The 57,671-nt window shown below is 42.1% G+C and carries 59 protein-coding genes (1 of these 59 cut by a window edge); 53 read left to right on the top strand and 6 right to left on the bottom strand.

From position 1 onward, the window contains the following. From rho to N0O92_RS09420, 4 genes are all read left to right on the top strand, one after another. Window positions 1-825, top strand: partial view of a transcription termination factor Rho gene (gene rho, locus N0O92_RS09435; protein ID WP_315614429.1) — the 3' portion only. Its footprint begins 444 nt before the window's first position; only the last 825 of its 1,269 coding nucleotides appear in the window; its start codon lies off the left edge, out of view; the stop codon is at window positions 823-825. A 149-nt stretch (window positions 826-974) separates the two neighbouring features. Next, window positions 975-1,220 carry a type B 50S ribosomal protein L31 gene (locus N0O92_RS09430; protein ID WP_315614428.1) on the top strand — a complete coding sequence of 82 codons (246 nt, stop codon included), beginning with the start codon at window positions 975-977 and terminating at the stop codon, window positions 1,218-1,220. Between the two features lie 132 nt (window positions 1,221-1,352). Beyond that, window positions 1,353-1,973, top strand: a complete 621-nt coding sequence (locus tag N0O92_RS09425) for a thymidine kinase (protein WP_315614427.1) — start codon at window positions 1,353-1,355, stop codon at window positions 1,971-1,973. 76 nt (window positions 1,974-2,049) lie between these two features. Next, on the top strand, window positions 2,050-2,541 hold the full coding sequence (locus tag N0O92_RS09420) for a hypothetical protein (RefSeq protein ID WP_315614426.1): 492 nt from the start codon (window positions 2,050-2,052) through the stop codon (window positions 2,539-2,541). 89 nt (window positions 2,542-2,630) lie between these two features. On the opposite strand, the gene N0O92_RS09415 is transcribed toward N0O92_RS09420, so the two are convergent. Next, on the bottom strand, window positions 2,631-3,944 hold the full coding sequence (locus N0O92_RS09415) for an FAD-dependent oxidoreductase (protein WP_315614425.1): 1,314 nt from the start codon (window positions 3,942-3,944) through the stop codon (window positions 2,631-2,633). Window positions 3,945-4,706: 762 nt separating this feature from the next. On the opposite strand from N0O92_RS09415, the gene prfA reads away from it, so the two are divergent. From prfA to N0O92_RS23805, 5 genes are all read left to right on the top strand, one after another. Beyond that, window positions 4,707-5,777, top strand: coding sequence for a peptide chain release factor 1 (prfA, locus tag N0O92_RS09410; RefSeq protein WP_315614424.1), 1,071 nt, complete (start codon window positions 4,707-4,709; stop codon window positions 5,775-5,777). Beyond that, window positions 5,764-6,648, top strand: coding sequence for a peptide chain release factor N(5)-glutamine methyltransferase (prmC, locus tag N0O92_RS09405; protein WP_315614423.1), 885 nt, complete (start codon window positions 5,764-5,766; stop codon window positions 6,646-6,648). Before prfA ends, prmC begins: the two co-directional genes overlap by 14 nt. Window positions 6,649-6,762: 114 nt before the next feature. Then, window positions 6,763-6,918, top strand: coding sequence for a hypothetical protein (locus N0O92_RS09400; RefSeq protein WP_315614422.1), 156 nt, complete (start codon window positions 6,763-6,765; stop codon window positions 6,916-6,918). Between the two features lie 106 nt (window positions 6,919-7,024). Further along, window positions 7,025-7,204 (top strand): hypothetical protein, encoded by a 180-nt coding sequence (locus N0O92_RS09395; RefSeq protein WP_315614421.1) that lies wholly within the window; start codon window positions 7,025-7,027, stop codon window positions 7,202-7,204. Window positions 7,205-7,280: 76 nt separating this feature from the next. Then, entirely contained in the window at window positions 7,281-7,571 is a 291-nt protein-coding gene (locus N0O92_RS23805) for a TIGR04104 family putative zinc finger protein (RefSeq protein ID WP_396334489.1), read from the top strand. Between the two features lie 57 nt (window positions 7,572-7,628). Here the strand turns inward: N0O92_RS23805 and N0O92_RS09390 are convergent, their stop codons facing one another. After that, window positions 7,629-9,362 carry a methyl-accepting chemotaxis protein gene (locus tag N0O92_RS09390; RefSeq protein WP_315614420.1) on the bottom strand — a complete coding sequence of 578 codons (1,734 nt, stop codon included), beginning with the start codon at window positions 9,360-9,362 and terminating at the stop codon, window positions 7,629-7,631. Between the two features lie 279 nt (window positions 9,363-9,641). Here N0O92_RS09390 and spoIIR point away from each other — a divergent pair, with 279 nt between their 5' ends. The 38 genes from spoIIR to N0O92_RS09200 all read left to right on the top strand — a co-directional run bounded on the left by spoIIR (window position 9,642) and on the right by N0O92_RS09200 (window position 46,601). Then, entirely contained in the window at window positions 9,642-10,271 is a 630-nt protein-coding gene (spoIIR, locus tag N0O92_RS09385) for a stage II sporulation protein R (protein ID WP_315614419.1), read from the top strand. A gap of 138 nt (window positions 10,272-10,409) precedes the next feature. Beyond that, window positions 10,410-10,853, top strand: coding sequence for a GNAT family N-acetyltransferase (locus N0O92_RS09380; protein WP_315614418.1), 444 nt, complete (start codon window positions 10,410-10,412; stop codon window positions 10,851-10,853). Window positions 10,854-11,076: 223 nt separating this feature from the next. Next, a complete protein-coding gene (locus tag N0O92_RS09375; RefSeq protein WP_315614417.1) occupies window positions 11,077-12,126 on the top strand; it encodes an L-threonylcarbamoyladenylate synthase in 1,050 nt (349 codons plus the stop codon). Between the two features lie 184 nt (window positions 12,127-12,310). Further along, window positions 12,311-12,850, top strand: a complete 540-nt coding sequence (locus N0O92_RS09370; protein ID WP_315614416.1) for a manganese efflux pump MntP — start codon at window positions 12,311-12,313, stop codon at window positions 12,848-12,850. Between the two features lie 174 nt (window positions 12,851-13,024). Next, entirely contained in the window at window positions 13,025-13,468 is a 444-nt protein-coding gene (locus N0O92_RS09365) for a low molecular weight protein arginine phosphatase (RefSeq protein ID WP_315614415.1), read from the top strand. 21 nt (window positions 13,469-13,489) lie between these two features. Further along, window positions 13,490-14,788, top strand: coding sequence for a methyl-accepting chemotaxis protein (locus N0O92_RS09360; RefSeq protein ID WP_315614414.1), 1,299 nt, complete (start codon window positions 13,490-13,492; stop codon window positions 14,786-14,788). Between the two features lie 27 nt (window positions 14,789-14,815). Next, window positions 14,816-15,253 carry a ribose 5-phosphate isomerase B gene (gene rpiB / locus N0O92_RS09355; RefSeq protein WP_315614413.1) on the top strand — a complete coding sequence of 146 codons (438 nt, stop codon included), beginning with the start codon at window positions 14,816-14,818 and terminating at the stop codon, window positions 15,251-15,253. Between the two features lie 16 nt (window positions 15,254-15,269). Then, window positions 15,270-15,836 carry a TIGR01440 family protein gene (locus tag N0O92_RS09350; protein ID WP_315614412.1) on the top strand — a complete coding sequence of 189 codons (567 nt, stop codon included), beginning with the start codon at window positions 15,270-15,272 and terminating at the stop codon, window positions 15,834-15,836. A 118-nt stretch (window positions 15,837-15,954) separates the two neighbouring features. Further along, on the top strand, window positions 15,955-17,205 hold the full coding sequence (gene glyA / locus N0O92_RS09345) for a serine hydroxymethyltransferase (protein WP_315614411.1): 1,251 nt from the start codon (window positions 15,955-15,957) through the stop codon (window positions 17,203-17,205). Between the two features lie 268 nt (window positions 17,206-17,473). Beyond that, window positions 17,474-18,103, top strand: coding sequence for a uracil phosphoribosyltransferase (gene upp / locus N0O92_RS09340; protein WP_315614410.1), 630 nt, complete (start codon window positions 17,474-17,476; stop codon window positions 18,101-18,103). Window positions 18,104-18,247: 144 nt separating this feature from the next. After that, the gene (locus tag N0O92_RS09335) at window positions 18,248-20,515 is read left to right on the top strand and encodes a S8 family serine peptidase (RefSeq protein WP_315614409.1); all 2,268 of its coding nucleotides are present in this window, start codon (window positions 18,248-18,250) and stop codon (window positions 20,513-20,515) included. A 247-nt stretch (window positions 20,516-20,762) separates the two neighbouring features. After that, complete coding sequence (locus N0O92_RS09330) at window positions 20,763-20,990, top strand: AtpZ/AtpI family protein (protein WP_315614408.1); 228 nt, start codon at window positions 20,763-20,765, stop codon at window positions 20,988-20,990. Then, entirely contained in the window at window positions 20,990-21,382 is a 393-nt protein-coding gene (locus N0O92_RS09325) for an ATP synthase subunit I (protein WP_315614407.1), read from the top strand. Before N0O92_RS09330 ends, N0O92_RS09325 begins: the two co-directional genes overlap by 1 nt. Window positions 21,383-21,389: 7 nt before the next feature. Further along, complete coding sequence (gene atpB / locus N0O92_RS09320) at window positions 21,390-22,103, top strand: F0F1 ATP synthase subunit A (protein ID WP_315614406.1); 714 nt, start codon at window positions 21,390-21,392, stop codon at window positions 22,101-22,103. A 68-nt stretch (window positions 22,104-22,171) separates the two neighbouring features. After that, window positions 22,172-22,384 carry a F0F1 ATP synthase subunit C gene (gene atpE / locus N0O92_RS09315; protein WP_034632875.1) on the top strand — a complete coding sequence of 71 codons (213 nt, stop codon included), beginning with the start codon at window positions 22,172-22,174 and terminating at the stop codon, window positions 22,382-22,384. Between the two features lie 176 nt (window positions 22,385-22,560). Then, window positions 22,561-23,052, top strand: coding sequence for a F0F1 ATP synthase subunit B (atpF, locus tag N0O92_RS09310; protein ID WP_315614405.1), 492 nt, complete (start codon window positions 22,561-22,563; stop codon window positions 23,050-23,052). Beyond that, window positions 23,049-23,594: a F0F1 ATP synthase subunit delta gene (locus N0O92_RS09305; protein WP_315614404.1), complete on the top strand. Its 546-nt coding sequence runs from the start codon at window positions 23,049-23,051 to the stop codon at window positions 23,592-23,594. Before atpF ends, N0O92_RS09305 begins: the two co-directional genes overlap by 4 nt. Window positions 23,595-23,612: 18 nt before the next feature. After that, window positions 23,613-25,121 carry a F0F1 ATP synthase subunit alpha gene (gene atpA / locus N0O92_RS09300; RefSeq protein ID WP_315614403.1) on the top strand — a complete coding sequence of 503 codons (1,509 nt, stop codon included), beginning with the start codon at window positions 23,613-23,615 and terminating at the stop codon, window positions 25,119-25,121. Between the two features lie 59 nt (window positions 25,122-25,180). Next, complete coding sequence (locus tag N0O92_RS09295; protein WP_315614402.1) at window positions 25,181-26,038, top strand: F0F1 ATP synthase subunit gamma; 858 nt, start codon at window positions 25,181-25,183, stop codon at window positions 26,036-26,038. Window positions 26,039-26,101: 63 nt separating this feature from the next. Beyond that, window positions 26,102-27,511 carry a F0F1 ATP synthase subunit beta gene (gene atpD / locus N0O92_RS09290; RefSeq protein ID WP_315614401.1) on the top strand — a complete coding sequence of 470 codons (1,410 nt, stop codon included), beginning with the start codon at window positions 26,102-26,104 and terminating at the stop codon, window positions 27,509-27,511. Between the two features lie 78 nt (window positions 27,512-27,589). Beyond that, complete coding sequence (locus N0O92_RS09285; protein WP_315614399.1) at window positions 27,590-27,991, top strand: F0F1 ATP synthase subunit epsilon; 402 nt, start codon at window positions 27,590-27,592, stop codon at window positions 27,989-27,991. A gap of 881 nt (window positions 27,992-28,872) precedes the next feature. Next, complete coding sequence (locus tag N0O92_RS09280; protein ID WP_315614398.1) at window positions 28,873-29,109, top strand: DUF1146 family protein; 237 nt, start codon at window positions 28,873-28,875, stop codon at window positions 29,107-29,109. Window positions 29,110-29,949: 840 nt separating this feature from the next. Next, entirely contained in the window at window positions 29,950-31,269 is a 1,320-nt protein-coding gene (gene murA / locus N0O92_RS09275; RefSeq protein WP_315614397.1) for a UDP-N-acetylglucosamine 1-carboxyvinyltransferase, read from the top strand. A 757-nt stretch (window positions 31,270-32,026) separates the two neighbouring features. Then, a complete protein-coding gene (gene spoIID / locus N0O92_RS09270) occupies window positions 32,027-33,052 on the top strand; it encodes a stage II sporulation protein D (RefSeq protein WP_315614396.1) in 1,026 nt (341 codons plus the stop codon). A gap of 297 nt (window positions 33,053-33,349) precedes the next feature. After that, on the top strand, window positions 33,350-34,234 hold the full coding sequence (gene spoIIQ / locus N0O92_RS09265) for a stage II sporulation protein SpoIIQ (protein WP_315614395.1): 885 nt from the start codon (window positions 33,350-33,352) through the stop codon (window positions 34,232-34,234). Window positions 34,235-34,437: 203 nt separating this feature from the next. Continuing rightward, the gene (locus N0O92_RS09260) at window positions 34,438-34,614 is read left to right on the top strand and encodes a hypothetical protein (protein ID WP_315614394.1); all 177 of its coding nucleotides are present in this window, start codon (window positions 34,438-34,440) and stop codon (window positions 34,612-34,614) included. Window positions 34,615-34,986: 372 nt separating this feature from the next. Next, on the top strand, window positions 34,987-35,289 hold the full coding sequence (locus tag N0O92_RS09255; protein ID WP_315614393.1) for a DUF4212 domain-containing protein: 303 nt from the start codon (window positions 34,987-34,989) through the stop codon (window positions 35,287-35,289). A 53-nt stretch (window positions 35,290-35,342) separates the two neighbouring features. Further along, the gene (locus N0O92_RS09250; protein ID WP_315614392.1) at window positions 35,343-37,004 is read left to right on the top strand and encodes a sodium:solute symporter family protein; all 1,662 of its coding nucleotides are present in this window, start codon (window positions 35,343-35,345) and stop codon (window positions 37,002-37,004) included. 226 nt (window positions 37,005-37,230) lie between these two features. Beyond that, a complete protein-coding gene (locus N0O92_RS09245; RefSeq protein ID WP_396334488.1) occupies window positions 37,231-38,907 on the top strand; it encodes a DUF294 nucleotidyltransferase-like domain-containing protein in 1,677 nt (558 codons plus the stop codon). Between the two features lie 328 nt (window positions 38,908-39,235). Further along, window positions 39,236-39,901: a 3'-5' exonuclease gene (locus N0O92_RS09240; protein WP_315614390.1), complete on the top strand. Its 666-nt coding sequence runs from the start codon at window positions 39,236-39,238 to the stop codon at window positions 39,899-39,901. A gap of 95 nt (window positions 39,902-39,996) precedes the next feature. Continuing rightward, window positions 39,997-40,281 (top strand): sporulation transcriptional regulator SpoIIID, encoded by a 285-nt coding sequence (gene spoIIID, locus N0O92_RS09235; RefSeq protein WP_315614389.1) that lies wholly within the window; start codon window positions 39,997-39,999, stop codon window positions 40,279-40,281. 129 nt (window positions 40,282-40,410) lie between these two features. Further along, window positions 40,411-41,415 (top strand): rod shape-determining protein, encoded by a 1,005-nt coding sequence (gene mreB / locus N0O92_RS09230; protein WP_315614388.1) that lies wholly within the window; start codon window positions 40,411-40,413, stop codon window positions 41,413-41,415. 40 nt (window positions 41,416-41,455) lie between these two features. Next, complete coding sequence (locus N0O92_RS09225; RefSeq protein WP_315614387.1) at window positions 41,456-42,274, top strand: flagellar hook-basal body protein; 819 nt, start codon at window positions 41,456-41,458, stop codon at window positions 42,272-42,274. A gap of 88 nt (window positions 42,275-42,362) precedes the next feature. Next, the gene (locus N0O92_RS09220; protein WP_315614386.1) at window positions 42,363-43,205 is read left to right on the top strand and encodes a flagellar hook-basal body protein; all 843 of its coding nucleotides are present in this window, start codon (window positions 42,363-42,365) and stop codon (window positions 43,203-43,205) included. 50 nt (window positions 43,206-43,255) lie between these two features. Next, window positions 43,256-43,813: a DNA-directed RNA polymerase subunit beta gene (locus tag N0O92_RS09215; protein ID WP_315614385.1), complete on the top strand. Its 558-nt coding sequence runs from the start codon at window positions 43,256-43,258 to the stop codon at window positions 43,811-43,813. A 94-nt stretch (window positions 43,814-43,907) separates the two neighbouring features. Then, window positions 43,908-44,330 (top strand): 3-hydroxyacyl-ACP dehydratase FabZ, encoded by a 423-nt coding sequence (gene fabZ, locus N0O92_RS09210; protein ID WP_315614384.1) that lies wholly within the window; start codon window positions 43,908-43,910, stop codon window positions 44,328-44,330. 53 nt (window positions 44,331-44,383) lie between these two features. Beyond that, window positions 44,384-46,075, top strand: a complete 1,692-nt coding sequence (locus N0O92_RS09205; protein WP_315614383.1) for a putative bifunctional diguanylate cyclase/phosphodiesterase — start codon at window positions 44,384-44,386, stop codon at window positions 46,073-46,075. Window positions 46,076-46,322: 247 nt separating this feature from the next. Continuing rightward, on the top strand, window positions 46,323-46,601 hold the full coding sequence (locus N0O92_RS09200; RefSeq protein WP_315614382.1) for a DNA primase: 279 nt from the start codon (window positions 46,323-46,325) through the stop codon (window positions 46,599-46,601). Window positions 46,602-46,760: 159 nt separating this feature from the next. Here the strand turns inward: N0O92_RS09200 and N0O92_RS09195 are convergent, their stop codons facing one another. Beyond that, window positions 46,761-47,321 (bottom strand): transposase, encoded by a 561-nt coding sequence (locus tag N0O92_RS09195; RefSeq protein ID WP_315614381.1) that lies wholly within the window; start codon window positions 47,319-47,321, stop codon window positions 46,761-46,763. Window positions 47,322-47,590: 269 nt separating this feature from the next. Between N0O92_RS09195 and N0O92_RS09190 the strand changes: the two genes are divergently transcribed. From N0O92_RS09190 to N0O92_RS09175, 4 genes are all read left to right on the top strand, one after another. Beyond that, complete coding sequence (locus N0O92_RS09190; protein WP_315614380.1) at window positions 47,591-50,650, top strand: efflux RND transporter permease subunit; 3,060 nt, start codon at window positions 47,591-47,593, stop codon at window positions 50,648-50,650. A 119-nt stretch (window positions 50,651-50,769) separates the two neighbouring features. Beyond that, on the top strand, window positions 50,770-52,452 hold the full coding sequence (locus N0O92_RS09185) for a methyl-accepting chemotaxis protein (RefSeq protein WP_315614379.1): 1,683 nt from the start codon (window positions 50,770-50,772) through the stop codon (window positions 52,450-52,452). Window positions 52,453-52,541: 89 nt separating this feature from the next. Next, window positions 52,542-53,705 (top strand): iron-containing alcohol dehydrogenase, encoded by a 1,164-nt coding sequence (locus tag N0O92_RS09180; protein WP_315614378.1) that lies wholly within the window; start codon window positions 52,542-52,544, stop codon window positions 53,703-53,705. A 154-nt stretch (window positions 53,706-53,859) separates the two neighbouring features. After that, on the top strand, window positions 53,860-54,999 hold the full coding sequence (locus N0O92_RS09175) for a CapA family protein (protein ID WP_315614377.1): 1,140 nt from the start codon (window positions 53,860-53,862) through the stop codon (window positions 54,997-54,999). Between the two features lie 24 nt (window positions 55,000-55,023). Here the strand turns inward: N0O92_RS09175 and N0O92_RS09170 are convergent, their stop codons facing one another. Then, window positions 55,024-55,482 (bottom strand): NUDIX hydrolase, encoded by a 459-nt coding sequence (locus N0O92_RS09170; RefSeq protein WP_315614376.1) that lies wholly within the window; start codon window positions 55,480-55,482, stop codon window positions 55,024-55,026. An 88-nt stretch (window positions 55,483-55,570) separates the two neighbouring features. Between N0O92_RS09170 and N0O92_RS09165 the strand changes: the two genes are divergently transcribed. Further along, window positions 55,571-55,768, top strand: coding sequence for a PLDc N-terminal domain-containing protein (locus N0O92_RS09165; protein ID WP_315614375.1), 198 nt, complete (start codon window positions 55,571-55,573; stop codon window positions 55,766-55,768). A 58-nt stretch (window positions 55,769-55,826) separates the two neighbouring features. On the opposite strand, the gene N0O92_RS09160 is transcribed toward N0O92_RS09165, so the two are convergent. After that, window positions 55,827-56,222: a VanZ family protein gene (locus N0O92_RS09160; RefSeq protein ID WP_315614374.1), complete on the bottom strand. Its 396-nt coding sequence runs from the start codon at window positions 56,220-56,222 to the stop codon at window positions 55,827-55,829. 121 nt (window positions 56,223-56,343) lie between these two features. Between N0O92_RS09160 and N0O92_RS09155 the strand changes: the two genes are divergently transcribed. Next, window positions 56,344-56,793 (top strand): hypothetical protein, encoded by a 450-nt coding sequence (locus N0O92_RS09155; protein WP_315614373.1) that lies wholly within the window; start codon window positions 56,344-56,346, stop codon window positions 56,791-56,793. A 51-nt stretch (window positions 56,794-56,844) separates the two neighbouring features. On the opposite strand, the gene N0O92_RS09150 is transcribed toward N0O92_RS09155, so the two are convergent. Further along, entirely contained in the window at window positions 56,845-57,615 is a 771-nt protein-coding gene (locus N0O92_RS09150; RefSeq protein WP_315614372.1) for a hypothetical protein, read from the bottom strand. Between the last annotated feature and the right edge of the window lie 56 nt (window positions 57,616-57,671).

Here is a 57,671-nt window from a genome sequence, read left to right as displayed (position 1 = left end):
GAAACTGCTCCAGGTCGCGTTTCTTCACGAATCATTGATATGATTTCGCCTGTTGGTTTTGGGCAACGTGGATTAATTGTTGCTCCTCCAAAAGCCGGGAAAACATCTTTGATGAAAGAAGTGGCAAATAGCATTGCTGAAAATCATCCTGATGTTGAACTGATCGTTTTATTAATTGACGAACGTCCAGAGGAAGTAACAGACATTGAACGTTCCGTTAAAGCAGAAGTGGTAAGCTCGACATTTGATGAAGTTCCAGAAAATCATATTAAAGTAGCTGAACTTGTGTTAGAGCGTGCGATGAGACTTGTTGAACATAAAAAAGATGTTGTGATCCTTATGGATAGTATTACTCGTTTAGCTCGTGCCTATAACCTCGTTATCCCACCAAGTGGACGAACATTGTCTGGAGGGATTGACCCAGCTGCGTTTCACCGTCCGAAACGATTCTTTGGAGCAGCAAGAAACATTGAAGAAGGCGGAAGTTTAACGATTTTAGCGACTGCGTTAGTGGAAACAGGCTCTCGTATGGATGATGTGATCTATGAAGAATTTAAAGGAACAGGTAACATGGAATTGCATCTTGATCGCAAATTGTCAGAACGTCGTATTTTCCCTTCCATCGATATTCGCCGTTCTGGTACAAGAAAAGAAGAGCTTCTTATGCCGAAAAATCAGTTAGAAAAACTTTGGGCGATCCGCAAAACAATGAGCGACACACCAGAGTTTGTTGATCACTTTATTAAGCGAGTGAAGGAAACGAAAACGAATGCTGATTTCTTTGAAGCGATGGAAGAGGAAATGAAACGTAAGGTGAAGCGCTAAAAAACGAATTAAAAGGGTTTTCCTCAGAGAATCCAAGTATTTCTATGTAAATGGAGTTGATTTTTAACGGTCAACTTGTTATAATTTCGTCATGTGTGATTTAGATAACTCTGTTTCGAAGAGATTCAGGGCAAAAGGAGATGAAAGAAATGAAACAAGGAATTCACCCTAATTACCAAAAAGTGGTTTTCCAAGATACAAGCACAGGCTTTAAGTTTTTGTCTGGTTCTACAAAAGGATCTGCTGAAACGATCGAATGGGAAGACGGTAACACGTATCCACTTCTAAAAGTTGAGATTAGCTCGGATTCTCACCCGTTCTACACTGGTAAGCAAAAACTTACTGATGTTGGTGGCCGTGTTGATAAGTTCAAGAAGAAATACAACATGAAGTAAACTGGATAAACGAACAGGCAAGCGCGCAGCTCTTGCCTGTTTTTTTTGCACATACTACGTAATACGGAATAGTCCGTTTCTATATAGAGCAACATTTGTTGAGACATTTATGCTGTAAGGTGGGGAATTTTAATGTACGTAATGAAACAAGAAGGCTGGATCGAAGTGATTTGCGGAAGCATGTTTTCCGGGAAATCTGAAGAATTAATACGACGCGTTCGACGCGTTAGTTATGGGAAGTTACTTGTTCAAGTATTCAAGCCTGAAATTGATAACCGTTATAGTGAAGAAGAAGTGGTTTCCCATAACGGGACAAAGGTAGTTGCTACTCCTGTGAAACACTCGATGGATATCCTTGAATTAGTGAAGGATGAAACGCAAGTCGTTGCGATTGACGAAGTTCAATTTTTTGATGAAGCCATTATTGCGGTTGTAGATGAACTAGCCAATAACGGAAAACGTGTGATTTGTGCTGGTCTTGACCAAGATTTCCGTGGCGAGCCATTTGGACCAACTCAACGGCTAATGGCATTAGCTGAAGAAGTAACAAAGCTTCAAGCTGTTTGTCCAAGTTGCGGTTCTCCTGCTAGTCGAACTCAACGTTTAATCGACGGTCAGCCAGCATCATATAATGATCCAGTCATTCTTGTTGGAGCGGCGGAATCATATGAACCACGCTGTCGTCATTGTCATGAAATACCAAACAAGCCACCGCTTTTGCCTGGTCTTGCTATGAGGTCTGGTCAAAACTAACAGGTACCTTTGTTCACACGTCCGGACATACTAAACGTGCAGCCCCATAATAGGCAAGCATGGAGGTGCTTCGGACATGAATAAAAAATGGCTCAGTTGTATAGCAATGGGACTCGTGCTCGTGACAGGGTGTGGAGAAGATCCTCAACCCCCGCAGGCACAAGGGAATGCAGTCACTCATAACAATCCTGAAGCTAGAACTCCAGACGCTGGACAAGTAGCGTATGGATTACTTGGACCTGGTCCGGTTACGTATGGCAGTTTGTTTCGCCAACCACCTGCCTATCAACACCCCGGTGAAATAAACACAGGGACAAGCTTTAAATCATTGCACAGAGAACGAAGACATCTTGGAAATGACCAAGAGCTCATTCACCATATTATCGAAGAAGAACATGGAATGGAAGCAGGGGTAGTCATCATTGCCGGGCATCACGCATTCGTCAACGTGACCCCACCTGCCGATCTAAATGGGGATGAAAAGAAAAAAGAGATGGATAAACTAAAACGCGACCTCCGTCTTGAAATTCCACGCTACGAAGTCCATGTTACAGAAAGGAACGCCTAATCGGCGTTCTTTTTTTCTTGGGGGTCATTCTTGGGGGTCAGACCCTTCTTTACCCCTTCACCGCAACAGCGAGGGGTCTGACCCCGGTACTACAATCTTCGTGCAGTTTGTTGCACGGGGTCCCAGACTCCATTGAAAGGAGGAGCATACGCAAGATCTAAATCCTCCAACTCAGAAACGCGCATTTTATGATAGAGAGCAGTTGCCAATACATCGATTCGTTTATCCACACCTGCTTCTCCGATGACTTGTGCTCCAAGCAAGCGTTCTGTTTCTGTATGATAGCTCATCCGTATGTCCAACTTCTTCGGCTCAGGATAATAGCCTGCAATGTGAGGAATTTGCGCACTAATCGTTTCGTAGGGAAACTTGAGCTTTTCAATTTCAGCTTCGGATAAACCTGTTCGTCCTAAAGTTAGATCAAAAAACTTAATGATCGAAGTTCCGACCATTCCTTGGAAGGGGCGCGGGGATCCAACCATAGAACGACCAGCGGTGCGTCCTTGTTTATTTGCGTGTGTACCAAGGGGGATATAGTCGTCTTGTTCTTTCACCCGGTGGTACTGAGTCGCGCAGTCGCCTGCTGCATACACATCTTCAATGTTTGTCTCCATAAATGGATTAACATTGATCGCACCATTGTCAAACAAATGAATGCCGGTCCCGTCAAGAAAACCTGTATTTGGCTTCACCCCAATTGCAATTACGACAAGGTCACTATCGGCATGACCTTTATCGGTTATCACGCGTGTAACTCTGCCATCGTCATCACCTTCAAATGACTCGACCGATTCATTTAACTTCAGCTCCACACCTTGTTTAATGGCTTCCTCTCCAATTTTTTCGCTAAATTCCTCATCAAAAATTCCTGCAAGCCTCGGACCGCGCTCGATAATCGTTACTTTTTTGCCGATCTCAACAAAATTTTCAGCCATTTCTAACCCGATATAGCCACCGCCTATAACGGTGATATGATTGACTTGGTCTAAATCTTGCATCAAGGCTTTTGTATCTGGGATCGTTTTTATTGAATGAATGCCTTTTAAATCAACACCATCCCAGGGTGGGACGATCGGACTTGCGCCAGTGGCGACAAGCAATTTATCGTAGGAAAGCTCAAATCCTTCTCCAGAAACAACTTTTTTCTCTATGTCAACAGACGTTACCTCATGATTGACGCGTGCATCGATTCCGTACTTTTCGCGAAAAGTCTCAACGGATCGAGCAATTAATGAATCAAAGGAATCAATAAGACCACCAACAACGTAAGGCAACCCGCACTGAGCATAAGAATAGATTTCTCCCATTTCAAGTGTCGTTACTTCAGCGGATTCGTCGTGGCGCACAATTTGCATTGCTGCACTCATTCCGGCAGCATCTCCACCGATAATTACGTATTTCATCGAAATCACTCCTTTTACTATAGTTACTTTTCCCATTTTTACTATTAGTTAAGCGGAATTTGGTAAGACTATAAAGATGTCGAGTCAAACGAAAAAGGCAAGGACGGCATTTTTGATGGGAAAAGAGCGAATCTGATGTGCAGTGGCTCCGCGCGGCGTGCGCCTTTTTGAGAAGAGCGCTCAAAAAGGCTTAAGAGAAGACGCCGGCTCCGCACACTGCATCGAGACAATACAAAAAGGCAAGGACTGCCTTTTTCTGGTAAGAGAGCGAACTCATGTGCAGTGGCTCCGCGCGGCGTGCGCCTTTTTGAGAAGAGCACTCAAAAAGGCTTAAGAGATACGCCGGCTGCGCTCACTGCATCGAGTCAATACAAAAAAGCAAGGTCGGCCTTTTTCCCGGAAAGAGAGCGAATCTGATGTGCAGTGGCTCCGCGCGGCGTGCGCCTTTTTGAGAAGAGCGCTCAAAAAGGCTTAAGAGATAACGCCGGCTGCGCTCACTGCATCGAGTCAAACGAAAAAGGCAAGATCGGCCTTTTTCCGGAAAAAGAGCGATCCCGGTGTGCAGTGGCTCCGCGCGGCGTGCGCCTTTTTGAGAAGAGCGCTCAAAAAGGCTTAAGAGCCAACGCCGGCTGCGCTCACTGCTTCGAGTCAACCGAAAAAGGCAAGATCGGCCTTTTTCGGTTAACTCTCATTGACCCGCTTCTTTCTGTATACTATAATTAGACTGTTATACACTGGAAAATCTTAATGAGGTGAAGAGCCGTGTTAGATCGTTTACAATCGGTTGAGGATCGGTATGATCGACTCAACGAATTACTTAGTGATCCTGATGTTATAAATGATTCAAAGAAATTACGTGAGTATTCAAAGGAACAATCGGACTTAGAAGAAACCGTTCAGGCGTACCGTGAATATAAAGAAGTCAACGAGCAGCATAAAGATGCAAAAGCGATGCTTGAAGAAAATCTAGATAGTGAAATGTATGCAATGGTTAAAGAAGAAATTAGTGAACTGGCTGATCGTAAAGAAGAGTTAGAAGCCCGTTTGAAAATTCTTCTTTTGCCGAAAGATCCGAATGATGACAAAAACGTTATCATGGAAATTCGCGGAGCGGCTGGTGGAGATGAGGCACAGCTTTTTGCGGGTGACCTTTACAAAATGTACAGCCGTTTTGCTGAAGCGCAAGGTTGGAAGACAGATGTGATTGAGTCAACTTCAACGGAGCTTGGTGGTTATAAGGAAATTATTTTTTCTGTTAATGGTGCCGGTGCTTATTCGAAATTGAAGTATGAAAATGGTGCTCATCGCGTTCAGCGTGTTCCGACAACCGAGTCAGGTGGTCGTATTCACACGTCAACCGCTACGGTAGCTGTTTTGCCAGAAGCAGAAGAAGTAGAAGTGGATATCCATGAAAAAGACATTCGTGTTGACACGTTTGCTTCAAGTGGACCAGGTGGACAGAGTGTTAATACTACGATGTCAGCTGTTCGTCTTACGCACTTACCGACAAATACGGTTGTATCATGTCAGGACGAAAAATCACAAATTAAGAACAAAGAAAAAGCGATGAAAGTCCTTCGTGCGCGTGTTTACGATAAAATTAATCGTGAAATTCAAGCAGAATACGATCAAAACCGTAAGCTTGCTGTGGGGACAGGAGATCGTTCCGAGCGTATTCGTACGTACAATTTTCCGCAAAGCCGTGTAACGGATCACCGCATTGGGTTAACTTTGCAAAAGTTAGAGCAGATTCTTCAAGGAAAACTCGATGAAATCATTGATGCTTTAATCGTGGAAGAGCAAGCGGAAGCGATGCAAAATGCAGAGCAGTAAGATGAATGAAATGACGATTCGTGAGGCCCTTCGTTGGGCTTCTTCTTTTTTAGAGGAAAGAGAATTGGAAGCGCCTGTAGCCGAGTGGCTGCTTCGTCACTATTATCAAGTCAACCGGGCGAAACTTTTTATGATACTAGATGACACAATCGAACCTGAGGTGTACGAGCGTCTAAAGCAAGACGTCGAACGGCACGCAGGTGGTTCGCCTGTTCAACATATTATCGGATATGAGGAATTTTTCGGAAGGCGCTTTTCTGTGAATGAGCATGTCCTTATCCCGCGCCCGGAAACAGAAGAACTTGTTGTGGCGGTTCAGGAACGTAAACGCGAACTTTTCCAACAGGAGAAGGTTCAGGTAGTTGATGTAGGGACAGGGAGTGGTGCGATTTCTGTAACTCTTGCGCTTGAGGATGAAACGTTGAACGTTCAAGCCATCGATATTTCTGAAGAAGCGCTTCAAGTTGCAAAAAGAAATGCCGAGAAGCTAAGTGCAAAGGTTCACTTTATGCATGGCGACTTGCTTGCGCCTATTATAGAAGTAGGAGCTCGAGTCGAAGTGGTGGTGTCCAATCCACCATACATCCCGCTGACAGATGCGCCGAGCTTAGCTGTTCATGTTCGAGATCATGAACCACATTTAGCGTTATTTGGTGGCGAGGATGGACTTGATCTTTACCGAAGATTTATGGAACAATTGCCACTCGTTCTAAAGGATAAAGGGATAGTTGGATTTGAAGTGGGTGTCGGTCAAGCTGCTGTGATCAAAGAAATGCTACAAACGACGTTTCCGCAGGCAACAACAGAAATAAAAAGAGATATTAACGGCAAGGAGCGCATGGTCTTTGCTTATGGGAATATGACGAGATAATTGCTAAGAGATCGCTCTCTTAGCTTTTTTTTGTGAATTCCCATAAAATTGTAAAAGTTATAGTGTTTTATGTTAAGTTAGAAAGAGCTGTAAACGCGAATAAGGAGGGGACAAATGACGCGAAGAATAGGGCTAGGATATTTTATTGGAGTGAATGTATTGAGTTTCTTCTTTTATAGTCAGTTCACATGGATGGGAATTTTCTCTGGAATCGTTGGATTTGGTATTATTCTTTGTCTACCTTTTATTATAAAACGAGAAAATAAATAAACAAAAAAAGTAGAGGCGATTCGTTTTGTTAAACAGTATTATGATCACTGTAACTATTCTAGTAGTTATCTTTTCAAGTGTGGTCCTTTATAAGAAGCGAAAAAACATGAAAAATGTTAACGGAGTCAAAGGCTGGGTGACTCCCACTTGTATGTTAGTGTCCCCTGTTCTTATGTTACTAGCGCACTTATTTGATGTAGTAGGATTGATCAGTTGGGGACTGCTTTTTATTCTACTATTTGTCGCAGCTTATTTTACAAAATATTTGCCGGTTCCTAATAAGTAATAATAAAAATAGTGAGATTTAATATGAGATAAAAAAGAAAGAACATGAGTTCAAGGAGTGATTTTTGTGAAGTTACCTGGATGTTGGTCGTGTAAATGAGATATTTCAGTGGAAAGAACTGTTGCTTTACGTTGAGGGAAGAAAAAAATGCCGGAAATGTGGAGAAAAACAATATAGAACGACGAACTCCAAGTGGAAAACAGCTCTCCTTGTTTTGCCCGTTATGCTAATTCCGGGGATCTTACGATTGATCTTACCTCTTTCTTTTTTCACGCAACTTTCTCTTATTTTCGTTCTAACGATTGTTTGCTTTTCGTTTATGCCTTTTCATTATCGATTTACAGATAAGGAGCAGGCGTTGTTTTAATATTGGTTAAAAGAGGCTACTGATCTCTAATTCAGTAACCTCCGTTCTATCTGTTTATTAAACTTTTAGGCGATTAGATGCGAGCTTTAACTCATTAACGACGTCGACTAATTGATTGCTAGATTGTGCAGATTGATTGACGGAAGACGATAGCTCTTCAATAGAGGCGGTAATTTCTTCAGTTCCGGCAGCGTTTTCTTCTGCTATCGCGGAAAGACTTTGCATGATATCGATGATTTCGTTCTTTTTCGAATTCATGTTCATTCCTGATTCATTCAGCTCTTGAATGCTGTCCTTGATCGTGCCGACAGAGGACTCGATGTTTCCAAGTTTCTTATTCAAGTTTTGTACACTTGCCGACTGGTTTACGATGCTGTCTTCTAGTTCGTGCATGGCGTCTGATGCTTCCTCTGATTTTTTTCCAAGCTCATTAATATCACTTGTTATTTCTACAGAGAACTTCTTGGATTGTTCAGCTAGTTTTCGAATTTCTTCAGCAACAACAGCAAACCCACGTCCGTGCTCACCGGCTCTAGCAGCTTCGATGGAAGCATTCAAAGCAAGCAAGTTTGTTTGTTCTGTAATCGCTAAAATTCCACTACTAGCCATTTCAATTTTTCTCGAGCTTTCGGTTGATTGTTTAATGGTTTCGGCTACTTTAGCGACGGTTTCATTGCTTTCATTATTGGAATGAATTAATTCTTTTGTTGCATCTTCTGCCTCTTGCTCAAAGGATATAATGTCAGCGATTAATGAATTCAGCTGCTTGAGTTGTGCTTGGTCTTTTTCAATAATGCGACCTAATTCTTCAATATGTTCGGTTCCGCGTTCTGTGTCATTGGCTTGACCTGATGCACCGGAAGCAATCTCAGTGATAGCCGATGCTACTTCTTTTGCAGAGATAGACGATTGCTCAGCAATTTTCAAGGCTTCACTGGAGCTTTGTGATACTGAAGCAATGGTTCGCTCAAGGTAATCGATCATTTCTTGACGATCTTCTTGAATCGCTAAAATGGCTTGACCCATTATGGCTGAATTTCCACCTCGGCTAGTCAGCTTATCTGTTATATTAATAAGACTTTCAGTTGGTGAAGAAGATGAAAATTGTAATAAGTTTTCATTAATGGTTTTGGCTGACTTTAATTGAATATCAACCCCAACAACGCCAATGACTTTTCCAAGTTTCTTTACTGGCATAGCCACTGTAGTCATTAGTATGTTTTGGCCATCTATTTCAAAGTGAAAGGGTTCGATTATAGTGAGTCTGCCTTCTTGAATGGGACGGGTGTAGAAACGCTCCGAATGCAAATTCTCCAAAAATGTCACTTCGCTGCCAGTATCAACTCTATATATATATGGTGACATTTGGCCAATGCTATTTCCATATTGGTTGATTGATTGAGAGTCTTTTCCATCAAAAGCATTTGGCTCAAAAGCTACCCAAACACCTAAATATTCTTGATGATCCTCTAAATATGTTTCAAGTTGCTTAATCACAGCCTGCCTACTAGCAAATTGATTATGACTCAATGACTCATTCATGTTCTTCGTTGTGACAATTGCATCATCAATTAATACATAATCACTGAGAGAAGCTTTCTTAAGACCGTTAAAGGCCAAATCTAATTGGTTGTTTGATGCTCTCCATTGTAATAAGACATACAACCCGATCCCTGCTGATAATGTTGTTAAGATGGCAGTTTGTACGATTTCATTTACCCATGCATTTAATAAAATGGTAACGAGCATCGCTCCTCCAACTAAAAAAAACTTTCCTTTTTGAACTTTCACTATAGTTCCTCCTATTGTGTTTTCGTCTTGTTGTAATGGAGATCCGATATTACTCTTCATTAAGACTTAAGTACTAAGTATACATACCTAGCTTGTATTACCCTATTATATAGGGAATGAAACAATAAAATTAAATTTCTTCTATAAAATTTTCAAAAATACTAGTTACAAAGGGGTTTCAGCATGTAACTCATAAAATAAAAAAAGATTTTTAAATTAGATGTTTAAAAGAAAGTCGTCCTGTCCACAATGTTTTTATGAAGGGACGGTGCTTAGTCAATGAAACCAAATGTTGTTATTTATCTATTATTCTCTTTATTTGTTTTAATCATGAACTGGGAATCTCAAAACGCAGTGGCAGTTGCGTCTTTACATAATGAAGTAAGTCAAGAGGAAGCGGTTCGGCTTCGAATTCTAGCAAATAGTGATTCTGTAAGAGATCAAGCATTAAAGCGTGACATTCGTGATGAAGTGAATGCGGCAATTACAGAGATGGTGCTGGGTGTGAATGATTTAGAAGAAGGCAAAGCGATGATTGAAGGCAATCTAGCAAAAATAGAAGACATCGTAGAAGCAGAGTTAGCGAAAATGGGGATGGACCAAACGTATGAAGTGAGTTTTTCTGAAGTGGAATTTCCGACAAAGCTTTATGGAAACATTGTGTATCCGGCAGGGTTGTATGATGCGGTATTAATCACACTAGGTGAAGGGAAAGGGGAAAACTGGTGGTGTGTGTTGTTCCCACCGTTATGTTTCTTAGATATGGCAAATGGAGATGCGGTTGCAGCGGATGCTGAGGTAGAGGAAGAGGTAGTTGAGGAAGATGTGGAGGAAGTCGAAGTGGCGTTTTTCGTGGTTGAAATCTTCTCTAAAATTAAAGATCGTATTTTTTCTTCAGAAAAAGTATAAAACAATGCTGATAGAGGAACGGATGGGTTTCTCTATCAGTTTTTTTGTGAGAGAATAAGGAAGTTCTCAGATTTCTAGCATAAATGGTTCATGCTCTACATACATTTCTAGTAATAGATTAAGAGAGGGTGGAGCTAAATGGGAATCGTTGTTCGTAAAGCAAAAATGAAGGACATGCTTCCAATTCAACGATTGGTAGCCAAAGCTGGGTTACGAGATGAAGGAATTGAACAATATATAGAAAGTTTCCTTGTCGTCGAGGATGAAGACGAGAATCTAATTGGGACAGTGGGAATTGAGCAGTATGAAGAAAATGGGTTGCTCAGATCGCTTGTACTAGATTCCCCCATTTGGAATGCGAAACTTAGTTTAGAGTTTTTGCAGCTAACTTTGAAATATGCTGAAGAGCAAAGGATGGATACGGTCTATTTATGTGCGAAGGGGACGAATGCACTGTTTCACCAGTTAGGCTTTCGTGAAGTCGAGAAAGAGGACGTTCCGGAACCTGTGAAGAATTCGTCTCATTTTCAACGAAATGCGCTAGTTGATGCAAAGGTTTGGGCATGTGAATTAACAGAGTAAGTTGTGGAAAAGTGAATAAAATATGGGAGTTATCTACAAGTTGTCCACAGCCGTGGACAACTTCTTTTCGTGTGCAAAAAACAATCTTGTCGAAAGAGAGGGCGGAATGATGTGGTTTGTCAGGTGGAATCCTTGTTTTTATAGGGTTTTTGTCGAAAATTTCCCGTTTTATTGACATCGATAGACAACACTTGCAAAATGGAGGAGATAGGAGAGATGAACAGTGAGTTATAAACAAACAAAATATTGGAGTGTGGATAACTTTTCCGGAAGTGAGGAAAATCTCCAAGTAATGAAGGAAGCAGCGTTGTGGATAACAAAAGGGGAAATAGTGGCATTTCCGACTGAGACGGTATACGGACTAGGAGCGAATGCGTTAGACGAACAAGCGGTCAAAAAGATTTTTGAAGCAAAAGGTCGTCCGAGCGATAATCCACTAATTGTCCACATTGCTGACATCGAGCAATTAGATGAGTTGGTATTGGAGATTCCAGATGTAGCTCATCAACTAATGAATCAGTTTTGGCCAGGGCCGTTAACGTTAATATTTAAGAAAAAACAAGTGGTGGCTCCGAGTGTCACAGCTGGGTTAGAGACAGTAGCTGTTCGGATGCCTGATCATGATGTTGCGAGGGCGTTGTTGCGAGCGGCGGGGGTTCCTGTTGCAGCGCCGAGTGCGAATGTGTCAGGAAAGCCGAGTCCGACTACGGCGGCACATGTGTATCATGATTTAAAAGGAAAAATTAAAGGAATCGTCGATGGCGGGAGAACAGGAGTTGGTTTAGAATCGACAGTCTTAGATTGTTCGACCCCGGTTCCGATGTTGTATCGACCTGGAGGTGTCACGAAAGAAGAGCTGGAGGCTGTCATTGGAAAAGTGGATGTCGACCCAACGCTATTATCGTTATCAGCTGAACAAACTCCGCTATCTCCAGGTATGAAGTATACGCACTATTCACCATCAGGAACGGTTTATTTAGTTCGCGACCGGCAAAAGATGGTTGAACTGATCTGGCGAGCGAAACAAGAAGGAAAGCGTGTAGGTGTGCTAACAACCGTTGAAAATGAAGGGGCATATGAAGCGGATGTTGTTGTTGCTTGTGGATCTAGAGAGGATTTAGCAACAGTGGCGAGCGCTCTTTACGATAGCTTACGAACATTTGATGAACGCGAGGCAGAAGTGATCTTCTCTGAAGTGTTCCCGTATGAGGGATTAGGCATTGCGATCATGAACCGGTTGGAAAAAGCCGCAGGGGGTCAGACCCCTCTGTAGGAAAGTAATGCGGTGAAGGCATGCAAGGGGGTCAGACCCCTCTGTATATTATCACCGCGGTGAAGAACAGCCGAGGGGTCTGACCCCCATCATAACTCCCCGTTAGGCGGCCGATGAAAGTTGGTTGTCTATTTTCTTTTGGACGTGCATACATTGGCAATAGCATGTACAAGGAGTGGTTGTGATGGGGGAGTTTTTGACGCTTTTTATTATGGCAAGTGCACTTGGCATGGATGCCTTTTCGATAGCGCTTGGGATGGGAATGCTTGGTCTTAGATTAAGGCAAATTTTCCATATTGGCGTGACAATCGGTTTGTTTCATGTGATCATGCCACTTTTAGGAATTGCGGCTGGGAAACTATTATCAAATTATTTTGGAATGATAGCCACACTGATTGGCGGTGGGCTTTTATTAATTATTGGTCTACAGATGGTTATTTCCTCTTTTAAATCAGATGACGATGATAAATTGATGCGTCCTGTTGGTATGGGATTGGTTCTTTTTGCTCTTAGTGTAAGTTTGGATAGTTTTTCAGCGGGACTAAGCTTTGGCATGCTTGGAGCGAAAACGGCATTAACAGTATTGATGATTGGAATTGTCAGTATGGTGCTATCGTGGATTGGTTTGTTAATGGGCTCGCGGTTTCAACATTATGTTGGCTCTTATGGGGAGTTACTTGGTGGGTTTATCTTAATTGGTTTTGGAATTAAGCTCATCTTTTAAAGGCAGAAAAGAGGAGCTTTACATAGAGTCGAATAGGAACGAAATGACCTCTTTGTATATACCGTTTTTATATTCGTTATGATAATATGGAACGTAATGGTACGTGGAAAGTGGCTTCATTTTAATTAGAATGAAAGAAACATTTGTATCATAGAAGAAAGGGCGTTTTCAGACATGAAAAATGTGTTATTTGTTTGCACAGGAAATACATGCAGAAGTCCGATGGCAGAAGCATTATTGCGATCTCAAGCGGATGAAGTCCTGCAAGTGAAATCTGCTGGGGTGCAAGCTTTTCCGAATAGTCCAGCATCTGAAGGGACAAAGGCCGTTTTAGCCGAAAAAGGAATTGTGGCTAAGCACGAGGCTCAACCTGTTACAGAGGAATTACTTGAGTGGGCTGACGTCATTTTAACAATGACCGTATCTCATAAAGAAATGATTCGAGTCTTTTATCCTCATGTAATCGATAAGCTTTTTACATTGAAAGAATATGTCGACCCAGCAACGAACGATTTGGACATTGACGATCCAATAGGTGGACCGATTGAGGCCTATCGTCAAACGGCTGAACAAATCGAACAATGCTTAAAGACAGTCACAAAAAAAATAACAGAATAACTTACTTAATGGGGGAGACTCATGTCGGGGGAACGTAAGTCGTATCGATCTAGTATTCGAAAAAAGTTAGTCATTGGAATTAGTGGACTAGCTATCATTACATTTGGATTTAGTGCCATTTTTATTTTCTTTTTAGCGGATCTATTAGAAGGCCTACTTGGCTTAAGTGGCAATGCTCTTATCGCCTTTACATTAGTAAAAGGGGTCTTTTGGAGTGGGGTTTTAGGATATGTCGCTGCTCCTCTTATTACGAAGCCTTTAAAAGAAGTAGAAGAAGCAGCAAGACGGGCGGCAGCTGGAGATATTCAACGTGATATTGTTGTATCCAAGTCAGATGATGAGATTCGAGCTCTTGGAATAGCGTATAATGAAATGCTTCAAAGTCTACGGAGTATGGTTCATGATATCGAAAACAATTTCAATAATACAAATGAAAAAGTACGCGAGATATCAGCTGCATCTGAAATGGCTGCGACCAAATCGTCGCAAATTGGTTCGACAATGGATGAAATAGCAAAAGGTGCAGAAAATACTGCATATGCTATTCAAAATACAGCTGAATCAATGGAAGAAGTTACGAGTATTGCCGAACAAGTGCAACGACGTGCTCGTGAGTCGAAACAATCATCAGAAAGTATGGTTATGCGGTTATCGGAAAGCAGAACAGTCGTTGATTCTCTTGTTCAAGGCATTCAGCAATTAGCTTCTGATAATGAAGAATCGCTTGTAGCGGTGAGTCGCCTTGAAAATCAAGCTAGAGAAATTGGGGATATCATTTCGCTTGTTGGTGACATTGCGGGGCAAACGAATTTGCTCGCCTTAAATGCGTCAATTGAAGCGGCAAGAGCAGGGGAACAAGGAAGAGGATTTGCTGTTGTTGCGGATGAAGTGCGAAATTTGGCGGATGAAAGTGCCAAAGCGGTTCAAGGCATTACAAAACTGATTCATAACATGCAAACAGAAGTAAAAAATGTTGCTGTTCAAATTAGTGAGCAAGTAAAAGTGGCGATGGACCAATCACAACAAGGGACGGCTACAAACGCGGCTATTGGTGAAGTCGAAAAGTCGGTAAAGCAAGTCGATTCCTTTATTGCGGACATTACTGATATGATAGATAGACAAATGGAATCGATTAAGAAAACGACAAATGAATCTCAAGAAGTAGCTGCCATTGCAGAAGAAACCTCAGCTGGTTCTGTTGAAATTTCAGCAATGACGGAACAGCAAGGAACCGTCATTAATGAGATGGAACAGGTTGCTCATGAGCTTTCTGATCAGTCAAAAAAATTAAAAGCAACGATTGAACGATTCACAATATAATAGAAATGAGTAGGGGGGAAGGTAGAGATGAAAGTAGCCATTGCATCAGATCATGGTGGAATCCATATTCGTAAAGAGATTATGAGTGTTATGGATGAGCTTCAAATCTCATATGAAGATTTTGGTTGTGAATGTGATACGTCAGTTGACTATCCGGACTATGCACTACCTGTAGCTGAAAAAGTCGCAAGTGGAGAATTTGATCGTGGAATTCTTGTATGTGGAACGGGGATTGGAATGTCGATTGCCGCAAACAAAGTCAAAGGAATTCGTTGTGCTCTTGTTCATGATATGTTTACTGCAAAAGTCACACGGGAACATAATGATAGCAATATTCTAGCGATGGGGGAGCGAGTGATTGGGCCAGGACTAGCAAGGGAAATTGCTCGAATATGGCTCGTTACTGAATTTGAAGGCGGTAGACACGAAAATCGAGTGAACAAGATTACAGATTACGAAGCATAAGAAAAGTAGGAGGCGCATGATGACTCCCATAGACCAAATCAAACAACAGCTATCGCAGGCATTACAGGATTTACATAAGGCATTTCCTTTAACAGAAGAAGCTTTGCTTGTCGTTGGGACAAGCACAAGCGAAGTAATAGGGGCGCATATTGGCACAAATGGTTCGCATGAAGTGGCTGAGGTTATTTATCGAGAATTGGAGCAGCTGCACAAAGATACTGGTGTCCAGCTTGCTTTTCAATGTTGTGAACATTTAAATCGTGCTCTAGTTTTAGATGAAAAAGTAGCCAAACAACGCGGATATGAACTCGTATCCGCTATTCCTATTCGAAAAGCAGGCGGGGCGATGGCAACCTACGCCTTTAAAAAAATGAAAAATCCCGTTTTAGTTGAAGAGATTCAAGCTGATGCGGGCATTGATATTGGCGATACGCTTATCGGAATGCACTTAAAAAAAGTTGCGGTTCCTGTTAGGAGCCGTGTAAAGTCAATTGGAGAAGCGCATGTGACGATGGCAAAAACGAGGCCGAAATTAATTGGAGGCATTCGTGCTGTCTATGAAAAAACGGATGAACATGAATAAAAATTTTTTTTTTGCTATTTTCATACGGAAATGGTTTGCTTTTGTGGTAAGATAGAAGCGAATAAGAAGTTGGATGGTTTTAAAACCGAAATATATTGGAATTGGAAGGGGAATAGAGATGTTGAATCAAAAGTCATTAAATGAGCAAGATTCGAAAGTGTTTGAAGCCGTTCGTCAGGAGCTAGGACGTCAACGTGATAAAATTGAATTAATTGCGTCAGAAAATTTCGTAAGTGCTGCCGTTATGGAAGCTCAAGGTTCTGTTTTAACGAACAAATACGCAGAAGGTTACCCTGGTCGTCGTTATTATGGCGGTTGTGAGTATGTTGACGTTGTCGAAGATCTAGCGCGTGACCGTGCGAAGGAAATTTTCGGAGCAGAGTATGTGAACGTTCAGCCACACTCTGGTGCACAAGCAAACATGGCTGTTTACTTCACAATTTTAGAGCCAGGTGATACGGTTCTTGGGATGAATCTTTCTCATGGTGGACACTTAACTCACGGAAGCCCCGTTAACTTCAGTGGTGTTCAATATAACTTCGTTGAGTATGGTGTGGATAAAGAAACGCAATTCATCGATTATGATGTCGTTCGTGAACTAGCAAAAGAGCACAAGCCTAAGTTAATCGTAGCTGGTGCTAGTGCGTACCCACGTGCCATTGATTTCGCGAAATTCCGTGAAATTGCTGATGAGGTTGGCGCATACTTAATGGTTGATATGGCACACATTGCAGGTCTTGTTGCAGCTGGTTTACATCAAAACCCTGTTCCATATTCTCATTTCGTAACAACAACAACACATAAGACACTTCGCGGACCTCGTGGTGGTATGATTTTATGTAAAGAAGAGTTTGGTAAGAAAATTGATAAGTCGATCTTCCCTGGAATCCAAGGTGGCCCACTTATGCACGTGATCGCGGCAAAAGCTGTTTCTTTTGGTGAAGTATTAACGCCAGAATTCAAAGCGTACGGCCAAGCGGTTATCGATAATGCTAAGCGCCTAGCGGAAAAGTTAATGAGCGAAGGAATTAACATCGTTTCAGGCGGAACAGACAATCATCTTTTACTTTTAGATTTACGTACACTTGGCCTAACAGGTAAAGTGGCGGAGCATGCTCTTGATGAAGTAGGAATCACAACAAACAAGAACACGATTCCGTTTGACCCAGAGAGCCCATTTGTAACGAGTGGTGTTCGTATTGGAACAGCTGCGGTTACATCACGTGGACTTGATCTTGAAGCAATGGATGAGATCGGTGAAATCATCGCTCTTACTCTTAAAAATGTTGATAATGAAGAAAAATTAGAAGAAGCTCGTACTCGTGTGAATGCGCTAACTGCAAAATTCCCGATGTACACGCATCTATAAGAAGAAAAGCTGGACCCTGTATAAATAGGGTCTGGCTTTTTTTGCGTACGTTCTGGTGCGCTTGGAATTAGAACTGTGCAAGGTTAGTAGATTCCCTTATAAGGGATACCTTACATAACCAAAGCTGAATATTCCTAATTTTACTTTATTAAGTGAAATGTGATAATTTCTACCCGTAAACCTTGAAGGCGACTGGCTTTTTATGTAGAATCTTGTAGAAGCAAAGTATCTTGAATCGAATGAAGATAGAATAAAGGAGCTAAAACGTATGAGCAAAGTTTTCGTATTTGACCACCCTTTAATTCAGCATAAACTTACGTATATCCGTGATAAAGAAACAGGAACGAAGGAATTTCGCGAATTAGTGGACGAAGTAGCCGGTTTAATGGCTTTTGAAATTACACGTGACTTGCCATTGCAAGATGTAACAGTAGAAACACCAGTTGGAACAGCGCAAGCTAAAACCATTGCTGGGAAGAAGCTTGGACTTGTTCCAATTTTACGTGCAGGCCTTGGAATGACAGATGGAATTTTACGCATGATTCCTGCTGCGAAAGTGGGACATGTTGGGTTGTATCGTGACCCTGAAACGTTGCAACCAGTTGAATACTATGTCAAGCTTCCGACAGATGTGGAAGAGCGTGAATTTATTGTCATTGATCCAATGCTAGCAACGGGCGGATCCGCGATTGAAGCAATCAACAGTTTGAAAAAACGTGGAGCAAAAACGATCAAACTTATGTGTTTAGTGGCAGCGCCTGAAGGAGTGAAATTAACTCAAGAGGCTCACCCTGATGTTGATATTTTCTTAGCGGCATTAGACGAGAAACTAAATGAAAAAGGCTATATTGTCCCAGGTCTAGGCGACGCCGGAGATCGTTTATTTGGAACAAAATAAAAAGAATTGAGGTCCTCCATTGGTGAGTGACCTCTTTTTTGCTTTAGTTAGGTAAAGAGGGGTCTGACCCCGAACTCTGTACTGCATGATTTCTCATTTGCTGTTCATACTATCTACATATGCAAAATGCTGGGGGAGATGGTTATGAAACGAGTAATCGCATGTTTACTAATAGCAATGATCGCATGTAGTGTCAGTCTACCTTCTGCACAGGCTGCCATATACCCTGAGATACCAACGATTGGAGCGTTGGATCGTTCTGATGAAAAAGTGGTGGTGATCGTAACAGCAAAGGGCGATGTGGATAAGGCCTTGGACAATGTTACGGCTGCTTTTCCTTCAAGTGAAGTACGGAAAACATTTACGAGAGCGTTAAACGGATTTTCGATTGAGCTGTTAGAAAGTGAAGTGGAAATGCTTCAGCAGTTTCAAGAGATTGAACGAGTGGATAAAGTAGTAGATTATGAAGCGAATTTAGATGCTAGCGTACCTTTTGTAGGTGCCGATGACATAAGAGGAAAGCTTGATCCTAGTGGGGAGTATTTGACGGGAAAAGGGATCAAGGTTGCTGTTATTGATACAGGAGTTGATTATACTCACCCTGATTTAAAAAAGAATTACAAAGGCGGGTACGATGTCGTGGATTACGACCGTGACCCGATGGAAACAGTCATTTCGCAAGGGCCACCGACTCTTCACGGGACGCATGTTGCTGGTATTATCGCAGCGAATGGCAAAGTGAAAGGAGTAGCCCCAGAAGCCGATATATATGCCTATCGTGCTCTTGGGCCGGGTGGCCAAGGGACAACCGAACAAGTGATTGAGGCAATTGAAAAGGCGATTGAAGATGAAGTGGACATTCTTAACTTATCTCTTGGAAATACCGTAAATGGTCCAGATTGGCCCACGAGTGTAGCGTTAGATAAAGCGGTGGAAGAAGGTATTGTAGCTGTAACATCAAATGGAAACAGCGGACCAAATATGTGGACTGTCGGATCACCCGGAACTTCAACGAAAGCCATTTCCGTTGGTGCTTCAGCCCCTCCCATTAAAACACCTTTTGTTACACTAGCTGGTCAAGATAAAGAGATTTCTCTTTACCCGATCGGTGGGACATTGCCATGGGCGTTAAAAAGGGATTATGAACTCGTCGAAGTCGGGCACGGTTTAGAAGAAGAGTGGGGAGAAGTCGATGCAAATGGAAAGATCGCTATAGTAAAGAGAGGAATGATCCCGTTTTCTGAAAAAGCGAAACTCGCACTAGACAATGGTGCAAAGGCGCTTCTCATTTATAACAACTTACAAGGTAGTTTTGTTGGTGCGGTCGAGCAAGGAATGAAGCTACCTGTTGTTAGTATTTCAAAGGAAGATGGTGAATGGTTAGTAGAGCAGCTTGAAGGAAGCAAAGATCGTCAATATGCTCGGACGATCTATCGCAATGAAGAAGATTTTATTGCTCCTTTTAGCTCTCGCGGACCAGTGACGCAAACGTGGGAAGTCAAGCCTGATTTAGTTGCACCGGGAGTTTCGATTGATAGTACGGTGCCAAAAGGCTATTTAGGACTAAATGGAACGAGCATGTCAGCCCCTCATGTCGCAGGAGCAGCAGCGTTAGTGAAACAAGCTCATCCCGATTGGAATCCGGAACAAATTAAAGCAGCATTGATGAATACAGCAAAAAAGTTAATCAATGATGAAGGTGAACCGTATTATCCTTATGAACAAGGAGCTGGGCGATTGCAGGTTGATAAAGCAATAGAGGCGAAAACTCTAGCCTATCCTGGTGCCGTTACGTTTGGAAAATGGACGAAAAGTGATCCTCGTGAAAAGCGCGAAATAACGTTCACGATTGAAAATCACGATAATCATACGAGAACATACCATGTGAAACCTCCGTTTGAATTGCCGGATGGCTTACAGTGGCAAGTGCCATTTGCTACCGAAATCAAACCAGGAGAAAAGAAAGAAGTAACGGTTCAGCTTGATATGTTTCCGGCCGTGTTAGCGGAGGGAATCCATCACGGAGATATTGTGATCGAAGGTGGACCTGATCCGATCTCGATTCCGTATGTATTTTTTATTGAAGAACCGAATTATCCAAGGGCTATGGCCTTTAACTTTGGACACGGTGACCGTCCTGGCGAGTACCGTTATGAATTATATTTACCAGGTGGAGCGGAAGAAATGGGCATTGCTGTATATGACCCAGATACATTTCAGTTTGTCAAATTTTTAGATTTCAAAGAAGACGTCGGAAGAGGCATGGTCGGCAAAGAATGGGAGAATTTGGACTTACCGGACGGGACGTATAAAGCCCTCGTCTTTGCCAAAAAAGACGGAAGAGAAGACACGATAGAAACGAACATAACAATTGGAGCAACGCTACCTGAAGAGAAAAAAGGTGAAAATTAAAGGGTCAGACCCCTCTTTATCACGGCGAAGCGTGAAAGAGGGGTCTGACCCCCATTTGTGAGCTTTTTTGACATTTGTGTGAACGTGGAAAATAACCTACCTATTTAGTGGGAAAACGCATTGACACAAGGTTTTCACTATTGTACGATTAAAAAGGTTGTGATGAGAAGGTTTACATATGTGAAATTGTGTGAACGTTTAGAAAAGATGATTCTGAACAAAAAGAAACCATATGAGGAGGCTGTTCATGTCGAATGGCAAACGAAGTCCGTGGCGTGCGATGGTGCTCGTTTCGATCATTTCTTCCTATGTTGTTGGAGGAACGGTTGGTGGAGTTTTTCTCGGATTATGGCTAGGCAATCAATTCGGTGCAAAACCTTTCTTTTTAATCACATGCCTATTTTTAGGACTTTCAACGGGGTTATACGGTGTATACAACGCTGTCAAACCTTTTCTAGGAGACGGTAAAGAGTAATGTTGACACTTGATGGAAAAATGAAACGCTACACCATTGTCGTAAGTTTGCTACTACTGCTCTTTCTAGTAGGTTATTTCCTAACAGTACATAAACCTCAATTCCTCGGTCTGCTTGTCGGACTTGCTTTTAGTTATCTTAGTCTTTGGACAACCTTCAGAAAAGCAAGAGTGATCGGAGACGTTGCCGCAGGGCTAACGAAGTATTCAACGTTTTCCTACATAATTGCAAGTTTCGGTGTCTTAATTCGGATAGGGTTGGCTATATTATGTGTGTGGCTAGCATTAGTTTATCCGGATGTACTAGACATAATCTCAGTCATTACAGGGTTTTCCCTGATCTATATTATCATTATGGCAGATATGCTTATTGAATTTGGTAGAAAGAGGTGAAAACATTATGGATCATATAACACCCATGAGGCAGATTGGCGGCTTATGGTTTAATATGTCAACGGTATTAATGACAACTGTGGCATGTCTAATTGTATTCTTTATCTGTTTTATTGGAACACGTAAGTTAGCAATGCGCCCAACTGGTTTACAGAACTTCTTAGAGTGGTTGATTGATTTCGTTAGAGGAATCATTAAGGCGAATATGGGATGGAAAGTCGGCGGTCAATTTATCGCACTTGCCTTCACCCTGATTTTCTACGTCTTCGTAGCAAATATGCTTGGTATTCCTTTTGAAATTTATAACAAGGATACACACGAAGTATGGTGGAAATCACCAACGTCTGACCCTGCTTTAACATTAACGATGGCAGCACTCGTCATTATTTTAACCCACTATTATGGAATTAAGATTAGAGGGTTTGGAGAGTACTTAAAGGACTATGTCCGCCCAGTACCTTTTCTACTACCTTTTAAGATCATCGAGGAATTTGCAAATACGTTAACACTTGGTATGCGTCTTTTCGGTAACGTTTATGCAAAAGAAATTCTCATGGTATTACTTGTCGGCCTTGGTACATCAGGGTTGGTAGGGTTGTTCGGAGGATTCCTTCCGACAATGATTTGGCAAGCCTTTGGTATGTTCATTGGTACGCTGCAAGCATACATTTTTGCAATGCTCGCAATGGTATACATGGCACACAAAGTTGAACATCATTAAACACAGCTCAATCTTGAGCGTTTAAAAATAATAAAAAATCATACTATCCTTAAGGAGGACTTATTCTCATGGAAGCATTAGCAGTAGCAATTGTAGCAGGTTTAGCAGCAATCGGTGGTTCGATTGCAGTAGCAATTATCGTAAGAGCAACACTTGAAGGTGTAACGCGTCAACCAGAACTAAAAGGTACGTTACAAACACTTATGTTCATTGGTGTACCTCTTGCAGAGGCGGTTCCGATTATCGCGATCGTTATCTCTTTCCTATTATTATTTGGATAATTGCGCTGCTCGCTTTATTTGGCGAGAAGTTCACACATAAAAATGGCGACAGTGTTCGGCTTCGAACCTTCGCCATTCCTTATGTATCTTATGAATTTTAACACTAATCTCAACAGTTTTTGAAATATATAGAAGTAACTAAAAATTCTTCACATCCAAGAAAGGAGTGAATCTTAATGGGTTTTGTAATTCCATGGGGATCGATACTATATCAATTAGCTGCATTCCTAGTATTACTTTTCTTCCTCAATAAATTTGCTCTTAAGCCGTTACTAGGCGTAATGGAAAAGCGTGAGCAAATCGTGAATGAAAATATGGACTCAGCTGAAAAAAGTCGTAAAGATGCAGAGGGCTATATTGAACAACAACGTAAAGAGTTAGAAAAAGCAAAGCTTGAAGCTCAAGAACTTATTCAACAAGCGAAAAAGCTTAGCGAACAGCAAGGTCAAGACATTTTAGACCAAGCGCGTGAAAACGCAGAGCGTTTGAAAGACTCAGCATTAGCTGAAATTCACCGTGAAAAAGAACAAGCGGTATCTGCTCTTCGTGAACAAGTTGCCGGTCTTTCCGTTTTAATTGCTAAGAAAGTAATTGAAAAAGAGTTAGATGAGAAAGCACAAGAGAAACTTGTCCAAGAGTATCTTAAAGAGGTAGGCGATAAGCTATGAGCAATCAAGCAGTAGCGAATCGTTATGCATCTGCCCTTTTTCAGCTTGCAAAAGAAAAGCATGACCTTAAGAAAGTAAATGAAGAGTTACAAACCGTTAAGACTGTTGTCGAAACGACTCCTGAACTCGTTCAATTTCTAAGTCATCCAAAAGTAACCGTTGCACAAAAGCAAGCGTTTATCCAAGAAAGCTTTAAAGGCTTAAGTGATATTAGCGTACACACACTTCTTTTATTAATTGATAAGAAAAGAACAGACATCATCGTTCCAATGATCAATAAATACAAAGAGTTAGCATATGAAGCTCAAGATATGGCCGAGGCACTTGTGTACTCAACAAAGCCGTTATCAGAAAAAGAGCAAGATCATATTGCGAAAGCTTTTGCGAAAAAGGCAGGAAAATCAAAGCTTGAAGTTAAGAATATCGTTGATTCAGAGCTAATCGGCGGAATTAAGATCCGTATTGGGGATCGCATATATGACGGAACAATTAAAGCGCAGCTTGATAAGCTTGAGCGCAATTTAATTGCCGGAACACGCTAGAAGATAGGGGTGAAAGCAATGAGCATTAAAGCAGAGGAAATTAGCTCTCTTATAAAACAACAGATTGATAATTTTCAGTCTGATGTACAAGTACAGGATGTAGGTACGGTTATCCGTGTTGGTGACGGTATCGCGCTTGCTCATGGCCTAGAAAACGTTATGGCTGGTGAGCTTCTAGAATTCTCAAACGGGGTTATGGGAATGGCTCAGAACCTTGAGGAGAACAACATCGGTATTATTATCTTGGGTCCTTACTCAGATATTAAAGAAGGTGACGAAGTAAAACGTACTGGTCGTATTATGGAAGTACCAGTAGGTGATGAGTTACTTGGTCGTGTTGTAAATGCTCTTGGACAACCAATTGATGGGTTAGGTCCGATTGCTACAGCAAAAACTCGTCCAGTTGAAAACAAAGCACCGGGCGTTATGGCTCGTAAATCAGTTCATGAGCCACTTCAAACAGGAATTAAGTCGATTGACACAATGGTTCCAATTGGTCGTGGTCAACGTGAGTTAATCATTGGTGACCGTCAAACAGGTAAAACATCCATTGCGATCGATACGATTTTGAACCAAAAAGATCAAGACATGATTTGTATCTATGTTGCGATTGGTCAAAAGAAAACGACGGTTGCAGGTGTAGTTGAAACACTTCGCGCACGCGGAGCTCTAGACTATACAATCGTTGTTTCTGCAAGTGCATCTGACCCAGCACCGATGCAATTCTTAGCTCCATACGCGGGTGTAACAATGGGTGAAGAGTTCATGTACAACGGCAAGCACGTGTTAATCATCTATGATGATCTTTCTAAACAAGCTGCTGCATACCGTGAGCTTTCATTATTGCTACGTCGTCCTCCAGGTCGTGAGGCATTCCCAGGGGATGTATTCTACTTACACTCTCGTTTATTAGAGCGTGCAGCGAAGTTAAATGATGATCTAGGCGGCGGTTCGATTACGGCTCTTCCTTTCATCGAGACACAAGCAGGTGACGTATCTGCTTATATCCCAACAAACGTAATTTCGATCACAGATGGACAGATTTTCTTACAATCTGACTTATTCTATTCTGGTGTTCGTCCAGCCGTTAACGCAGGTCTTTCTGTATCACGTGTTGGTGGTTCAGCACAAATTAAAGCAATGAAAAAAGTTGCGGGTACGCTTCGTCTAGACTTAGCTGCATACCGTGAATTAGAAGCATTTGCTCAATTTGGATCGGATTTAGATAAAGCAACACAAGCGAAGTTAAATCGTGGACAACGTACGGTTGAAGTGTTAAAGCAAGATCTTAACAAACCACAACCGGTTGAGTACCAAGTTACGATTATCTATGCTCTAACAAAAGGCTTCTTAGATGATATTCCAGTTGCAGACGTTCTTCGTTTTGAGTCAGAGCTATTCACATGGTTTGACCATAACAAGAAAGAGATTCTTGAGCACATTCGCACAACTGGTAATCTTCCTGATGAAGATGAGTTCAAAGCTGCGATTAGTGAGTTCAAAAAAGGATTTGTTCCTAGTAACTAATTAGTATTTGTTTCATCTAGGTAGATGTTTCAGTTTTTGCGAAAAGGTGGTGAAAAGAAATGGCTTCAATGCGAGATATAAAAGGACGAATTACTTCAACAAAGAAGACAAAGCAAATTACTAAAGCGATGCAAATGGTATCAGCAGCTAAGCTGAATCGGGCTCAAGCAAACGCTCAATCGTTCCAACCCTATACGGAAAAAATTCGTGAGGTTGTAGCCAGTATTGCGTCTTCTTCAACCGAAGTTTCTCACCCGATGCTAGAAGAGCGTCCGGTAAAGAAAACAGGGTATGTCGTGATCACATCTGACCGTGGGTTAGCTGGTGGTTACAATGCTAGTTTAATTCGTTCCCTTCTCAAAACAATTAATGAGCGTCACAAATCACCTGATGAGTACGGAATTATTGTCATGGGTCGAATCGGACGTGACTTATTTAAAAAGCGCAATCTTCCTATCATTCAAGAAATCACAGGCCTAGCGGATCAGCCAGATTTTAACGATATTAAAAACTTGGCAAGTACGACGGTTGAGATGTTTTCGGATGGCGTGTTTGATGAACTGTACGTGTGGTATAACCACTTTGTAAGTGCATTGACACAGGAAGTGACGGAGTCTAAGCTCTTGCCGTTAACAAACATTACGGAAGGTGCTTCTACTACAGCGTATGAGTACGAGCCGTCTGAGCAAGCCATTTTAGAACGTTTATTGCCACAATATGCAGAAAGCCTTATTTTCGGCGCTTTGCTTGATGCAAAAGCGAGTGAGTTTGGTGCACGTATGACGGCAATGAGCGCTGCAACAGACAATGCAACAGCTCTCATCGATGATTTAACATTGATTTATAACCGAGCACGTCAAGCTGCGATTACGCAAGAAATTACCGAAATCGTCGGCGGGGCTGCCGCTCTCGAATAGAACAACATAGAGATTTCCCTTCTAGGGAGTCTCTCAGGAAACAAGTGAATAGGAGGGACTAAAATGAATAAAGGTCGCATTATTCAGGTAATGGGCCCAGTTGTTGACGTAAAATTCGACAGTGGAACCCTTCCTGAGATCAACAATGCATTAAAAGTTTCGCAAAAAAGCGATAACAATGCTGTTGACGTAAACGTTACTCTTGAAGTTGCCTTGCACCTTGGCGATAACTCAGTTCGTACAGTTGCAATGGATTCAACGGATGGTCTAGTACGTGGAACAGAAGCAGTAGATACAGGCGCACCAATTTCTGTACCTGTTGGTGAAGCTACACTAGGTCGTGTATTCAACGTACTTGGAGAAGCAATCGATCTAAAAGATCAAGTTCCAGCAGACGTGAAACGTGATCCAATTCACCGTGAAGCTCCAAAATTTGAAGAGCTTTCAACAACAACGGAAATCCTTGAAACAGGAATTAAAGTTGTTGACCTTCTTGCACCTTACGTTAAGGGTGGTAAGATCGGTCTATTTGGAGGTGCCGGTGTAGGTAAGACGGTACTAATTCAAGAATTAATTAACAACATCGCTCAAGAGCACGGCGGTATCTCGGTATTTGCTGGTGTAGGTGAGCGTACTCGTGAAGGAAATGACCTTTTCCACGAGATGACAGACTCTGGTGTTATTAAGAAAACGGCAATGGTATTCGGTCAAATGAACGAGCCACCTGGAGCACGTATGCGTGTTGCTCTTTCTGGTTTGACTATGGCTGAGCATTTCCGTGATCGCGATGGACAAGACGTACTTCTTTTCATCGATAACATTTTCCGTTTCACACAAGCAGGTTCAGAGGTATCAGCCCTACTTGGTCGTATGCCATCTGCCGTTGGTTACCAACCAACACTTGCTACAGAAATGGGTCAATTACAAGAGCGTATCACATCAACTAAAGTTGGTTCTGTTACATCGATCCAAGCGATCTATGTACCTGCCGATGACTATACGGATCCAGCTCCGGCGACAACGTTTGCTCACTTAGATGCAACGACGAACCTTGAGCGTAAACTTTCTGAGATGGGTATCTATCCAGCGGTGGATCCACTTGCGTCTACATCACGTGCACTTTCTCCTGAAATCGTAGGAGAAGAGCATTATGAAATAGCTCGTCAAGTTCAAACTACGCTACAAAAATATAGAGAATTACAAGATATCATTGCAATTCTAGGTATGGATGAGCTTTCTGAGGAAGATAAATTGGTTGTTGCACGTGCGCGTCGTATCCAATTCTTCTTATCTCAAAACTTCCACGTTGCTGAGCAGTTCACTGGCCAGCCGGGATCTTATGTACCAGTTAAAGAAACGATCAAAGGCTTCAAAGAAATCCTTTCAGGTCAACATGATGACCTTCCAGAGGATGCGTTCCGTCTAGTTGGTCGTATTGAAGAAGTAGTAGAAAAAGCGAAGCAAATGGCGTAATAGACGTCTTTTAAGGGGAGTGAATCACTCCCTTTAATCAAAATTAAAACCCGGATTGCTATTAAGGAGGGTTTTCAAATGCCGACAATTCAAGTAAGTGTTGTTACTCCTGATGGCAAGGTGTATGACGGAGCTGTGGATATGGTTGTAGTTCGCACGTTAGAAGGCGAGCTCGGTATTTTGCCAAACCACATTCCGTTAGTTGCTCCATTAACAATTGGAGCCGTACGCTTAAATAAAGGCACCACTGTGGAAAAAGTAGCTGTGACTGGTGGATTTGTTGAAGTTCGTCCAGATCAAGTAACGATTTTAGCAGAGGCAGCTGAGTTGCCTTCAGATATTGATGTTGACCGTGCAAAAGAAGCAGAAAGACGTGCGAAGCAGCGCATTGATACAGCGAGATCAGACGAAATTGATTTCCGCCGTGCCGAACTAGCACTTAAACGTGCTGTGAACCGTCTTAACGTTGCAGGTAAATAATTTACAAAAATAAGACACTTTTAGGTGTCTTATTTTTTTATTTCGCTAATATTATAAATGTGGGTTTAACAGTGAAGGAAATTGAATGAAATTGTGCGTTTTTGTTCATATTTTGTTAACTGTATGTATATCGTTTGAAACACTCTCCAACACTGTGGGTTTATTTGGGAAATAAATGAAATATCTCCTGTTTTATTGGATTATTTCCTGGATTGGGTTAATGTAAATAGTGCCTGTAAAAGGGGGAGTTCGTCCTTATTGAATGGTTGCTACGGAGTGTTGCAATGATTTGGCACGCTGCTCACGTCTTATGAGATGCCTTTTTAAAAGGCTGAAGGGAATTATTTAGCGTAGTGAGCAAGAGATGTTTGTCCCGGTGTAGGGGGGAGCTCGTGGCAATGGCTCCGCACGCCGTGCGCCTTAAGGAGAAACCTGATCAAAAGGTTGAAGGGATCTTTTTAGCGCAGTAAGAAAGAGACGTTCGTCCCGAGTGTAGAGGGAAGCTCGTGGCAATGGCTCCGCACGCTGCGCGCCATAAGGAGAAACCCGCTCCTTAAGGCTTAAAAGAAGGCAGCGGCTGCGCACATTGCTTAGTAGTGGGAACCCCGTGGCAATGGCTCCGCACGTCGTACGCCTTTTGAGAAACCCGCTCAAAAGGCTGAAGTGATAACGACGGCTCCGCTCATTGCTTAATACCTAGAAAAAAGGGAAGTTCGTCCTTTTTTCTAGGTATTAAAATAGGTCCGAACAACTAGAAAAATCGAGTGGATTTTTTACAATGAATCAGTTATGATGGAAAATGGGCTGAATTTTGTTATGATGCTTACATGAAAGGAAGCCACACTCGTTTATGATCATGGACAAAGGGAGTAATGATGACGATGTTTGATGGATTAGGACAACAGGCGGTCATACATATTGTCGTCAATGTATTTTTCATTGGCGTTACATGGTGGGCATTACAATCTTTTCGATTTGATCTTTTTGTAAAAGAACCAAAGGGTCCGAAGGCAAAAGTCCTTATGATAATCGTGACGATTGCCATTGCTCAATTGGTTAGTCAGTTTTTCCTTGATTATTTTTACTCATCACAAATGCTACGTTATTTGTTTGAGTAAGCATTTTCATGTTTGACTACAACTTCCATGTATGCTGTGCCTCCTTGTGGAAAAAATGATAGTAATAAACGTTTTCTTGGGGAGGAGAACGAACGTGGATAGAAGTCGTTTTTGCTGTTTGGTTTAACTCTGTCAGATTAAGGGTAAGACATGTTCAGCGGGCAAAAATAGACGTTCTGTCATATCACTATCGAAGCACTGGGTTTCTAAAAATAAAATGAAACCTTAGATCTCTTTGAAACGTTATAAGAATGAGCATTCCGCTCTCAAGGAATTGAAGCGTTGAAAACATTCTGTAGAAGAAGGAGTTCTGAAACGAAGTGCAAAGGTTAAGTGGTAACGGTAGGACTGATATGCATGCTCACTTTACATAAACAACCGTTCTCTGAGGGAATGCAATCAATTCATAACGCTTTATCCAACACCAATGAATAACGTAGAAATAGGTATCTATACCGGTTATGGAACAATTTAACCTGTTTTTGAATGTAATATAGTACGTACTTGGTAATGGTCTACTATTCATTGCGATTACGACTAGGGGTCCTAACTTAGACGAGTCTTCGAGCAACTTTTTGTCACTAACGTAGAGCATTGAGAAAGAATTTCATGCTGAAACGGTATGATGCACTGATTTAATCAGTTTGTCTCCTTTTCCGCGTACATTTTTTAATGGACAGAACATAAAAAAAATTTAAAACTAGGATTGTCCAAGTTGCATGAAGATAATAAGAACAATGATTGGGCGCAAGGACAACGTTGACAATAGTAACGCCTATTATTACGAATGAATATTGATGATAGAGAAGAGACTATAATTTAGACGCGGAGGGGAATACGTTGGAAAAAATTATTGTCCGGGGTGGCAACCAGCTACGCGGCACTGTCAAGGTAGAAGGCGCGAAGAACGCTGTTTTACCTGTTATTGCTGCATCGATCTTAGCAGGCCGCGGCACAAGCCACATATATGATGTGCCAGAATTGGCAGATGTATACACGATGAAGGAAGTATTAAGCAATTTAAATATTGATGTAACATATGAAGACGGAAAATTCGCAGTTAATGCAGAAAAGCCATTGAAGACAGAAGCACCATTTGAATATGTACGTAAGATGAGAGCTTCTTTCCTTGTAATGGGACCTCTTCTTGCGCGTGTCGGAAAAGCAAGAATTGCTCTTCCAGGTGGTTGTGCAATTGGATCTAGACCAATTGACCAACACCTAAAAGGATTCGAAGCAATGGGTGCTACCGTTGAAATCGGAAATGGTTTTATTGAAGCACGCATTGATGGCCGTTTAAAAGGTGCAAAAATTTATCTGGATTTCCCAAGTGTTGGTGCGACAGAAAACATTATGATGGCTGCTGCAATGGCAAAAGGGACGACGATTATTGAAAATGCTGCAGAAGAGCCTGAGATTGTCTGTGTTGCCAATTACTTGAACGCAATGGGCGCAAAAGTTCGTGGTGCCGGAACTGGTGAAATTCGCATTGAAGGTGTAGATGAATTACTTGGTGCAGAGCACACGGTTATTCCAGATCGAATCGAAGCAGGTACGTTCATGGTAGCAGCTGCGATCACAAAAGGAAATGTGTTAGTCGAAGGTGCGGTATCTGAGCATTTACGTCCACTAATTGCAAAAATGGGCGAAATGGGCGTAGAAATCATTGAAGAATCAAATGGACTACGCGTAATCGGACCGGAAAAATTAAAGCCAGTTGACTTTAAAACGATGCCACATCCAGGGTTTCCAACAGATATGCAAGCTCAAATGATGGCCTTGCTTCTAGCGGCACATGGAACAGGTGTGATTACAGAAACAGTATTCGAAAATCGCTTTATGCATGTGGAAGAATTCCGCCGCATGAACTCAAACATTAAAATTGAAGGACGTTCGGCCATCATCACAGGACCAAACAATCTTCAAGGTGCAGAAGTATCTGCAACAGACTTACGTGCAGGCGCTGCCCTTATTATTGCAGGACTTGTTGCCGATGGTGTAACTCGTGTCATGGAGCTTAAGCACATTGACCGCGGTTATGTGAACTTAGCCGGAAAGCTTCAAGCACTTGGAGCAGATGTAGAGCGAGTAGAGGAAGAACTAGAGGAAGAAATTGAAAATCTAGAAGCTCCAGCACCACTGCAAATTAAATCAATATAAATGAAGAAACGGAGATACAAATCAATTTGGTTTGTATCTCTTTTCTGCTTTTAGAGACAATGTCAGAAGCAAGAAGTAAGGTATCTGATAACAGAATAAAAAAAGTGACGACGTCAAAAGCAAGAAGTAAGGTAGTCGAAAGCAGGAAAAAAGAAAATGACGATGTCAAAAGCGAGAAGTAAGGTAGTCGAAAGCAGGAAAAAAGAAAATGACGACGTCAAAAGCGAGAAGTAAGGTAGTCGAAAGCAGGAAAAAAGAAAATGACGACGTCAAAAGCGAGAAGTAAGGTAGTCGAAAGCCGGAAAAAAGAAAATGACGACGTCAAAAGCGAGAAGTAAGGTAGTCGAAAGCAGGAAAAAAGAAAATGACAACGTCAAAAGCGAGAAGTAAGGTAGTCAAAAGCAGGAAAAAAGAAAATGACGACGTCAAAAGCGAGAAGTAAGGTAGTCGAAAGCAGGAAAAAAGGAAATGACGACGTCAAAAGCAAGAAGTAAGGTAGTCGAAAGCCGGAAAAAAGAAAATGACGACGTCAAAAGCGAGAAGTAAGGTAGTCGAGATCAAAAAAACAGAATAATGACAACATCAGAAGCGAGAACTCTGTTAAAAGTAACTTCCCCCTTTTTCCCATAACAACGCACTATATCATCCCACGTGCCCACACAAAATCTCTTATTTTTACATACCCGAGGAAGGGTTCTATTTCCTGCCAAGCCTTCATATACTTTTTTTAGACAGATAAGTAAATGGAGGATCAGACATGAAACGACTTCTCGTTGTAGCCACTATTCTATGCACAGTTGTGCTCATTATTCCAGCCGTACTCGTAGTATTTCTTTCAGATCCTGCCGAAAGTACCACCACGGTAACAAGGACGATTACGTTAGAAGAAGCAGAAGAGCAATTTTCGTATGTTCCGGAAGAGGATGTAGCCGTAACGGTATTTAGGACAGAACAAGAACAGTTAGAGGAAACCCCTTTAGAGAGGTATGTGATGGGGGTAGTTGCTTCTGAGATGCATGCTAATTTTGAGATGGAAGCTTTAAAAGCTCAAGCGTTAACCGCGCGTACTTATATGGTTAAACATATTTTGCAGCCTCGATCGGAGAAGCTTCCGGAAGGGGCGATGGTGACGGATACTACCACTCACCAAGTATACAAAAATGAAGAAGAATTGAGAGAGTTATGGGGATCCGATTATGAGCAAAATATGGCTCGTATTCAAGAAGCGGTGCTATCAACGCAAGGCCAAGTGTTAACATATGAAGGAGAGCCGATAGACGCACTGTTTTTCTCGACGAGCAATGGATATACGGAGAATTCTGAGGATTATTGGGGCGATAAAATCCCTTATTTACGAAGTGTTGAAAGTCCATGGGATCAAGTTTCGCCAAGATTTACGTCAGAAAAACAAGTTTCCGTAGCTGAATTCCAAGAAAAACTCAAAGTCACGTTACCAGACGATGGCTCTGTTGGGACGATTGCAGAACGCACAGAAGGTGGTCGTGTCGCTAGAGTTGTCATTAATGGGACTGAATTAAGTGGTCGCGATGTGCGAGATAAACTTGGGTTAGATTCATCTGACTTTCAGTGGCAACGCCAAGGCGATCAAATAGCGATTCAAACAAGAGGTTGGGGCCATGGGGTTGGCATGAGTCAGTTTGGTGCGGACGGTATGGCGAAAGAAGGCAGAAATTACACTGATATTATTCACCATTATTATCAGGGGGTTGAGATCGAATCGGTCGAGCCATTTGTATCAGAAATGCTAGCAAAAGCAGAATAGAGAGGAACAACAGGCCTTTACTAGATAAGGGGCCTGTTTTTTTTAGCACCTCTCCAATCGATAACTAGTGTTTTCGTACGATTTTACGAGTCTTCCTCAAGTTTTGATCAAGTAAATAACATCAAGATAGGAGGAAGGCTTCATCACACCAGACCTTGCTATCATGCGGTTCAATGGCATTTTCAAACATTCATGCATAAAAGAAACCCATTTGTCGAAAACTAATTTAAAAAAAGTTTTTACGTGATGTATACATTTCTAGCAATCTGATCAGAATGATTGCTGAGGTGATGGAAAATGAGAGAAGAAGAAAACAATCGCTCTTCTAAATCTGAAGAAAACAAATTAAATGCAAAAAGTTTATTACGTAAGCGCTGGGTATTGCCTGCTGTGTACCTAGTAGCAGCAGCTGGTGTGTTGAGTGCCGTCTTTGTTATGCAAGGTGGAGACGAGTCTGCAGCACCAGAAGAAGGTGTAGAAGTAACCGATCCAAACTTTACGGGCGACATGAACCCATACGGGGAAGATGCAGTAGCAGTTACCGCTTCATCTGAAGTAATTAAAATGCCTGTAGTAGATGAAGAAGAAGTAACAGTTGTTGGCTATTTCTATGATGTAAATGGTTCACCAGAAGAACAGCAAGAAGCTCTTGTATACTACAATAATACGTATTTCCCGAATAAAGGAATGGATTTCGCTCACGTTGATGGTGAAAGCTTTGATGCAGCAGCAGCTCTAAGTGGTACGGTTGTAAAAGCCGAAAAAGACTCTTTGCTTGGTTATGTTGTTGAAATCTCACATGAAGATGGAGTTGTGACACATTATCATAGTTTAGAATCTGTTGAAGTTGAAGAAGGTGCAACTGTTGAGCAAGGTGATATCCTTGGCCGCGCTGGACGCAACAGCTATAATGCTGATGCTGGCATTCACGTACACTTTGAAATTCGCTATGATGGAGTTGCTGTGAATCCGAATGATGTGTTCCAACAACCAATTGATTCTGTAAGAGACATTGCAGATGAGCAAGAGAAAGAAGAACCAAAGGAAGAACCAAAAGAAGAAGAACAGCCAGCTGAAGAAGAAGATGGCAAAGAAGATGGAACGTCAGATGAAGAAGAAGTCACACCTGAAGAGAACAATGACGAAGGTGAAGACCAAGAAGAACAAAGTGAGTTAGGTTAATACACAAAACACAAAGCTGACATGAGAATTCATTGTGTCAGTTTTGTGTTTTTTTGTCGTACGGAAAATGTTGACATTAATCTGAAATTTTGAAATAATGTGATATAGAACAGCGAGTTACCTCACCATTTCCACTAAAACAGGAAATCTTTTTTTTGGACAGAATGATAACGCTTACAAAACAAGCATTGGAGGGATCTAAATTGATTTATGTCTTTCTACTTATTTTATTGTTATCGATTATCTTCACATTTCGTTTGAAAAAGCCTCTGTTATTATCAATTCCATTTGTCTCTATCTTTTTGTATATGATGGTTCAAATCGCCATGGTGCCACTTGGATTTTTTGAAACAATAAGATTTATTATGGGGTTGAGGTAGATGAAGAGGAAAAAGAAGAGCCATCTACGTCTAATACAGACCGACTATTCAGTATGTTCGCAGTGTAAACATGGAGAACTTGAAATAATGCCAAATTCAAGGTATGTCATTTTTCTTAGTGTTCTGCCCTGGCTCTTAGCACTCATACTAGTCCTGACGGTTCACCCAATCTTTTTCATTTTTATTCCGATTGTAACGTTTATTAACATACAAGTTTCCAAAAAACAAAAACCTCTTAGACGTTGCAAGTCATGCCATAAAATCCAGCGCCATCTTCGTGTTATTTAGATGGGTTAGTTTAAAAAGGGGGGATGAATTTAGTTGTAGTTGGTCGCGATCGTTTCAAAGCAATCATTAGAGGAGGAATGAGTTGTGAAGAAAATTGATAAAAAAGTGGCAGATGCGTACTTTTATGCTCGTACTTGGCTCGTTGTGATTTGTTTATTCATTGGTGGTCTCGTTTCGTTTGGTGTCGTTGCCTTTGCAGAGAGCTTTGCGTCCTTTACAATTTTAGGAATGCCTGCTCACTATTACATGGGTGCTCAAGGCGCGGTTGTTACATTTGTTATACTGCTTTTTGGAAACGCTATCATAAGTGATAAAATTGATAAAAAGTTTGGCATTGATGAAGAACACAATACGCGAGTAAGCTCTGGTAAAGTATTAGATCACTAAAAGACACGTCGAAATAAAAACACACAATGAACCTTTTGAGGGGGAAAAGATAAATGGATCAACAGACAATTGTGTCGTTACTACTTATTTTAGCTACGTTCGGACTTTACATCGGGATATCCGTATACAACAGGGCAAAAGCAACATCTGACTTTTATGTAGCGAGTCGCGGGGTTCCACCATTCTGGAATGGGATGGCGATAGGTGGAGACTGGATGAGTGCAGCTTCATTCATTGGTATGGCTGGTACAGTCATGATTCTTGGGTATGATGGTTTGGCCTATATTATGGGTTGGACTGGTGGGTACTTATTCCTTACTTTCTTACTAGCACCTCAGCTTCGAAAATATGGTCGTTATACGGTTCCTGAATTTATCGGTGACCGCTTTGATAGTAATGCTGCTCGCCTAATCGCTGCCATTGCAACGATCATCATTAGTTTTACATACATTATCGGTCAGCTTGCTGGTTCGGGGGTTGTTATTGGCCGAATCCTGAACATTCCGGCGATGTATGGGACGATGATCGGGGTCGTTGTTATTGCGATTTACGCGACACTTGGCGGAATGAAGGGGATTACGTGGACACAGGTTGCACAATACATGATCCTCATTATTGCCTATATCATTCCAATTGTCTTTATGTCCTTACAAGTTACAAGCAATCCATTGCCGTGGTTAACGTATGGAAACATCGTATCACAGCTTGGTGAGTTAGATCGTGAGCTTGGATTATCAGAATACTTTGCTCCATTTGCTAATAGTGATAAGTCACAATTTATCGCCCTTATGTTTACATTAATGGTTGGTACAGCGGCGCTTCCTCACGTTATCGTTCGTTTCTATACGGTTACAACGATGAAAGCAGCTCGTTGGAGTGGAGCTTGGGCTCTTGTTTTTATTGCCATTTTATACTTATCAGCTCCTGCTTATGCAGCATTCTCTCGTTTCATCTTAATGACGCGTGTGGCGGGTCAGCCGCTTGATCAATTGCCGGCTTGGACCGATACGTGGGTCAATACAGGATTGTTACAGCTTGCCGATACAAATGGCGACGGAATTTTACAATGGTCTGAAATTGTCATCTCAAACGACATTGTCGTAATGGCAACGCCAGAGATTGCGAACCTCGGTGTGTTTGTTATCGGATTGGTTGCAGCTGGAGCAATGGCAGCGGCATTATCAACAGCTGGTGGATTGTTAATCACGATTTCCTCATCGTTTGCTCATGATATTTACTACCGCTTATTAAAACCGGATGCAAGTGATAAAAAACGTTTAGCAGCAGGACGTTGGGCAATTGTGTTAGCCACTATTGTAGCTGGAATTGTCGCACTAAATCCTCCTGGTGTTATTACGCAAATTGTTGCTTGGGCGTTTGGTCTTGCGGGTGGAACGTTCTTCCCAGTCCTCCTTCTAGGTGTATGGTGGAAGCGTTGTAACAAGCAAGGTGCCATTGCTGGGATGTTAACAGGGTTAACCGTAACGCTAACGTACATTTTCTTAGCACGCTCAGGAATTACTCTATTTGGTATTCAAGATACAGGTGCTGGTTTAATCGGGGTTCCGATTAACTTACTTGTGACGATTTTAGTTTCGAAAATGACGGCTGCACCATCGCAAAAACTTCAAGATGAAGTCGTTGACCTCCGTTACCCTGAACAAATGACATACCGTGATGGAGAGGTTTGGATGGATGAGGGAGTTGGAAAATAACGTCCGCACCCAAATTCGCACGCACCCAATTTTCAAAGGACTTAGTGATGCTGAGTTTGATGAATGCTTGGGTGCTTGCGCCTTAAAATCATACAGAAAAGCCGAGAAGGTGCTTTACCGAAAGGCACCAAGAGAAGGACTTCTGCTTATCCTAAAGGGGATAGCAGAAGTTTTTGTTGCAGTTGGCGACCGTCATGAGCAGCACCCCCAGAAGGAGGTCCTGGAGGTGTTGCAAAAGGACGATATGATCGGCTTTTCGAGTTTAGCAGATTTCTTAGGAGGGAAAACAGAGGATCCTGAACGCTATGAAGTGGAAGTGAGTGCTGTTGAGGACTCTGTTTGCCTACACATCCCATATACCGTTGTAAAAGCACGTTGGGACGATCCGGTTGTGCGTGATTTTGTCTTACAGCAAGCGACGATACGGTTACGTGATATTTATGGATCATTCGCTGAACAAGTGCGTCTGGCAAACAAATGGGGAGAAAGTGAGCCGTTTATTCGACGCATTCATGATGTGATGAGTGAGCCGGTTGTGGTGGCGGATATGGATGATGACATTCAAGATATTGCAGAAAAAATGGTCCAGCACTCAACAAGCTCCGTCGTTGTGTTAAATGATAGTGACCAGTTAATTGGGATTATTACCGAAAAAGATCTTGTTCAACGGGTCGTAGCTCGTGGTCTTGGTGCGGGAACGGTCGCTCATGAGATCATGACGCGGCACCCGTACATTATTGCCCGTGATGCGTATTATTACGAAGCAATGTCGAGTTTTCTTATGAATGGGGTTAAGCATTTGCCCGTAATGGAGCGAGGGCGCGTAGTCGGGATGGTAACATTGTCTGATTTATTACGAAAGAAAAATCGTGGAACGCTGGAGCTTTTGCAGACGGTGGAACAGTCAACAGTGGAGACGATTCATGAGTTGAAACCAGCTATGTACGATGTGCTCGGTAATTTGATTCAAGACGGAATCCCGACTGTGCACACGCTTGAAGTGATGACGAAATTGTACGACCGTTTAGTTAGACATGGGATCGAGCTTGCAATTGCTGAAGTAGGGGAGGCGCCAGTTCCATTTGCGTGGTATATGATGGGCAGCGGCGGGCGTAAGGAGCAGTTTATGTTAACCGATCAAGATCATTTTCTTGTGTATGAAGGTGGGGACGAGGCAGGTATAGAGCGGGAAGTGGTTGATGAGTATTTTGAAAAATTAGGAGAAGCGATTGTTCGTTGCTTAGAAGCAGCAGGCTATAAGCGCTGCAAAGGCTTGATGATGGCAAGTGAAGCTCAGTGGCGGGGGACGCTTGATGGTTGGATGGAGCGTCTGCGCAGCTGGGGATTACGTGCAACGAATGAGAATGTTCTGTTGGCACATAATTTTTTGGCGTTTCGATTTGTGTATGGAAATGAGGTGCTTCACGACCAATTTGTAGCTGGGGTAAAAGATCAGCTTGAGAAATCACGTATTTTCCTGTACCGAATGGCTGAGCTTGAGAAAGAGCAATCAGTACCAACCTTTGATCATCCAATCCGTGCCTTGTTTCGGATGAAGCGGGAGTCGGTTGATTTGAAGAAGCAAGCTCTGTTTCCGTTTCATCACTGTTTGCAGCTACTGTGCGCTCGAAAAGGAATGGTCGGAGGCGGAAGTCCGCTAGAGCAGATTGAGGAGCTAGTCAAGTTGAACGTCTTATCGGAAACAACGGCAGATGAACTACGCTTTGCCTACGATAGTATTTTACGCATCCGTGTCGACCGCGGCTGGGAAGCGTATAGAAAGGGGCAAGAAAGCAGCAGTTTGGTGGATTTCACCCATTTACGAACGAAAGATAAAGAAGAACTTTTGTTAGCGATGAAGACGATTAAAGCATTGCAACATCAAGCGGTAGCGATGAATTGAGTCGAGTTTGGGGTCAGACCCCTCGGTGGTACGGTGATACGGTAAACAGGTAAAGAGTACCCGTTTTTCAGTTGGTTAGATAGGTAGTTTTGGTTCTTTTTTTAACTAGATTGAATGCTCTTTCTTCTATAATATAGTCTACTTTGACAATCTATCAAAATAGCATTTGTTAGCAGTCGACGCTGAACTTGTTCGTTAGGATGCAAATAGGCAGTTCGCGTGATATTGCTAGATTTTGGAACAAGTTAGGGGTCAGACCCCTCTTTACTCTACTAAAGCGGGGTCTGACCCCGCTATGATTTCCGCTATTTCAAAAGGAGGTGAGGAGATGCTTTGGAGGAGGCCGACTCTTACTAGCGTTGCAACGAATCATGAAACGCCGCTGAATACGCCGATTTCGGATTTGTCTTTTACGGTTTTCGACACAGAGACGACAGGATTTGCGGTGGGGGCTCATGATCGAATGATTGAAATTGGAGCGGTGCATGTTAGGAGCAACCATGTTCAGGAAGCAGAAACGTTTCAAATGCACGTAAACCCACAGAGAACGATTCCGCCAGAGATAACGGACTTAACCGGTATTTCCTTGGAAACAGTTGAGCATGCGCCAGACTCCCTTGAAGCCATTAAAACCTTTCTTGATTTTACGAAAAAAGCAAACAGCACAATTTGGGTCGGTCATTATGTAAGTTTTGATTTGCTTGTTATTAAGAAGGAATTGCAACGACATCAACATCGAATTGAAATGCCTACGACGATCGATACGCTTGATCTGATTGGCTATTTGAGCCCGTCTCGCCATATGCATGATCTAGAAACGTACGCGAGTCAATTTGGCACGAGAATATACAATCGCCATGAAGCTTTAGGTGATGCATTAACAACGGCACATCTTTTTTGCGAACTTTTATACCATATCGAAAATCGTGGGAAACGTACTTTTGCCGAGCTTTTAGAGATTAGTGATATGTCCAAAAGGAATATACAATTCTGAAAAGTCAAGCATGTCCTTACAAGAATGTGGTATATCTGTGTACGCCCCCTAATAAACTGTACCAATCACCAACACAGAATTAGGAGGCGAGTCGTGTGCACGATTACATCAAAGAGCGAACTATCAAGATTGGCAGGTATGTTGTTGAGACAAAGAAAACGGTGAGAACAATAGCCAAGGAATTCGGAGTCTCAAAAAGTACCGTACACAAAGACCTCACCGAAAGATTGCCAGAAATCAATCCAGAGCTTGCAAATGAAGTGAAGGAAATTCTGGAGTATCACAAATCCATCCGTCACCTGCGCGGAGGGGAAGCAACAAAAGTAAAGTACCGTAAAAGCGACGATTCGACAGATGCCATTGTCAAAGCACCAAATTAATTGTCAAATCATGTAACTTTTTTTGAAAAAAGAGAACCCTGTTAGAACATTCTGTGATAAAATATAAAATTAGGTAAATCGTAATAACTGATACGATAGATGTTCGGAAAACAGGGAGGAAAAAGAATCATGTTTGGTCGTGATATTGGAATTGATCTAGGTACTGCAAATGTCCTTATTTATGTAAAAGGTAGTGGAATTGTCCTAAATGAACCGTCTGTCGTTGCGGTTGAAACTACAACCAATCGAGTGCTTGCGGTAGGGGAGGAAGCGTTCCGCATGGTCGGGCGTACACCAGGAAATATTGTTGCCCTACGTCCTATGAAAGACGGTGTCATTGCAAATTTTGAAATGACTGAATCAATGCTCAAACATTTCTTAGGCAAGATCAACGTCAAAAGTCTTTTCTCAAAGCCTAGAATTCTAATATGTTGTCCGACGAATATTACATCCGTTGAGCAAAAAGCGATTCGAGAAGCAGCAGAGAAAAGCGGTGGAAAAAATGTTTATTTGGAAGAAGAGCCAAAAGTTGCCGCAATTGGTGCAGGTATGGATATTTTCCAGCCAAGCGGGAACATGGTGGTAGATATAGGCGGTGGAACAACCGATGTTGCTGTCCTTTCGATGGGTGATATCGTCACCGCCTCTTCCATGAAAGTAGCTGGAGATCGCTTTGATTCAGATATTCTTGCATACATAAAGAAGAGGTATAAACTTCTTATTGGAGAGCGCACAGCGGAAAACATTAAAGTACAAGTTGCAACAGTATTTCCAGGTGCACGACAGGAAGAAATTGACATACGCGGACGTGATATGGTAAGTGGACTTCCAAGGACAATTACGGTACACTCAAAAGAGATAGAAGAAGCTCTAATGGAGTCTGTTTCCTACATAGTACAAGCTTCTAAGCAAGTATTAGAACAAACACCTCCTGAACTTTCAGCTGATATAATTGATCGCGGCGTCATCTTAACAGGTGGAGGCGCGCTGCTGCACGGCATTGATCAATTACTTGCAGAAGAACTTAAAGTTCCTGTTTTAGTAGCAGAAGAGCCAATGCACTGTGTTGCAAAAGGAACAGGTATTATTTTAGAAAACCTAGACCGCATGTCTAGTAAAAAAGTACGTATTTAATGATTGATTTCTATAGAGAGATTTACTAGGAGGAACGAGCATGCTTCGTGGAATGTACGGCGCTGCAGCAGGAATGATTGCACAGCAACAACGCCAAGAAATGTTGACCAATAACTTAGCCAATGCGAATACACCAGGTTTCAAAGCCGAACAAGCGTCTTTGAGAGCTTTTCCAAATATGCTAATTCAGGCAATGAACACAAAAGGGACACCAGGACCACAACAGACCATTGGTGAGTTAACAACAGGTGTGTACTTACAAGAACGCATGCCGAATTTCCGTCAAGGTGACCTAATGGAAACAGGCAATAACACCGATCTAGCCTTGTTACAAGGGGTTATGCCAGAGACTGAAACAGGTAGACCAGGCGCTCTTTTTTATGCGATTCAAAATGAAAATGGAGACGTTCGTTATTCTCGAAATGGGAATGTAACGATTGATGGAGCTGGTTTTCTTACGACTCCAGCAGGTCATTACATGTTAGGAACGAATGGACAACCTATTCAAGTTGGAAACGAAGAATTCCGCGTGGATGAACAAGGTTTTGTCTTTTCGCAGGCAGGTGCTGCACTTGGTCAGTTGAATGTTGTGTATGCAGAAGACCCAATGCAACTCGTCAAAGAAGGAAATGGATTGCTTCGCTTTGAAGGTGAAGGAGATTTGCCTACGGCGATTGGAAATGCAGCAATCTCATATCAACTGCAGCAAGGCTTTTTGGAACGTTCGAATGTGGACTCACAGCAAACGATGACAGAAATGATGAGTGCCTATCGATCATTTGAAGCGAATCAGCGAATCCTGCAAGCCTATGATCAAAGCTTAGATAAAGCCGTTAATGAAATTGGGAAAATTGGCTAAAGTATAGGGGAGGCGTATGTTGAACGAGGCATACGTCTCACAGTTAGTTACTGTTTGAACACGTAATATATGAAAACGAGGGATGAAGATGAATACAGCAATGATTGCTGCTTCTGTCACACTGGGACAAGTTCAAAAAAGGCTTGATACGATTTCAAATAACATCGCAAATGTCAATACAACAGGATACAAACGTCGTGAATCAACTTTTTCAGATTTGCTGTTTCAACAAGTGAATAACCAGTCGCATGCTCAGTATGAAGCTGGACGTCTCACCCCAGATGGCTTACGTGTTGGAACAGGAGCTAAAATTGGACAAACAGCGATCCGTACGGAAGTCGGTTCACTCATACAAACAGAGCGTGAATTAGATTTTGCCTTAACAGGAAAAAATCATTTCTTCCGTATTCAAACGATGGAAAATGGTGCTCCTGTTGAACGATTAACAAGAGACGGTGCTTTTTATCTAACCGAAAACCCAACTAACGCGGCAGTGCTGTCCGTTGTCACATCAACTGGGGATGCAGTCTTAAATCAAGCGGGAAATCCAATCAACATCCCACGAAACTTTGAATCTATTAGCCTTTCTGATGCAGGGCAAATTGTTGTCACGCTACAAGATGGAACCGTTCAAAATGCCGGAGCACTTGGATTAACAAATGTCTTGAAGCCACAGCTTCTTGATTCGGTTGGCGGAAACTTATACCGTTTTCCTGCCCTTCAAGCGTTAGGATTAGCTGTCGGGGATGTGAGAGAAGACTTTGCAGCGAACGGACAAAGCGTAAGCCAAGGGTTTCTTGAAGGATCCAATGTCGATTTAGGAAAAGAAATGAATGAATTAATTGAAACACAGCGTCTTTATCAATTCAACGCGCGCTCGATTTCTATGGCAGATGAAATGTCTGGTTTAATTAACGGACTCCGTAGATAATATAGATAGACGCAACAACGTCAGAGCTGAACAGATTTGAGGAGAATACGATGACTGATAATCGATCTAACGATAATAGCCGAAAAACTGAATTAGATGTTCCTGAGGAGAAGGAAGTGGACCTCCAAGATTTAGATTCCGAACAAGAAGAGGGTCCGTTAAAAGCAGACGAAGATGATATCTCTGTAGAAGAGGAAGCTGCCATTCAGTCAACGGAAGACGAATTAGTGGAAGAAGTGGCAGAACTAAACGCACTTGACGAATCGTCGGAAGAGGCTATGCGATCAGGAGAAGAAAATGATCAATTCGTAGAAGAGGAAACGGTCGTAACGGAACATGAACAGCTTGTGGATTCAGAAGCGGCTGCCCTTCAAGCGAAGGAAAAAGAAGCAGAGAGCAGGGAGTCGCGTCAGAAGAAAGGCCTTAAAAAAGAGCGGTTGCGCCTTATCCCTATTTGGCTCCGTCTTGTTCTGGCGATTCTTTTAATAGGTGGAAGTTTAATTTTAGGAATCATTGTCGGGTATAGTGTCATCGGTGGGGGGGACCCTGGTGAAGCCACTCATCCTGACACATGGTACCATATTATTGATATGATTCGAGGACGATAAGCGTCCTCGAATTTTTTTGTGGGTTGTTTTTCTTCGTGTAGTGGCTAGTATGATATAATTGGATCAACATACATATTGGAAGGATTGATGTTACATGTTAACGATTGAAGAAATTAAAGAGATTATTCCGCACCGCTATCCATTTTTATTAATTGACCGTATTTTAGAAGTAGAAGAAGGAAAAAAAGCAATTGGATTAAAAAATGTAACAGCGAATGAAGAATTTTTTAACGGACATTTTCCAGATTATCCTGTAATGCCAGGTGTGTTAATTGTGGAAGCGCTCGCTCAAGTAGGAGCAGTCGCTATTTTAAAACCAGAAGCAAACCGAGGAAAGCTCGCATTTTTTGCTGGGATTGATAACTGCCGTTTCAAAAAACAAGTGAAACCAGGTGATCAACTTCGTCTTGAAGTAGAAATTGTTCGCTTGAAAGGCCCAATTGGAAAAGGACATGCTATTGCAACGGTAGACGGAGAAGTGGCATGTGAGACTGATATTATGTTTGCAATCAAATAAAAACGGGTATAGCCAGATAAAGGACTTTTTTACTAGGGAGAGAGGCACGAGGGATGAACGCTGCAATCGAACGTTTTTCAAAAGATCAAAAAAATATTGAAATATTATTTAACCATATGAATGATGGATTGATGATTACAAATAACAAGCGTGAAATTGTCGTCGTTAACCCTGCATTTGAACGAATGACAGGATATTCCCTTAATGAGTCTGTAGGAAAAAATCCTAGTTTCCTTCAATCTGGAAAAACCCCTCGAAGCACCTACATAGAAATGTGGGATGATATCGAAAAAAAGGGTTCGTGGACAGGAGAATTGCTGAATAAACGTAAAGATGGTGAGATTTTTTGGTCTTTCATAACCGTGACTGAAATTAAGCAGCCTCTTGATGAAGATACGTATTTTATTGGGATTATGCGTGATATGACGAGCCGCAAAAAGCAAGAGGAATTAATGGAGCATTTGGCTTATCACGATAGTATGACTCAACTACCAAATCGAATTTATTTTAAAAAATCGTTGGAAACGGCTATTGCAGAAGTTGGACCTTCTGAAAAAATAGCCGTTCTCTTTCTAGATTTAGATCGTTTCAAAAAAATTAATGACTCGTTTGGACACCAAGAAGGCGATAAAGTTTTAATTGAATTATCCAATCGGTTGAAAAAGGTAATTGGTCAAAAAGGTCTCATCAGTCGGTTTGCGGGGGATGAGTTTACCATTTATATTCCGTACTCGGATGAAGTATGTTTAGAATCGCTTATAGATGAGATTTTTGAAACCATTCATGTCCCTTTTTTAGTAAGTGATCAAGTTTTTTATTTAACGCTGAGTATTGGTATTAGTAAATTTCCTGAACACGGGTCTAATGTTGATATGCTTTTAAAAAATGCCGATTCGGCGATGTATCGAACGAAAGACGAAGGCCGCAACAATTACCGGTTTTATAAAGAGGAAATGAATGAAAAGACAGCCGATGACCTTTCACTTGAAGCTGCTTTAAGAGACGCGCTTCAAAACGGGGAGCTAGAAGTGTATTATCAAGTTCAAGTAGATTTGGAACACAGGAAGCCTTTTGGTGTAGAGGCGCTAGTACGCTGGAATCATCCTACAACGGGGGTTATGCCACCCATTTCTTTTTTACCACTAGCGGAAGAAATGGGGATGCTTGCTGATATCGATGAGTGGGTACTGAGAAAAGCAGTTAAGCAAGGAAGCCTTTGGCATAATCAAGGGTTTACCGACCTAAAAGTATCAGTGAACATATCCAAACCATTTTTCCAGGTAGTGAATTTCACAGCGATTGTGAAAGAGGTTTTAGCAGAATCGGCCATGAAACCGAGTTTGTTGTGTTTAGAAGTGACAGAAAACATGGCTATCTTGCAATTGCAGGAAATTCAAGAAAAGTTATTAGCCTTAAAGGAACTTGGCGTGAACGTTTCATTAGATGACTTTGGGACAGGCTATTCGTCATTAAGCCAACTCAACTTCTTCCCGATTGATACACTGAAAATTGATCAATCCTTCGTGAGAGGAAAATCAACAAAAGAAAAGAAAGCCATTATTAAATTAATTATCGCAATGGCGCAAAGTCTTAATGTGTCCGTCATTTGCGAAGGTGTCGAAACTGAAGAGCAAATCGAACTCATTAAAAACAAAGGCTGTACGTATGCACAAGGCTATTTCTTCAGCAAACCCGTTCCCCCGAACGAATGCGAAGCCATTATGCATGAATTAAACCGTAAATAAAGAGCAAACTAAACAGAGCCTATCTTACTAGATAGGCTCTATTTTGCTGTATGGTGGTGAAGTGGTGCAGAGGGGTCTGACCCCTTTGTGGGAAAAGATGTGATAAAATGAGAAGCTTGTTAGACATTTCCAAAAAACTACGCAACTCATAGACGACCATGAATAATCTTGCTAAGATACACAAAGACTAACAGCAAGCCAAAGATATATCTGCTAGTCATATAAATAAATTTGGGGGTAATGAACAATGAAGAAATTTGTAATGACAACTGCAGCAGCGGTATTATCAGTAGGACTACTTGCAGCATGTGGAGCACCTGCAGAAGAAGAGCCAATGTTAGACGATCCAGCTGTTGAAGAGCCAGCTGTAGAAGATCCAGCTATGGATGAGCCAATTGACGAAGAGCCAGCACTAGATGACGAAGAGTTCGAAACAGACGAAGAAATCGATGTTGATCTAGATGATGAAGATGCTGGTGACGAGTTTGCTGATGAGGAAGAAGAAGACGAAGAAGCAACTAACTAATCACATATATACAGGGCCTATCGCTTTCGAGCGGTAGGTTTTTTTTGTTGGGTGTGGTGGGGCCAGATGGTTGGGGGTAGATGGTTGGGGGTCAGACCCCTCGGTGGTGCTGTAATGCGTTGAAGAGGTTACGGAGGGTCTGACCGCTAGTTATGAGCACTATTGCTTTGCTTGTAGCCAGCGGATATGTTCTTGCATGACGTAGTTTCGGTAATTTTCCTTCGGTGAATCTTGAAAATATTGAAGGATCGTTTCGGTTGTGACATTTTTTCTCGGTTTGGTTGATACAAATGAAAGGTAGGAACTCCAAGGATATTCTTCGGGGAGTGAAACCATGTAGGCTCGTACAGGATTTAAGTGAATGTAGCGACTTAGAGCGATAAGGGGGTAGGTTCCAAGGACAGGTTCGGCATGATAGCGACCTTGATAAAGATGTCCTGTAACATTGTACTTGCGGTTGAAATACATAGCATAACAAGAGTTAAGGCGTTTCATGAAGATTTGAGGATGCGTTGTAATGGTTTCTAGTAGCAGATGGACATGATTGGTCATGAGGCAGTATGAGTGGAGATAAAAGGGGTATTTTTGTTGCGTTTCCTCTAACATAGAAAGATACATGCGGTAATCGCCTTGATCTAAGAAGATATTAGACTTTCGGTTTCCCCTAGTCGTAATGTGAAATGAATCACCCGGATGCCATGAGCGTTTCTTTCGAGGCACATAAATCACCTCCTTTGCAAGAAGATTAATATTCTATATTCGGCTTGGGAATGTCATTTCCTGCTTTAACGTAAAAAGAAATGGGGTGGTATTCGGGGGTTGGAGGGATGGGGGTCAGACCCCTCTTTATGAAAGTGTTGCGGTGAAGAGCTAAAGAAGGGTCTGACCCTCAATGACCGCCAATGCCCCTCAAGCAAATTACTACATTATTAGTTTAATATGTGTATAATGTTTGTATAATGGTTTTATAAATGATCGGGGGAACTTGTATGATTTCATGGCTTATTCGAAAGAGGAAAATTACGATTTTATTTTTTATCATGTTTATGTTAGTGGGGGTCCTAAGCTTTTTGCAGTTGCCCCAGCGAGAAATCCCAGAGACGAGTCCTGCTGTTGCGCAAGTGACGACCGTTTACCCTGGAGCCTCGGCTGAGTTAGTCGAGCAAAATGTCACGAATCTGATTGAGGAGGCGCTTGAACCGATTCAAGAAATTTCCTCGCTTATCTCCATTTCCAATCCTGCTATTTCGATTGTTACGATACAGCTTGAGAGTGGCGTTGATGCAGATCGTTTGTGGAATGAAGTAAGACAGCAGTTAACGAATGCAGCTAGTGAGTTCCCAGATGATGTTTATACTCCGAATCTAAATAGCAATCTCAGCATTCAAGGTTTGGCTACGTATCAGCTTACATTTGATGAGGAAACCAATGTATCTGCTGTGAACGAGCTTCTAGATCGCTGGAGTAAACGATTAGTTCAACTTGAAGATATTGTTTCTATTAGTGCTCAAGGAACGCTTGATAAAGAGATCCTGTTAGAAATTGATTATGAAGCGATGCAAGAAGCTGAAATGACGACAAACCAACTTATTGGAGCGTTAAACGGAGAACTGAGTACGTTGCCTCCCGGTGAGTGGAGAACAAATGACTATCATTACCAAGTGGAGCTTGCCACCTATGACTCTCCTTCCGATCTTGAGACACTTGCAATTGGGTTTTCTCAAGAGAGTGGAGTGATTCGACTTGGAGATGTTGCTTTTATAAATGAAGGATTTAAAGCACCAACAGAAAAGGTGTATTTTAACGGGGAAGAAGCGATTTCCCTGACGTTTTATTTAAAAGAAGGAGCAAGTGTGACTAGAGCTCAGTCGGAGTTAAATCAATTTGTTGGTGAGATGGAGGAGGAATTACCACCGGGAGTGGAAATGACCCTTCTTTATTCGCAAGCCGATTTAGTAGAAGAGCTATTTAAAGATTTGGCAGTTGCTTTTGCGATTGCTGTTGTATCGGTTCTTTTGGTTTGTTCACTCGGGCTGAATGTATCTACAGCACTAAGTGTGGCGCTTGCCATCCCCGTTTCCCTTAGTCTCGGGGCAATCGTATATCCGTTCATCGGAATTGATTTAAACCTCATTTCCTTAATTGCGATTATTATTGCTCTTGGGATATTGGTTGATGATGGAATTGTTGTAAACGAAAATATTGAGCGGCGTTTGCAGTTAGGTGATCAACCACTTGAGGCGGCAATCAATGGAACAAAAGAGGTTGCGACCTCCGTTGTTACCTCAACGTTGACGGTTGTGTTTACATTCTTGCCATTGCTATTGTTACCGGGTGAGGCAGGGGGATTTATTCGCCCGCTACCTGTTGTTTTAATTGCAACGATGATCGCTTCTACATTTGTAGCACTCTTTTTAATCCCGACGTTCCGCTCTATGCAGGGGAACAAAAAAGTGACAAACCGAGAACGCAAACCTGCTGGATTTTTAGGAAAGGCGTTTGATCGTGCATCAAAGATATACAGTGAAAAACTAGTTCGGCCGATTACGAAACGACCATTGGTAACAGTGATTGTCGGTTTCTTAATGGGGACAGCTGCCTATGGATTAATTCCGTTTATCCCATTGGAATTTTTCCCTGATACAGACCGTGAAGAAGTATTTGTTGAGATGAAGCTGCCAGAAGGAACGGCCCTAGCTGAGACAGAGCGGCAAGCAGAGGAAGTGGAAGAATGGTTAGAGGGTATTGAATATGTTGAGTCTGTTACTTCCTACATTGGCACGAACATCCCACGTTTGTTTGGACCTAGTGGTGGTGGAGTGGCTGGGGACCACGTTGCAAATTTCTTCGTTTTAATCAACAAGGATAAACTAACCACTCGCGAAGCAACGGATATTTGGAATGAAAAGCTACCAGAGTTGTTTCCAGATAAAACATTCACCGCTTCGATGATTGAATCTGGCCCACCAGTCGGTGCCCCGATTGCGATCCAAATAAGTGGCGAATCGATGGATCGTCTTGGTGAGATCGCAACAAACGTAAAAGAAATTTTAGTGGCAACAGACGGTGTGACGACGGTCAACGATGATGTGGGCGCTCCTTTAACGACTGTGCAGTTTGTCCCGCAGCGTGATGAACTTGAGTCTCACGGTTTGTCAAGCAGTGACCTGGCTCAAACCCTCCGTCTAGTAGGTGAAGGAATTCCACTTGGGCAACTTCAAACACCTGATGGGCTCATGGATATGCGAATGACGTTTGCTAAAAGGGACCTTGAGTCAGTTGAAATCTTGCAGGAGTTGACTCTTCCATCAGTGCAGGGAGGTACGGTCGATGTCGCTGACTTGGTGGCAGTTGAGGAAACAACTTCGGCACCAAGCATTCCTCATAAAAATACGCTCCGCACGATAACCGTTCGAGCGTATCCAGGAGGAGAGCGGAGCACGGATGAAATTCTAAACGAGACGCGTGCTTCCATTGAAGAAGTGGTAGCAGCGGAGGCTGGATATGAACTTGTTATTGGCGGAGAAACGTCAGCGAGGACAGATGTCTTTATTGATATCGGTAAAATTTTCATCGTTGTTGTATTCTTAATTTTAATCGTCATTGCAATTCAGTTCTATTCATTGACGATTCCAATTCTTATTATGAGTACAGTGTATTTGGCTGTGGCCGGTGCATTGCTTGGATTGTTTATTACCCAAACGGGACTCGGCTTCATGTCCATGATGGGAGCGGTAAGTTTAGCTGGGATTGTCGTAAGAAACGGCATCGTCCTGATCGAATTTATTGAACAAAGAAGACGTCAGGGGTCAGACCCCAAAGAGGCTGTAATTCTGGCTGCAGAACAACGCTTCCGTCCCATTGTGTTAACAACACTAACGTCGATTGCTGGACTCATGCCGATTGCACTAGGAAATAGCACACTTTTTAAGCCACTTGGCATCGCGATTGTTTCAGGACTCATCTTCTCAACGGTCCTGACATTAGTGATCGTTCCGGCTTTGTACTTGTTGGGGGTCAGACCCCTCGGCAAGAAGTCACAGCGTTAATGTGGTAAAGGGGGGTCTGACCCCCTTATAACTGTGATTTTGATCACGGTTTTGCTTCAATTAGTTCTATATACTGTGTGTAAATAGTCTTATAAGAGCTGAGTTGGAGAGTGAATGAAATGAAATTAGGGTTTAAGCTATTGCTTTCTTTTCTGTCTGTGATTATGATTTTTGTTGGATTGTCTCTTTATGCCATGTATAATATGGCCGAATTGAATGACAGTGCTATCGAATTGTATGAAGACCGATTAATTCCCACAGCGTATCTTGTGGAATTATCAAAATTAACGGAGAATACGAGAGTTCAGATGGTGTCTGCGGTTTTAAACGAAAATCCAACTTTGACGGACAATGCAATGGCAAACCTAGATGAAATACAAGTAATCATAGATCGTTATAACATGATCACTCTAACGCCAGAAGAGGAAGAGAGCCTCTCTCATTTTGTTTCAGGTTGGCAGCTGTTTGATGAGCGTGTACGTATGAACCGTGATCTCATTGCTTCTGGTCATTATGAAGAGGCTAGAGAAGGATTACGCCAGGGCGGGGAACTTTTTTACACCGCTACAGAAAACCTTGAAACTTTAGTTGATATTAACACGGTTGTAGCCGAACAATTGCTTCAATCAAAGCAAGAAATTTATAGTGCTAGCAGACTGCTAATGTTTGTAGGAGTCCTCCTTGCCACTATAATCGCTGTTTTGGTTACGTATTTCTTCAACCGTTACGTTACGAAGATGATTAACACCATAGTTGATCGCTTAATTCGTATTGCAGATGGTAATTTGACAGGTGAGGACATAACTTTAAAAACAAAAGATGAGTTCCTAACCCTTGCAAATGGGGTTAACAACATGCAAGGAAGCTTACGTGATTTGGTTTTTAACACAACGGAAGCGAGTCAACAAGTATCGGCGAGTTCTGAAGAGTTATCCGCTAGTGCTGAGCAAAGCACCGAAGCAACCGAACAAATGGCTGGACTTGCGCAACAATCCGCGGAGGGAGCAGATCAGCAGTTACAAAGTTTAAGTGATGTATCAGCTGCAGTCGAGCAAATGGCTGCTAGTATTGAGCAAATTGCTCGTAACAGTGAGGATATGGTTCAGCATTCAGAACTTGCATCAACTAAAACGAATACAGGTGTTAAATCGATGGACCTGGTCGATGAACAAATGAACAGCATTTCAGAAGCGGTTCAATCCACCTCAAAATCTGTTGAGAGATTGGGTGAGAAATCCTCTGAAATTGGGAACATCGTTCATCTCATTACCGGTATTGCCGAACAAACGAATTTGCTTGCTTTAAACGCAGCGATAGAGGCGGCACGAGCAGGGGAACATGGCAAGGGATTTGCCGTCGTGGCAGATGAAGTAAGGAAACTAGCAGAGGAATCGAAAAGTTCTGCTTCAAAGATCTATGCGATGATTACGGAGATTCAAGTAGAGACTGACGAGGTAATGGCTTCTATGAAAAATGGAACAGAACGAGTAGAAGTGGGTTTAAAAACGACAAGCGAAGTGAATCAAACCTTCTCTGAAATACAGCATGCAATTGAGCTGGTAACAGGAAAAGTCCATGAAGTGACAGCGGCTGTACAAGAAATGACGAGTGTGAGCAATCACGTCGTACATTCTTTAGAAGAAGTTAAAACAGTCTCTGAAAAATCAGCAGTTGCAAGTCAGGAAAGCTCCACCGCTACAGAAGAACAACTCGCAACAATGGAAGAAATTGCAGCCTCTTCAACCGCATTAGCAACATTGGCAGAAGGATTGCAAGAATCTGTATCGAAATTTAGAGTGTAAAACAAAGAGGGGGTCAGACCCCTCTTTTTTGCGTCTCAGCGGTGAAGATATGCAGAGGGGTCTGACCCCAGATAAAAGGAGGAGCTGAAATGAACATGTTTGAATTTGATTTACCGACAAAGATTCAAGCTGGTAACGGAACTTTTCAAAAAGTGACAACTTACATAAAGGAAAATTTAACGGGCAAGCGTCTATTTATCGTTACGGATCCGGGAATTGTCCAGATTGGACTCGTTAGCACGTTGCAATCCAATCTTGCTGAACAGGGTTTTGAAACAACCGTTTTCACTAATGTTAAGCCCAACCCGCGTGATCAAGACTGCATTCAAGGGGGAGAAGAGGCAGAGCATTTTCAGGCGGATTGTATTGTTGCAATTGGAGGTGGCTCTGTTATTGATGCAGCCAAAGCTATAGCAGTTCTTCAAGTATGTGGAGGGAGACCACAAGATTATGCAGGGAGAGGAAATGTACCGAAACGGGTCACTCCAATTGTAGCGATTCCAACGACAGCTGGAACAGGGGCCGAGGTGACACGTTCGTCAGTCATCACCGATACGGATAAAAAAATTAAAATTACATTGAAAGATGTCAAAATAGCACCCGTTTTAGCCATCGTTGATCCTGAACTTACGTATAATCTTCCCCGTCTCATCACCGCTTCAACAGGAATGGACGCTCTTGTTCATGCGATTGAAGCATACACGTGTACAAGAAGTAATCCGATTGCTGACGGTTTGGCGCTTGAGGCGATGAAGAGAATTTATCCAGCCCTTCGTACAGCCGTGCATAAAGGATCGGACAAAGAGGCTCGCTACGAATTGATGATAGGAGCAACCATTGCTGGAATGGCATTTTCCCATGCAGATGTGGCGTCCGTCCATTGCATGGCGGAAGCGATCGGTGGGCTGTACGACACTCCACATGGCATTGCCAACTCGATGTTCCTACCGTATGTGATTGAATATAATGCGCCTGCTGATCCTAAAAAGCATGCTATCATCGCAAGGACAATGGGGATCGCTTCTGAACAAGCTTCGGATGAGGAAGCAACAGCTATGCTCGTAAAAGAGATGAAGAAACTTGCAGAAGATATTTCGATTCCTACCTTTTCATCGCTTCCGCAAGTCGATAAAGGTGACTTCGATTATTTAGCTGAATCCTCTTATCAAAATGGTTCAACACCAAGCAATGCCCGTCCAATTTCAAAACAAGACTATCTAGAACTCTTCCAAAAAGCTTATGATGCCCGCTAACGGGGTCAGACCCCTCTTTAATGCACTAAAGCATGCAGTCGACTGAGAGGGGGGGATTTCCTTCTATATCGACACTCGTAAACTTGTATATGTTACACTAAAAAAAGAAGCCTCCCGGGCTTCTTTTTTCTATTAATCTATTGGAGTGTTCCGAATGAAAATAAGAGTTTTTTCCATGGTTATGATTCTAATGATTTTTTCAGCTTGTTCACAACAACAGGAAGAAGTAACAACTGAGCTGTCAGAAACGGAAATTGATGCAGAAATTGTTCGTCAAGAGGCGCCGCCTGAGCCTGAAGTGAAAGAGACGACGATTACAATTGGTGCCATCGGCGATATCCTTTTGCATGAGCGGGTGTATGTTCCTGCAGAGACAGAAGAGGGAACGCATGACTTTATGCCTATGCTTGAAGATGTGGGTCCTCTTTTAGGGGAGCCGGACTTTTTAATGGCGAACTTTGAATCCATCCCTGGTGGCGTTGAGATTGGGTTATCGACTTATCCATCTTTTAATAGTCCGCATGAGATTGTAACGGACATGCAGTCGTTAGGAGTCGATATGGCAATTGCGGCGAATAACCATACGATTGATCGAGGAGTTCGAGCGGTAGAGAGTGCATTGAACTTTTTTGATGAAGTAGGAATGGACTATGTGGGTGCTTATCGAGATACTGAGGACCGTGAAACAGACCGGATTGTAGATGTTGAAGGAATTCGTATCGGAGTGTTGGCGTACACGTATGGAACAAACGGAATTCCTATTCCAGAAGGGCACGAAGACATTGTTGCACTAATCGATCCAGAACGAATGACAACCGATGTTAAGCAATTGCGTGATAAAGTCGATATTGTCGTCGTCCATATGCATTGGGGTGATGAGTATATTCATGAACCAAATACAGAGCAGCAGGAACTAGCGCAATTATTATCAGAAGCTGGCACGGATATTATAATTGGGCATCACCCACATGTGTTGCAGCCTATCGATTTGTTAGAGCAAGAAGATGGGTATGAGACTTATGTGTTTTATTCGCTCGGAAACTTCTTTTCAGGGCAAAACTTTGAATATACTGATATAGGTGGATTAGCAACAATTGAAGTTACAAAACTAACAGAAGGTGATGAATCAACGTTTGAAATCCATTCACCAGACATCGAACCAACCCTTGTCGAATTAATCAACGATGTCTACAGTGTTAGACCAATGGCAGACACCGAGGGCTCACTTATTAACGGAGTTACTGCTGAAGAAACACGCAAGCACATCTGGAAGTATCTACACGAACAAAACTAAAGGGTCAGACCCCTCTTTACTCATTTACAGCAGTAAAGAGGGGTCTGACCCCAACCTCTCTAACATTCGTCGACTTGTCGGTATCATATCGTCTGGAAGTTCATCAAGAGGAAAGTACTTCAAATCCGTCCCTTCATGATCCACTTGCAATTGCCCAGACACATCATTGGAGATAAAAGAAACAATCACATTATATACCTCATCCCCATTTGGGTAAGTGAAGTAAAAATCTTCTCCAGAAAAAACGGTATACAACTTCATGTCGCCAACTGTTAAGCCTGTCTCTTCAAGGATTTCTCTACGTGCAGCCTCCTCAACGGTTTCACCCATCTCCATGAAACCACCAGGAACTCCCCAGTTATTTGTATCTGTTCGATGTTGTAATAGCACTCGTTTCTGATTATCATAAATAAAAACGGAACAAGCGGTTAAAATTAAAGGTCTACTACCAGCGATCGACCGTATCATACTAATATAGTTCATCGTATCCTCCTTGGGGTCAGACCCCTCTTTATCCCTTTGCCGCATGAGAGAGGGGTCTGACCCCCAAAAAGCAGAAAGGAGTTTTAAAATGGAAATCTCAATAGTTCTTCTTTTCTTTTTCTTACTTATTTTTGGTGGTCTTATCTTAAACATCCTTACTAGCATTTGGTGTTATCGAGATTCATTGCGAAATGGAAATAGCAAGGAATACAGCCTTTTGTGGCTGGTGGCCACGCTCTTCTTTCCTGTTATCGGTGTGATTATTTATTTGATTATACGAAGGTAAAATTCGGGGTCAGACCCCTCTTTATCACTTCACAGTCCTACAGAGGGGTCTGACCCCCTCACCCCCTCAACCTTCGTTCGTACAAGGAAACGCCGAAGAGTACGAGAAGGGCTCCAGCGGAATCGATGAACACATCAGATACCAGTCCAGATCGCTCTGGAATAAAGGATTGATGCCATTCATCGATAGCTCCATAGAAGGTTGCTAGCCCCCAAGCAATCACATAACGGTAATTTCTTCCGTGTAAAGCAAGCCAAAAAAAGAATGCTAATAGTCCGAAAGCAGCTAAATGAACGCCTTTTCTAGCAATATAATTAATAATAGCGGAATCAAAAAAGGGATTTCTAAGCATCTCCTCTGTTGAGTCTCCAGTAAAAAAAGGTTGGCGCGTGGCAATGGCAATCCCGATACACCAAAGGATCGCTACGCTCCACCAGAACGTTGTTTTTTTCATCAAATCACCCACCCCAATTATACATGATTCCACTTCAATCATTAATCGTAATTAATAAATTTGCTCAATGTAGAATAGCATGGACTATAAGAATGAATGAATGAATGAAAGGAGGAATTTTTTGTATAAAAAAGGTCCGTCCAAACTTACTTTTGTCATTCCTGCTGTAGTTATCATAGTTATGCTCTTCTTCTTACTCATTCCTTCTGAGTCCCAAAAAGTCCAAAATGTCATTGAGTCTTTTTATACATATGAGCAAGAAGCCCGCTTCTCCTTAGCTTACGATTTGTTTCATCCCAAAATGCAAGAAACCTATTCAAGAGCAAACTACATCGAAAATAGAGGAAGGTTCATTGGCGTAGAAGGCTTCCCGTTTTCACTAAGCAAACCAGAAAAAGTGAGTGACTGGAGCATGACAGAAGGAGTTGAACCGCTTGACTCTGTCTATAAAGTAACGGTAACAAAAGAAATAAGAGATTCCCAAAACGGAAACTACCGAATGGAACAGGATGTGTATGTCGCAGAGGAGCTTGAAACAGGTGAGTGGAAGGTTCTTTGGGATTTTAACTAAAACGGTACAAAGCCTGTCATACACGTGTATAACAGGCTTTGTATCAATTATTCACTTCACAAAATACTCAATTAAAAACTCCGTCCAAATAAGGTGGCCTACTTCAGTAAGGAGCTTTTCATTCGTAAACAGGGATTGATCTGATTTCTTGATCTTTTCTTCCCAACGATCAGCAAAAAAGTAGTTTTGATCTTTTGAAAAAGATTTTACTTGGTCGACGAGGGCCACATACTTTTCATCGTCGATTGGGTTAGCGGGAGAAAGAACAATCGTCGTATCCGGAAGTTTCTCTGTTAGATCGGCCATAATCGTTTCTAGGTGATCAAGGGATTCATCTAAGTCTACTTTGTCAAAATCATTAAACAACAATGGCTCCATCACTAAAAGATCAGGTTTGTTTCTGATTACTTTATCTATATAATTGTCTGCTAGGACGTCACTTGAAGTGGCGTCTTTTACATCCATAACGGTTAAAGCGATGTTTTGATCGGGAAGCAATGTTTGTAAGTAAGGTAGGAGCATATGAGGCATCGACTCTTTTTCCTCGACACTTGTGATCGCAGAAGAACCAAAAACCATGACGAGGATTTCGTCATCTTTGTTTTGATCGACAACCTCTTCTAATAACCCACCTAACTCAAGTGTATTAATAAAGGATTCGACGGAAGCACTCTCTTCCTCAATAGTCGCTGGCGAAGCTTCTACTTTCATGTCTTCCGCCTCATCGGCAATCGTAGCCAGTTTTTGGTCATAATGAGTGTGGCTAATAAAAATAACGATAATACTTGCTAGAATGAATGCAATAAATAGAAATCTCTTCATGTTACGTAATTCCACCCTTCTCCTACTAATTTCTCTATAGTCAAACTATAGCAATC

This window comes from Alkalihalobacillus sp. MEB130 (assembly GCF_032335535.1).
Classification (GTDB): domain Bacteria; phylum Bacillota; class Bacilli; order Bacillales; family Bacillaceae_D; genus Halalkalibacter.
Note: the sequence above shows the minus strand (reverse complement) of the source record. Positions and strands in the feature narration are given on the sequence as shown.

Bases quoted from the DNA above. Each gene is read 5' to 3' on its own strand.
- N0O92_RS09430 (WP_315614428.1), top strand. From the start codon at position 975: ATGAAACAAGGAATTCACCCTAATTACCAAAAAGTGGTTTTCCAAGAT.
- N0O92_RS09425 (WP_315614427.1), top strand. From the start codon at position 1,353: ATGTACGTAATGAAACAAGAAGGCTGGATCGAAGTGATTTGCGGAAGC.
- N0O92_RS09420 (WP_315614426.1), top strand. From the start codon at position 2,050: ATGAATAAAAAATGGCTCAGTTGTATAGCAATGGGACTCGTGCTCGTG.
- N0O92_RS09415 (WP_315614425.1), bottom strand. From the start codon at position 3,944: ATGAAATACGTAATTATCGGTGGAGATGCTGCCGGAATGAGTGCAGCA.
- prmC (WP_315614423.1), top strand. From the start codon at position 5,764: ATGCAGAGCAGTAAGATGAATGAAATGACGATTCGTGAGGCCCTTCGT.
- N0O92_RS09400 (WP_315614422.1), top strand. From the start codon at position 6,763: ATGACGCGAAGAATAGGGCTAGGATATTTTATTGGAGTGAATGTATTG.
- N0O92_RS09395 (WP_315614421.1), top strand. From the start codon at position 7,025: ATGAAAAATGTTAACGGAGTCAAAGGCTGGGTGACTCCCACTTGTATG.
- spoIIR (WP_315614419.1), top strand. From the start codon at position 9,642: ATGAAACCAAATGTTGTTATTTATCTATTATTCTCTTTATTTGTTTTA.
- N0O92_RS09380 (WP_315614418.1), top strand. From the start codon at position 10,410: ATGGGAATCGTTGTTCGTAAAGCAAAAATGAAGGACATGCTTCCAATT.
- N0O92_RS09370 (WP_315614416.1), top strand. From the start codon at position 12,311: ATGGGGGAGTTTTTGACGCTTTTTATTATGGCAAGTGCACTTGGCATG.
- N0O92_RS09365 (WP_315614415.1), top strand. From the start codon at position 13,025: ATGAAAAATGTGTTATTTGTTTGCACAGGAAATACATGCAGAAGTCCG.
- N0O92_RS09360 (WP_315614414.1), top strand. From the start codon at position 13,490: ATGTCGGGGGAACGTAAGTCGTATCGATCTAGTATTCGAAAAAAGTTA.
- rpiB (WP_315614413.1), top strand. From the start codon at position 14,816: ATGAAAGTAGCCATTGCATCAGATCATGGTGGAATCCATATTCGTAAA.
- N0O92_RS09350 (WP_315614412.1), top strand. From the start codon at position 15,270: ATGATGACTCCCATAGACCAAATCAAACAACAGCTATCGCAGGCATTA.
- glyA (WP_315614411.1), top strand. From the start codon at position 15,955: ATGTTGAATCAAAAGTCATTAAATGAGCAAGATTCGAAAGTGTTTGAA.
- upp (WP_315614410.1), top strand. From the start codon at position 17,474: ATGAGCAAAGTTTTCGTATTTGACCACCCTTTAATTCAGCATAAACTT.
- N0O92_RS09335 (WP_315614409.1), top strand. From the start codon at position 18,248: ATGAAACGAGTAATCGCATGTTTACTAATAGCAATGATCGCATGTAGT.
- N0O92_RS09330 (WP_315614408.1), top strand. From the start codon at position 20,763: ATGTCGAATGGCAAACGAAGTCCGTGGCGTGCGATGGTGCTCGTTTCG.
- N0O92_RS09325 (WP_315614407.1), top strand. From the start codon at position 20,990: ATGTTGACACTTGATGGAAAAATGAAACGCTACACCATTGTCGTAAGT.
- atpB (WP_315614406.1), top strand. From the start codon at position 21,390: ATGGATCATATAACACCCATGAGGCAGATTGGCGGCTTATGGTTTAAT.
- atpE (WP_034632875.1), top strand. From the start codon at position 22,172: ATGGAAGCATTAGCAGTAGCAATTGTAGCAGGTTTAGCAGCAATCGGT.
- atpF (WP_315614405.1), top strand. From the start codon at position 22,561: ATGGGTTTTGTAATTCCATGGGGATCGATACTATATCAATTAGCTGCA.
- N0O92_RS09305 (WP_315614404.1), top strand. From the start codon at position 23,049: ATGAGCAATCAAGCAGTAGCGAATCGTTATGCATCTGCCCTTTTTCAG.
- atpA (WP_315614403.1), top strand. From the start codon at position 23,613: ATGAGCATTAAAGCAGAGGAAATTAGCTCTCTTATAAAACAACAGATT.
- N0O92_RS09295 (WP_315614402.1), top strand. From the start codon at position 25,181: ATGGCTTCAATGCGAGATATAAAAGGACGAATTACTTCAACAAAGAAG.
- atpD (WP_315614401.1), top strand. From the start codon at position 26,102: ATGAATAAAGGTCGCATTATTCAGGTAATGGGCCCAGTTGTTGACGTA.
- N0O92_RS09285 (WP_315614399.1), top strand. From the start codon at position 27,590: ATGCCGACAATTCAAGTAAGTGTTGTTACTCCTGATGGCAAGGTGTAT.
- N0O92_RS09280 (WP_315614398.1), top strand. From the start codon at position 28,873: ATGTTTGATGGATTAGGACAACAGGCGGTCATACATATTGTCGTCAAT.
- spoIID (WP_315614396.1), top strand. From the start codon at position 32,027: ATGAAACGACTTCTCGTTGTAGCCACTATTCTATGCACAGTTGTGCTC.
- spoIIQ (WP_315614395.1), top strand. From the start codon at position 33,350: ATGAGAGAAGAAGAAAACAATCGCTCTTCTAAATCTGAAGAAAACAAA.
- N0O92_RS09250 (WP_315614392.1), top strand. From the start codon at position 35,343: ATGGATCAACAGACAATTGTGTCGTTACTACTTATTTTAGCTACGTTC.
- N0O92_RS09240 (WP_315614390.1), top strand. From the start codon at position 39,236: ATGCTTTGGAGGAGGCCGACTCTTACTAGCGTTGCAACGAATCATGAA.
- mreB (WP_315614388.1), top strand. From the start codon at position 40,411: ATGTTTGGTCGTGATATTGGAATTGATCTAGGTACTGCAAATGTCCTT.
- N0O92_RS09225 (WP_315614387.1), top strand. From the start codon at position 41,456: ATGCTTCGTGGAATGTACGGCGCTGCAGCAGGAATGATTGCACAGCAA.
- N0O92_RS09220 (WP_315614386.1), top strand. From the start codon at position 42,363: ATGAATACAGCAATGATTGCTGCTTCTGTCACACTGGGACAAGTTCAA.
- N0O92_RS09215 (WP_315614385.1), top strand. From the start codon at position 43,256: ATGACTGATAATCGATCTAACGATAATAGCCGAAAAACTGAATTAGAT.
- fabZ (WP_315614384.1), top strand. From the start codon at position 43,908: ATGTTAACGATTGAAGAAATTAAAGAGATTATTCCGCACCGCTATCCA.
- N0O92_RS09205 (WP_315614383.1), top strand. From the start codon at position 44,384: ATGAACGCTGCAATCGAACGTTTTTCAAAAGATCAAAAAAATATTGAA.
- N0O92_RS09200 (WP_315614382.1), top strand. From the start codon at position 46,323: ATGAAGAAATTTGTAATGACAACTGCAGCAGCGGTATTATCAGTAGGA.
- N0O92_RS09190 (WP_315614380.1), top strand. From the start codon at position 47,591: ATGATTTCATGGCTTATTCGAAAGAGGAAAATTACGATTTTATTTTTT.
- N0O92_RS09185 (WP_315614379.1), top strand. From the start codon at position 50,770: ATGAAATTAGGGTTTAAGCTATTGCTTTCTTTTCTGTCTGTGATTATG.
- N0O92_RS09180 (WP_315614378.1), top strand. From the start codon at position 52,542: ATGAACATGTTTGAATTTGATTTACCGACAAAGATTCAAGCTGGTAAC.
- N0O92_RS09175 (WP_315614377.1), top strand. From the start codon at position 53,860: ATGAAAATAAGAGTTTTTTCCATGGTTATGATTCTAATGATTTTTTCA.
- N0O92_RS09170 (WP_315614376.1), bottom strand. From the start codon at position 55,482: ATGAACTATATTAGTATGATACGGTCGATCGCTGGTAGTAGACCTTTA.
- N0O92_RS09165 (WP_315614375.1), top strand. From the start codon at position 55,571: ATGGAAATCTCAATAGTTCTTCTTTTCTTTTTCTTACTTATTTTTGGT.
- N0O92_RS09160 (WP_315614374.1), bottom strand. From the start codon at position 56,222: ATGAAAAAAACAACGTTCTGGTGGAGCGTAGCGATCCTTTGGTGTATC.
- N0O92_RS09150 (WP_315614372.1), bottom strand. From the start codon at position 57,615: ATGAAGAGATTTCTATTTATTGCATTCATTCTAGCAAGTATTATCGTT.